The 56,323-nt window shown below is 68.6% G+C and carries 58 protein-coding genes and 4 tRNA genes (1 of these 62 cut by a window edge); 30 read left to right on the forward strand and 32 right to left on the reverse strand.

Annotated elements, in window-relative coordinates; translation table 11 throughout:
- Positions 1-230: 230 nt before the first annotated feature.
- The 10 genes from E0497_RS15660 to E0497_RS15700 all read right to left on the reverse strand — a co-directional run bounded on the left by E0497_RS15660 (position 231) and on the right by E0497_RS15700 (position 6,691).
- Positions 231-476: a hypothetical protein gene (locus tag E0497_RS15660; protein ID WP_137725725.1), complete on the reverse strand. Its 246-nt coding sequence runs from the start codon at positions 474-476 to the stop codon at positions 231-233.
- A 744-nt stretch (positions 477-1,220) separates the two neighbouring features.
- Entirely contained in the window at positions 1,221-2,111 is an 891-nt protein-coding gene (locus tag E0497_RS15665; protein WP_137725726.1) for a major capsid protein, read from the reverse strand.
- A gap of 14 nt (positions 2,112-2,125) precedes the next feature.
- Positions 2,126-2,503: a DUF2190 family protein gene (locus E0497_RS15670; RefSeq protein ID WP_137725727.1), complete on the reverse strand. Its 378-nt coding sequence runs from the start codon at positions 2,501-2,503 to the stop codon at positions 2,126-2,128.
- A complete protein-coding gene (locus E0497_RS15675; protein ID WP_161987428.1) occupies positions 2,491-2,889 on the reverse strand; it encodes a helix-turn-helix domain-containing protein in 399 nt (132 codons plus the stop codon). Before E0497_RS15675 ends, E0497_RS15670 begins: the two co-directional genes overlap by 13 nt.
- Positions 2,882-3,169, reverse strand: a complete 288-nt coding sequence (locus tag E0497_RS20455) for a hypothetical protein (RefSeq protein ID WP_161987429.1) — start codon at positions 3,167-3,169, stop codon at positions 2,882-2,884. The genes E0497_RS15675 and E0497_RS20455 overlap by 8 nt, the downstream gene beginning before the upstream one ends.
- A 562-nt stretch (positions 3,170-3,731) precedes the next feature.
- A complete protein-coding gene (locus tag E0497_RS15680) occupies positions 3,732-3,974 on the reverse strand; it encodes a hypothetical protein (protein WP_137725729.1) in 243 nt (80 codons plus the stop codon).
- A gap of 135 nt (positions 3,975-4,109) precedes the next feature.
- Complete coding sequence (locus E0497_RS15685; protein ID WP_137725730.1) at positions 4,110-5,351, reverse strand: hypothetical protein; 1,242 nt, start codon at positions 5,349-5,351, stop codon at positions 4,110-4,112.
- On the reverse strand, positions 5,348-5,842 hold the full coding sequence (locus E0497_RS15690; RefSeq protein WP_137725731.1) for a DnaB-like helicase N-terminal domain-containing protein: 495 nt from the start codon (positions 5,840-5,842) through the stop codon (positions 5,348-5,350). The genes E0497_RS15685 and E0497_RS15690 overlap by 4 nt, the downstream gene beginning before the upstream one ends.
- A gap of 154 nt (positions 5,843-5,996) precedes the next feature.
- On the reverse strand, positions 5,997-6,488 hold the full coding sequence (locus tag E0497_RS15695; protein ID WP_137725732.1) for a hypothetical protein: 492 nt from the start codon (positions 6,486-6,488) through the stop codon (positions 5,997-5,999).
- Entirely contained in the window at positions 6,485-6,691 is a 207-nt protein-coding gene (locus tag E0497_RS15700) for a helix-turn-helix transcriptional regulator (RefSeq protein ID WP_137725733.1), read from the reverse strand. Before E0497_RS15700 ends, E0497_RS15695 begins: the two co-directional genes overlap by 4 nt.
- A 279-nt stretch (positions 6,692-6,970) precedes the next feature.
- Between E0497_RS15700 and E0497_RS15705 the strand changes: the two genes are divergently transcribed.
- Positions 6,971-7,492 carry a helix-turn-helix domain-containing protein gene (locus tag E0497_RS15705; RefSeq protein WP_137725734.1) on the forward strand — a complete coding sequence of 174 codons (522 nt, stop codon included), beginning with the start codon at positions 6,971-6,973 and terminating at the stop codon, positions 7,490-7,492.
- 6 nt (positions 7,493-7,498) lie between these two features.
- Complete coding sequence (locus tag E0497_RS15710; protein WP_137725735.1) at positions 7,499-8,650, forward strand: tyrosine-type recombinase/integrase; 1,152 nt, start codon at positions 7,499-7,501, stop codon at positions 8,648-8,650.
- 48 nt (positions 8,651-8,698) lie between these two features.
- Here the strand turns inward: E0497_RS15710 and E0497_RS15715 are convergent.
- The 4 genes from E0497_RS15715 to E0497_RS15730 form a co-directional block, all read right to left on the reverse strand.
- A tRNA-Ser gene (locus tag E0497_RS15715) sits at positions 8,699-8,789 on the reverse strand.
- Between the two features lie 51 nt (positions 8,790-8,840).
- Positions 8,841-9,038, reverse strand: a complete 198-nt coding sequence (locus tag E0497_RS15720) for a CsbD family protein (RefSeq protein WP_137725736.1) — start codon at positions 9,036-9,038, stop codon at positions 8,841-8,843.
- 137 nt (positions 9,039-9,175) lie between these two features.
- Positions 9,176-9,634: a nucleoside deaminase gene (locus E0497_RS15725; protein WP_137725737.1), complete on the reverse strand. Its 459-nt coding sequence runs from the start codon at positions 9,632-9,634 to the stop codon at positions 9,176-9,178.
- Positions 9,631-10,194, reverse strand: coding sequence for a tRNA adenosine deaminase-associated protein (locus tag E0497_RS15730; RefSeq protein ID WP_137725738.1), 564 nt, complete (start codon positions 10,192-10,194; stop codon positions 9,631-9,633). Before E0497_RS15730 ends, E0497_RS15725 begins: the two co-directional genes overlap by 4 nt.
- 49 nt (positions 10,195-10,243) lie before the next feature.
- Here E0497_RS15730 and E0497_RS15735 point away from each other — a divergent pair, with 49 nt between their 5' ends.
- Positions 10,244-11,209 carry a prephenate dehydrogenase gene (locus tag E0497_RS15735; RefSeq protein ID WP_137725739.1) on the forward strand — a complete coding sequence of 322 codons (966 nt, stop codon included), beginning with the start codon at positions 10,244-10,246 and terminating at the stop codon, positions 11,207-11,209.
- Positions 11,206-12,561, forward strand: coding sequence for an amidase (locus E0497_RS15740; RefSeq protein ID WP_137725740.1), 1,356 nt, complete (start codon positions 11,206-11,208; stop codon positions 12,559-12,561). The genes E0497_RS15735 and E0497_RS15740 overlap by 4 nt, the downstream gene beginning before the upstream one ends.
- A 7-nt stretch (positions 12,562-12,568) precedes the next feature.
- Here E0497_RS15740 and E0497_RS15745 read toward each other — a convergent pair whose 3' ends face one another.
- Both E0497_RS15745 and E0497_RS15750 read right to left on the reverse strand, forming a co-directional pair.
- A complete protein-coding gene (locus E0497_RS15745; RefSeq protein ID WP_137725741.1) occupies positions 12,569-13,153 on the reverse strand; it encodes a putative glycolipid-binding domain-containing protein in 585 nt (194 codons plus the stop codon).
- 68 nt (positions 13,154-13,221) lie between these two features.
- Positions 13,222-14,274: a hypothetical protein gene (locus E0497_RS15750; protein WP_137725784.1), complete on the reverse strand. Its 1,053-nt coding sequence runs from the start codon at positions 14,272-14,274 to the stop codon at positions 13,222-13,224.
- Between the two features lie 112 nt (positions 14,275-14,386).
- Here E0497_RS15750 and E0497_RS15755 point away from each other — a divergent pair, with 112 nt between their 5' ends.
- The 7 genes from E0497_RS15755 (at position 14,387) to E0497_RS15785 (ending at position 21,083) form a co-directional block, all read left to right on the forward strand.
- The gene (locus tag E0497_RS15755) at positions 14,387-15,550 is read left to right on the forward strand and encodes a DNA cytosine methyltransferase (RefSeq protein ID WP_170312986.1); all 1,164 of its coding nucleotides are present in this window, start codon (positions 14,387-14,389) and stop codon (positions 15,548-15,550) included.
- Between the two features lie 22 nt (positions 15,551-15,572).
- Complete coding sequence (locus tag E0497_RS15760; protein WP_137725742.1) at positions 15,573-15,998, forward strand: very short patch repair endonuclease; 426 nt, start codon at positions 15,573-15,575, stop codon at positions 15,996-15,998.
- 60 nt (positions 15,999-16,058) lie between these two features.
- Entirely contained in the window at positions 16,059-16,889 is an 831-nt protein-coding gene (locus E0497_RS15765; protein WP_137725743.1) for an NAD-dependent epimerase/dehydratase family protein, read from the forward strand.
- A 34-nt stretch (positions 16,890-16,923) separates the two neighbouring features.
- Complete coding sequence (locus E0497_RS15770; RefSeq protein WP_161987430.1) at positions 16,924-17,721, forward strand: class I SAM-dependent methyltransferase; 798 nt, start codon at positions 16,924-16,926, stop codon at positions 17,719-17,721.
- Complete coding sequence (locus E0497_RS15775; RefSeq protein ID WP_137725745.1) at positions 17,718-18,455, forward strand: SAM-dependent methyltransferase; 738 nt, start codon at positions 17,718-17,720, stop codon at positions 18,453-18,455. Before E0497_RS15770 ends, E0497_RS15775 begins: the two co-directional genes overlap by 4 nt.
- Positions 18,452-19,354, forward strand: coding sequence for a mycobacterial-type methylenetetrahydrofolate reductase (locus tag E0497_RS15780; RefSeq protein WP_137725746.1), 903 nt, complete (start codon positions 18,452-18,454; stop codon positions 19,352-19,354). The genes E0497_RS15775 and E0497_RS15780 overlap by 4 nt, the downstream gene beginning before the upstream one ends.
- A 121-nt stretch (positions 19,355-19,475) precedes the next feature.
- Positions 19,476-21,083 carry an acyl-CoA synthetase gene (locus E0497_RS15785; RefSeq protein ID WP_137725747.1) on the forward strand — a complete coding sequence of 536 codons (1,608 nt, stop codon included), beginning with the start codon at positions 19,476-19,478 and terminating at the stop codon, positions 21,081-21,083.
- Between the two features lie 13 nt (positions 21,084-21,096).
- On the opposite strand, the gene E0497_RS15790 is transcribed toward E0497_RS15785, so the two are convergent.
- The 5 genes from E0497_RS15790 to E0497_RS15810 form a co-directional block, all read right to left on the reverse strand.
- The gene (locus E0497_RS15790) at positions 21,097-22,023 is read right to left on the reverse strand and encodes a D-isomer specific 2-hydroxyacid dehydrogenase family protein (protein ID WP_137725748.1); all 927 of its coding nucleotides are present in this window, start codon (positions 22,021-22,023) and stop codon (positions 21,097-21,099) included.
- 77 nt (positions 22,024-22,100) lie between these two features.
- On the reverse strand, positions 22,101-22,934 hold the full coding sequence (locus E0497_RS15795; protein WP_137725749.1) for a DUF7507 domain-containing protein: 834 nt from the start codon (positions 22,932-22,934) through the stop codon (positions 22,101-22,103).
- A gap of 188 nt (positions 22,935-23,122) precedes the next feature.
- Positions 23,123-23,195, reverse strand: a tRNA-Arg gene (locus E0497_RS15800).
- Positions 23,196-23,241: 46 nt separating this feature from the next.
- Positions 23,242-23,333 (reverse strand) — tRNA-Ser (locus E0497_RS15805).
- 86 nt (positions 23,334-23,419) lie between these two features.
- Positions 23,420-24,148, reverse strand: a complete 729-nt coding sequence (locus tag E0497_RS15810) for a dienelactone hydrolase family protein (RefSeq protein ID WP_137725750.1) — start codon at positions 24,146-24,148, stop codon at positions 23,420-23,422.
- A 70-nt stretch (positions 24,149-24,218) separates the two neighbouring features.
- Between E0497_RS15810 and hisC the strand changes: the two genes are divergently transcribed.
- Positions 24,219-25,298, forward strand: a complete 1,080-nt coding sequence (gene hisC / locus E0497_RS15815) for a histidinol-phosphate transaminase (RefSeq protein WP_137725751.1) — start codon at positions 24,219-24,221, stop codon at positions 25,296-25,298.
- Positions 25,299-25,304: 6 nt separating this feature from the next.
- Here the strand turns inward: hisC and E0497_RS15820 are convergent, their stop codons facing one another.
- Genes E0497_RS15820 through E0497_RS15830 form a run of 3 tightly spaced genes read right to left on the reverse strand, consistent with a single transcriptional unit; the run spans position 25,305 to position 28,321 of the window.
- Positions 25,305-26,777, reverse strand: a complete 1,473-nt coding sequence (locus E0497_RS15820) for a CotH kinase family protein (RefSeq protein WP_170312987.1) — start codon at positions 26,775-26,777, stop codon at positions 25,305-25,307.
- Positions 26,777-27,454: a DUF4956 domain-containing protein gene (locus E0497_RS15825; RefSeq protein ID WP_137725752.1), complete on the reverse strand. Its 678-nt coding sequence runs from the start codon at positions 27,452-27,454 to the stop codon at positions 26,777-26,779. Before E0497_RS15825 ends, E0497_RS15820 begins: the two co-directional genes overlap by 1 nt.
- Positions 27,455-27,472: 18 nt before the next feature.
- Entirely contained in the window at positions 27,473-28,321 is an 849-nt protein-coding gene (locus E0497_RS15830; RefSeq protein WP_137725753.1) for a polyphosphate polymerase domain-containing protein, read from the reverse strand.
- Positions 28,322-28,642: 321 nt separating this feature from the next.
- Here E0497_RS15830 and E0497_RS15835 point away from each other — a divergent pair, with 321 nt between their 5' ends.
- Complete coding sequence (locus E0497_RS15835) at positions 28,643-29,821, forward strand: thiolase family protein (protein WP_137725754.1); 1,179 nt, start codon at positions 28,643-28,645, stop codon at positions 29,819-29,821.
- 52 nt (positions 29,822-29,873) lie between these two features.
- Here the strand turns inward: E0497_RS15835 and E0497_RS15840 are convergent, their stop codons facing one another.
- The 4 genes from E0497_RS15840 to E0497_RS15855 all read right to left on the reverse strand — a co-directional run bounded on the left by E0497_RS15840 (position 29,874) and on the right by E0497_RS15855 (position 32,832).
- Positions 29,874-30,860, reverse strand: a complete 987-nt coding sequence (locus tag E0497_RS15840; protein ID WP_137725755.1) for an esterase/lipase family protein — start codon at positions 30,858-30,860, stop codon at positions 29,874-29,876.
- 169 nt (positions 30,861-31,029) lie between these two features.
- Positions 31,030-31,116 (reverse strand) — tRNA-Ser (locus tag E0497_RS15845).
- 42 nt (positions 31,117-31,158) lie between these two features.
- Positions 31,159-31,593: a MarR family winged helix-turn-helix transcriptional regulator gene (locus E0497_RS15850; RefSeq protein WP_137725787.1), complete on the reverse strand. Its 435-nt coding sequence runs from the start codon at positions 31,591-31,593 to the stop codon at positions 31,159-31,161.
- 75 nt (positions 31,594-31,668) lie between these two features.
- On the reverse strand, positions 31,669-32,832 hold the full coding sequence (locus tag E0497_RS15855; RefSeq protein WP_137725788.1) for an alpha-hydroxy-acid oxidizing protein: 1,164 nt from the start codon (positions 32,830-32,832) through the stop codon (positions 31,669-31,671).
- Between the two features lie 56 nt (positions 32,833-32,888).
- Here E0497_RS15855 and E0497_RS15860 point away from each other — a divergent pair, with 56 nt between their 5' ends.
- Positions 32,889-33,884, forward strand: coding sequence for an NAD(P)H-quinone oxidoreductase (locus tag E0497_RS15860; protein ID WP_137725756.1), 996 nt, complete (start codon positions 32,889-32,891; stop codon positions 33,882-33,884).
- A 9-nt stretch (positions 33,885-33,893) separates the two neighbouring features.
- Here the strand turns inward: E0497_RS15860 and E0497_RS15865 are convergent, their stop codons facing one another.
- Entirely contained in the window at positions 33,894-35,096 is a 1,203-nt protein-coding gene (locus E0497_RS15865) for a cysteine desulfurase-like protein (RefSeq protein ID WP_137725757.1), read from the reverse strand.
- A gap of 136 nt (positions 35,097-35,232) precedes the next feature.
- Here E0497_RS15865 and E0497_RS15870 point away from each other — a divergent pair, with 136 nt between their 5' ends.
- The 4 genes from E0497_RS15870 (at position 35,233) to glfT1 (ending at position 38,477) form a co-directional block, all read left to right on the forward strand.
- On the forward strand, positions 35,233-35,817 hold the full coding sequence (locus tag E0497_RS15870; RefSeq protein WP_137725758.1) for a bacterial proteasome activator family protein: 585 nt from the start codon (positions 35,233-35,235) through the stop codon (positions 35,815-35,817).
- A 66-nt stretch (positions 35,818-35,883) separates the two neighbouring features.
- Complete coding sequence (gene wzm, locus E0497_RS15875; RefSeq protein WP_137725759.1) at positions 35,884-36,765, forward strand: galactan export ABC transporter permease subunit Wzm/RfbD; 882 nt, start codon at positions 35,884-35,886, stop codon at positions 36,763-36,765.
- Positions 36,766-36,777: 12 nt separating this feature from the next.
- Positions 36,778-37,593 carry a galactan export ABC transporter ATP-binding subunit Wzt/RfbE gene (gene wzt, locus E0497_RS15880; RefSeq protein WP_137725760.1) on the forward strand — a complete coding sequence of 272 codons (816 nt, stop codon included), beginning with the start codon at positions 36,778-36,780 and terminating at the stop codon, positions 37,591-37,593.
- A complete protein-coding gene (gene glfT1, locus E0497_RS15885; protein WP_137725761.1) occupies positions 37,590-38,477 on the forward strand; it encodes a galactofuranosyltransferase GlfT1 in 888 nt (295 codons plus the stop codon). The genes wzt and glfT1 overlap by 4 nt, the downstream gene beginning before the upstream one ends.
- On the opposite strand, the gene E0497_RS15890 is transcribed toward glfT1, so the two are convergent.
- On the reverse strand, positions 38,474-39,112 hold the full coding sequence (locus E0497_RS15890) for a TetR/AcrR family transcriptional regulator (RefSeq protein WP_241665926.1): 639 nt from the start codon (positions 39,110-39,112) through the stop codon (positions 38,474-38,476). The genes glfT1 and E0497_RS15890 overlap by 4 nt on opposite strands.
- Before the next feature lie 129 nt (positions 39,113-39,241).
- Between E0497_RS15890 and E0497_RS15895 the strand changes: the two genes are divergently transcribed.
- The 7 genes from E0497_RS15895 (at position 39,242) to E0497_RS15925 (ending at position 47,677) form a co-directional block, all read left to right on the forward strand.
- A complete protein-coding gene (locus E0497_RS15895; RefSeq protein ID WP_170312988.1) occupies positions 39,242-40,552 on the forward strand; it encodes a cytochrome P450 in 1,311 nt (436 codons plus the stop codon).
- 11 nt (positions 40,553-40,563) lie between these two features.
- Positions 40,564-41,373 carry an SDR family oxidoreductase gene (locus E0497_RS15900; protein ID WP_161987431.1) on the forward strand — a complete coding sequence of 270 codons (810 nt, stop codon included), beginning with the start codon at positions 40,564-40,566 and terminating at the stop codon, positions 41,371-41,373.
- Positions 41,374-41,404: 31 nt separating this feature from the next.
- On the forward strand, positions 41,405-42,772 hold the full coding sequence (locus tag E0497_RS15905) for an aldehyde dehydrogenase family protein (RefSeq protein WP_137725764.1): 1,368 nt from the start codon (positions 41,405-41,407) through the stop codon (positions 42,770-42,772).
- Positions 42,773-42,788: 16 nt separating this feature from the next.
- Positions 42,789-43,928, forward strand: a complete 1,140-nt coding sequence (locus E0497_RS15910) for a phosphotransferase family protein (RefSeq protein ID WP_137725765.1) — start codon at positions 42,789-42,791, stop codon at positions 43,926-43,928.
- Positions 43,925-45,025: an Rv3169 family protein gene (locus tag E0497_RS15915; RefSeq protein WP_137725766.1), complete on the forward strand. Its 1,101-nt coding sequence runs from the start codon at positions 43,925-43,927 to the stop codon at positions 45,023-45,025. The genes E0497_RS15910 and E0497_RS15915 overlap by 4 nt, the downstream gene beginning before the upstream one ends.
- Positions 45,022-46,644 (forward strand): ABC transporter substrate-binding protein, encoded by a 1,623-nt coding sequence (locus tag E0497_RS15920; protein WP_241665927.1) that lies wholly within the window; start codon positions 45,022-45,024, stop codon positions 46,642-46,644. The genes E0497_RS15915 and E0497_RS15920 overlap by 4 nt, the downstream gene beginning before the upstream one ends.
- A gap of 172 nt (positions 46,645-46,816) precedes the next feature.
- Positions 46,817-47,677 (forward strand): class I SAM-dependent methyltransferase, encoded by an 861-nt coding sequence (locus tag E0497_RS15925; protein ID WP_137725767.1) that lies wholly within the window; start codon positions 46,817-46,819, stop codon positions 47,675-47,677.
- Between the two features lie 12 nt (positions 47,678-47,689).
- On the opposite strand, the gene E0497_RS15930 is transcribed toward E0497_RS15925, so the two are convergent.
- On the reverse strand, positions 47,690-49,534 hold the full coding sequence (locus tag E0497_RS15930; RefSeq protein WP_137725791.1) for a glycosyltransferase: 1,845 nt from the start codon (positions 49,532-49,534) through the stop codon (positions 47,690-47,692).
- 132 nt (positions 49,535-49,666) lie between these two features.
- On the opposite strand from E0497_RS15930, the gene E0497_RS15935 reads away from it, so the two are divergent.
- From E0497_RS15935 to E0497_RS15945, 3 genes are read left to right on the forward strand one after another with little or no spacing between them, the layout of a single operon-like run.
- A complete protein-coding gene (locus E0497_RS15935) occupies positions 49,667-51,928 on the forward strand; it encodes a hypothetical protein (RefSeq protein WP_194150327.1) in 2,262 nt (753 codons plus the stop codon).
- Between the two features lie 53 nt (positions 51,929-51,981).
- A complete protein-coding gene (locus E0497_RS15940) occupies positions 51,982-52,989 on the forward strand; it encodes a glycosyltransferase (RefSeq protein WP_137725792.1) in 1,008 nt (335 codons plus the stop codon).
- 1 nt (position 52,990) lies between these two features.
- A complete protein-coding gene (locus E0497_RS15945) occupies positions 52,991-53,923 on the forward strand; it encodes an NAD-dependent epimerase/dehydratase family protein (protein WP_137725768.1) in 933 nt (310 codons plus the stop codon).
- Here the strand turns inward: E0497_RS15945 and rfbB are convergent, their stop codons facing one another.
- Positions 53,924-54,946 carry a dTDP-glucose 4,6-dehydratase gene (gene rfbB / locus E0497_RS15950; RefSeq protein WP_137725769.1) on the reverse strand — a complete coding sequence of 341 codons (1,023 nt, stop codon included), beginning with the start codon at positions 54,944-54,946 and terminating at the stop codon, positions 53,924-53,926.
- Between the two features lie 62 nt (positions 54,947-55,008).
- Between rfbB and rfbA the strand changes: the two genes are divergently transcribed.
- Positions 55,009-55,884 carry a glucose-1-phosphate thymidylyltransferase RfbA gene (gene rfbA, locus E0497_RS15955; RefSeq protein WP_137725770.1) on the forward strand — a complete coding sequence of 292 codons (876 nt, stop codon included), beginning with the start codon at positions 55,009-55,011 and terminating at the stop codon, positions 55,882-55,884.
- Between the two features lie 3 nt (positions 55,885-55,887).
- Positions 55,888-56,323, forward strand: the 5' portion of a protein-coding gene (locus E0497_RS15960) for a dTDP-4-dehydrorhamnose 3,5-epimerase family protein (RefSeq protein ID WP_137725771.1). Its footprint extends 170 nt past the window's final position; the window shows 436 of its 606 coding nt (coding positions 1-436); its start codon is at positions 55,888-55,890; the stop codon falls past the right edge of the window.

Below are 56,323 nucleotides of genomic sequence, written 5' to 3' on the forward strand. Positions count from 1 at the left end.
TCCTGGACCTCCCGGCGGACGCCTGGATCAACAAGCCGCCCGCACACGGCGACGCGGTCGTCTCCCGCCCGGATCAGGCCGCCGCGTAACACCCGTTGGACTCATTCACCTTGACAAGTTCCGGGCGAGGGCCAGGAGGACGCGGACGTTCACGATGAACGTGCCCTCCGTCCCACGCACCCCGGCAACCAAGGGGGGTGCGCCGGACTCACACCCCTCACGATCGGCCGTCAGAATCGCTCACAGAATCGACGCACAGCCACGCAACCACGACGGTCGATGTGCCTGGGTGCGATCTCGACACGCTGCTTCGGCGTGTAGGTCTTCCCATCCGTGCCGGTGACCGGACGAGGCTCGGCAGGTGTATCAGTTTGAGACACCTCACGAAGATCGCCCTGCACCGTGTTGATGCTGTTGCCCGTCGCGGATGCGATTGCCCGGATCGACAGACCCGAGTCCCGCAGCGACGCAACCACCCCCTGACGCTCCTCACGCGGCAACCGAATCCGGCTGGTGCCGAACTCCCGCAGCCGATGAGGTGACTCAGAATCACCCCACCTCGAGCGGGCCTGACTGGGGTTGAAGCCCGAACAGGTTTCCGGTGCCGTCACCGAAAAGCAGAACACCCCGGCCTCCGTGGTGGAGGCCGGGGTGACGTACGTGTCGGGTCAGCAGCCCCAGCCGGTGCGGCGTGCTCCGGGTGCAGCTCCCCGCACTGCGGATGCCGGCGTGATCTTGATGACCGGAATCTTCATGCCGGCGACGGCGCGGGAGTTACGGCCGGTGCCGGACTTCTCCTAGCCGTACGTCTTGATGAATGCCATGTCGTGATCCTTTGTTCGGGTTGGTGCCAGTCCTGTGGGCGGGCGTGGTGTTCGGCGCTGGTCGGGTCTCGGGATGTGAAGGAGAATCGCCCTTGTCGGGTCGAGTCCGGCACCCTATCCGGCCATGCATTCCCGTTCCCCCGGAGTGGAAACCGTGGGCGGGTGAGTTTGACGCCGAAGTCCGAGGGGCCGGCTAGTCCGGCCAGCGTGCCGCGCCGACGCCAGGTTCAGGGACCGGGGTCAAGGCGTCGAGGAGTTCCCCGGCGGCGGGGTCGGCGCGTAGCTGTGCAAGCCAGTGCGCGCGGCGTTCGGGTGGGATACGTCGTGCCTTCACGGCGGCGTCGACACGGTTAACACGGTCCTGGCGTGCGCGACGCTCACGGTCGTTCGTCACGGCTACTCGAGTCCCACGATCTTCTTCACGGCGCGAGGCTGATCGACCGCGTACGACGGCACCGCGTAAGCCTGAACGACCTTGCAGCGGTTCTCCCGCTTGTCGATGTACTCGACAGCCAGCGGGGTTTCGTAGCCGACGTATCCGGCGCCGCCCTTCTTCAGGACGTACGCGGTGCCGGTGGCGACGTAGGGACTGGACTTCAGTTCCAGTCCGGTCGATGCCAGGACCGCGGCGAGGGTGTCGCCGTATCCGATCCGCAAATCCGCTTCCTGCTGTGGGGCAACGAGAAGCAGATCGTGCTTGATACCGAGCTGTTCCTCGTCGGCGGCGAGCTGCGCCCGAACCATGTCGGCAAGGGGCCGCTGCGCGTTCGGGGTGATCTGATCGAGGGGGCCGACCGTGATCAGATCGGACCACTTCGCCGACGACGCGATCGTGCCCTTACCGGGAAGCTGGTCGAGGGCCTGCTCGACAGCAGCCAGCGCGGACAGATTCAGCTTCCGGACAAGGGTGTTCGTCAGCTGGCGGACGTTCAGGTTCAGGGTGGAGGTGTCGTTGCGGGCGATCTCCTCGTCGGTGACCTCGAACTTGGCGCCGTAGTCACGCACGGCGGCGACACGGTACTCGGGATCTACCGCTCGAACGACGCGGTACTCGTCGCCGGGGGCACGTTCGACGACATCATCGGCCGTGTACTGGTCGCCGGGCCGGCCGACCGGGTGAACGATGCCGCCACCGATCACAGGGCCACCGTAGGGCCGGAAGAACGCCGACAACAGCTCCTCCTTCTCCGTCAGTTCCTCGGCCTTCGTGCGAATCCACGACGGACTCGACATCACCGTCTTGACGAGAAGGGTGTCTTTCTGGAGTTCGGGGGTCAGGATTCCCATGTGCGTACTCGCTTTCAGGAGTTCAGGCTGATGAGGGCGTCGGTACCGGGTGCTGCGGCAGTGATGGCGTATCCGACGGGGATGCCGTCCGTCAGTGGTGCCGCCTTGCCGTCTGCACCGACCTGCACCTCAGCGAACGCGGCCACAGTGCCGGCGGCGGTGACCCGGACGACCCGTGAGGCGCCTCGAGCGATACCGACGAGGTCACCGGATGCGGTGTCGTACTTGGCGACTCCGCAGACGCGGCCACCGGTCGGGGCGTGACCGACCGTCACGTTCCCCTCGGATGTGTTACCTGTGATCCGCAGGAAACGCTTCGCGGTGATCGCGGCGGCCGCACGTCCTGTGATGTCCAGGCCGGGACCGTAGACGTCGATACTCAAATTGGGCATCGAATGTCCTTTCGTTGGGCGGCGCGTTCGTGTACTGCGTCAGCGGGGATGAGCCAGCGGCCGCCGGCACGTTGGGCGGGCAGTCTCCGTCTCCGGCACAGTGCGCGAATGTTCTCGGCTGTGCAGTCCAAGATTTTCGCCGCGGTTTCGGTGTCGAGCAGGTTCGTTGTCGATACTGCACCAGCCGAGAACACCGGATCTTGCCCTGTCACGTCGACGGAATGCTTTGCGGAACAAGCAAGTTGACGTTCAAGAGTGAACACGCGAGGCACCGGTCGTCGGCGCTGCTCATCGAGTACCCGGATCAGCAGACGCAGTGATGCCGCCAAGAATGAGGCCGTGTCGTCGTCGATCACGGTGCCGCGGATCTGGACAAGATCAGTCACAGTCGACACCCCCGGCCAGTTCCTCGGAGATAAGCGCCGACTCGATCCGATCGAGCCATTCGAGGACCGATCCAGCGTCGACCGCACCCTTACCGATCATCGCCGACATGAAGTTGACGCCGATCTCGACGAGAGGGCCGGCCAACTGCGGCAGACGCTCCAAGCCGGCAGCGACAGTCACATGATGGTCGAACGTGGCCGTATCCCCGATCAGTCGAGCGCGGACCAGGGCGGCGGCGCGGTGACAGTCGGCGGCAGTGGAAGCGAATGTGTCAGACATGGTCTTTGGTCCTTTCAGAACCGGGCATCGGTGCAGCGTGTGGCAGGTTTCGTCCGTGAGTTTCCGGGCGCCGTAAAAAAAGAGAGACTGGCGGCCGAAGGAGTCTCGGACCCCCTCCCCTCAATAATTTCGGGGGGGTCATCGACCGGCCTCGATGGTGTCGACGATCCGATCGGCAAGTTCGAGTGCGGCCGGCACCGGCAGTGAGATGTGACTGCCGATGTTCACTCGGCCCTGTGTGTCGAGCGCGATGGGGATCGGCCGGCGGTGGTCATCGCAGCGACCGGATGCGGACCGGGTACGCCTGACGCAGCCGTCGGTGCGGCAGGCTCGGCGCGGGTGGTGGTGTGTCATCGGGTGGTCTCCTGTCGGTGGATCGGGCAGTAGCGGCCGTGGATCAGGTACGGGCAGCCGGAGTGTTGGCAGCGGCTCGGCGGGCCGTCCACGGCGACGTGAGGGGCCGCTGCACGTAGCTCTGGACTGCGGAGGGAAATGACCTGAATCGCCGGCCACGGAGTCAGGGGACGTTGGTGGGTGCCAGCGATCGCCAGGCCCCCTAGGGTCATGCGGTCCGCCTGGCGGGTGTGAGGTTGGTGTGGCAGTGCTGTCGTTCGGCGCAGATGCTGCACAGGGTTTCGGCTACCTGTCGGGCTTGGTGTCGGATGAGTGGCGGGGTGCCGGGGTCGGGGTGGAGTGCTTGGTCGAACAGTTGGTGCCGGCCGATACAGAGCGCGGCCGGGAGGTTCTGCCGGTCCCGGAGGATCGCGGCGAGCAGGTCGATCGGGCCGTCGTAACGCTTGGTCATCGGGTGTTCCCTAATCGGCTGGTGGTGGTGAGGGACGGGCAACGCAGGGGGGACGGGGGGACGAAGCGTCCCCCCTGCGTTGTCGCAGGTAGTGGCATGTTTCGGGTGGGGGGACAGACCGTCCCCCCGTCCCCCTTATGCGAGCGCGTACCGCCCGGGCTGCTCGGCGACGATTCCCTCGACGATCAGTTCGGTGAGAGCCGCGTCGAGGTGGCGTTTCAGCTCGGAGCGCATCGAGTCTCGAACCAGCTTCCGGGACGCCGGTCCCCCTCGTTCCAGCCGCCGAACGACAGCGGCTCGGGCGCGGTCGTGGAGGCGTTGGTCGGCCCGGTCCGCGATGATGTCGGCCTCGTCGGCCTTCGCTTCGGCGCGGGCCCGGTTCGTTTCCCGTGCGCGTTCGGTGAGGGCACGTTCGATCCCGGCTCGGGTGCGGTCCGATTCCCGGATCACGACGCCGGCGAGACTCCAGTCCTCATCGCTGACGATGCTGCGGCCGTCGAGGATCATCAGGCCGGCGGCAACCTTGAGCCGGGTCAGCATCCGGTGCCCGTCGAGGGGGTCGACGTCACCCTCACGGAGCATCGCGAGCCGGTGCGCGTCCATCGCCGTCCGTGCCGTGTCGGGCACCTCGAGATACACCGTGTCGGCCCCGAACCTCGGCAGCTTGACCTTCACCTGATCCGGGACGGCCGGCGGACTGTCGGGGGCGGTGAGGTCACTGACCCGCGTCCACAGAATCCGTTGCGTCATACCGCCGTCAGCATCGTTGAGCAGTGGCGCGGCCTTGAGCGGCTGAACGCCGATGATGAGCGGGGCACGGTAGCTGTGGGCGGCGACGATGGATCGGGTGGCCTTCGATGCGTTCGCGAAGCCGATCGGCTCTCCCGAATACACCTTCCGCAGCTCCCCCATGATCGTTGCGCCCTGGCGGGCACCGAGCGCGGCGAGCGTGTCGATCTCGGGGGCGGTGAACAGGATTCGCGGGTTCGGGTTCGGCTCGTCGTCGTCGGTGCCGGCGGGGCGGATGGATCGGGCGACACCTTCACCTGATCCGAGGGGCAGCTCGGGCGTGTGGATCGGTTGCCCGTTGTGGTCGACGAAGATCACGGCGTCACGCGACGCGCCTTCACAAGCGCCCTTGCCTCCACCGGACGGGCCGACGAGCGCGACAGCCACATTCAGCGACGCCGGGGAACCGATGGTCGGCGGCAGCTGCACGTTCGGTCCCACGCAGGCCAGGGCGCGGGGCAGGATCGCACCGAACGTCCCCCACGGCGCGGCGCGGCGTGCTCGGGCGTAGTCGTGAATGTGGGTGAGGATCGGGCGGGCCGTCCAGAACGTTTCGACGGTGTGCAGTTCGGTGACAGTGGCATTCATGCGGCCTCACCTCGCAGCTCGGCGAGACGGCGTTCATGCTTGACCACGTCGGTGCCGGCCTGCCGGAGCAGCGGCAACAGATCGCACTCTGCGAACGTGTCAGCGGCCTCGACGAGCGCCTTACCGAGTTGTTCGTAGCGGGCCCGGTACGCCTGCGCAACAAGCGCGGTGGTGTACGTGTGCGGGGCAAGATCGTTCGCGGCCGCACCACAGGTGACGGCGTCGAGCAGGAACCGCTTCACCATGTCGGTGAGCAGTCCACGCCGTCCGAGTTCGTCGTTCACCGCGGTTCCGTCGTGGGGGCGTCCGGCGTGCAGCAGCTCCAGGACGACGTCGAGGATTGTTCGGGCGGCAGGTGTTTCGATGTCGTCGGCCTCGACGAGTGCCGCAGCCTTGCGGGCGTCGTCGGCGCTGGACCAGATCAGGGAGCCGATGGTGAGGTGTTCGAGGGACGGTTCCGGGCCGATGGGCCGGATGTTGTTGTCAGGCACTGTGTGCCGCCTTCCGGGTCGGGGCCGGGCGAGAGAGTAGGCTCGCCCGGCCCGCGGGGGATGATTCAGTCGAGGTCGGACTCGGCTACGTCGGAGATGAGCCACATGAGGCTCTGCATCACGAGCAGCGCGGCGAGGATGATTTCGAGTTCGCTCACGACAGGTCCTCGCGGTAGTCGGCGGCGTCCCGGATCGAGGTCTCGTCACGGCGGACGGTGCGCGTCATCGACTGGTACGTCTCGTACAGCTCGGCCAGGACGGCGATCAGCTGCGGGACGTGTTCGACGGGCAGGTCGGTGTCGTGCTGCACGGTCTTGACGAAACCCACCGTCCACAGGGGTGTTTCCGGGTTTCCGTCGCTGTCGCGGCCGTCGAACCGTTCGAGTGCGACCAGGATCGGCTTGAGCAGGTCCGCGTCTCCGTACGGGATACGCTCACCGACTTCGTGTTCGCTGATGATGGTGACCTTGCCAGCACCGGCTTTGAGGTCGGCGAGGACTTCGGCGCTGGTCGGGGTGTGGCCGTGGCCGGGGTTCGGTATGGTGGGCATCGGATCTTCTCCTTCGTGGATGTTGGTGTTGGTCTCGTTGCCCTCGATGCCCTGCACGGCGTCGGGGGCGTTCTTGTTGGTGGCCTTGTCGTTCATGCCGCGCCGGGGCGGTCGTCGGTGCGCTGCATGGTGTGCGCGTCCACCCACGCTTGGACGTCGTCCCACCGGTAGATCACGCGCCGGCCGTGCTTGACGAACTTCGGTCCGATCCCGCGGTATCGGTCATTCGCCAGCTTCGCGGTCGTGGTGCGGAGAAACGCGGCCACCTCATCGGGTGTCGCGAGAGGAGATTCAGGCATATCAGCCTCCATTTCGTTCGAGTGTGGTCACGCATCGGTTCCGTTCCCTCACGAAGGTGTGTGCCTCCCGACTGCTGTCGGGCCTCTCCGTGGTGTGGCAGCACTAGCTAGGTGCTCCCGTATCTGCGCCGATGCACTGTGTTCAGTTGAGAAAGAACCGCCTTGACTGGGTGTTTGATCACCCGCGCAATCAGTTCTACAGTGATTGAGCGCGAGTTGCAACAGGCGCTTACGGATGGGTGATGGAAACCCCGCTCATCCACGTGGCACCCTGCAAACATGGAGATCACCAGGAAGGTCGGCGGCCCTATGCCTCGATACACCGTTGCTCCCGGCTTGAAGGGATACGAAGAAGTCGACGTATCCGTGAAGGCCAGCGAATCGGAAACCCTCACCTACGACATGACTGCAACGGTCAAGCCGGACGGCACAGGCAGGTTGGTAGTCACCAAACTCGTTGTCGAGCAGGCCCCCGGTGGTCCGCCTGTGCAGCGTGGTGAACTCGGCAAGATCCAAATGGAACCGATCGTGAGGTTCGTAGCGAGCAACGCGCTCGAGGTCGCTGACGGCTACACGTCGATACCGGGACACCCAGCGTTCTGGGAGCGCGTAGAGCGCGACGGGCTCACTGACAGTGACCTCCCCGAACTTGCCCGCGTGTACCGGTGGGTGCGACTACAGGAAGGCCGGCCAACCGCGGCGCTCGCAGAAGCCCTCAGTCTGTCCCCTGCAACTGTGCGACGGTGGCTCGCGAAGGCCGTCGAGGCCGGGTACCTCACCCAAGAAGAGCGAGCGAAGTAGCAGCCCGTGGCAACGATTGAGTCGTACGACACGAAGGCCGGCAAGCGGTACCGGGTCCGGTACCGGACACCTGATCGGCGGCAGACCGACAAGCGCGGGTTTCGTACGAAGCGGGACGCGGATGCGTTCGCGGCCACGGTCGAGGTCGAGAAGCTGACCGGGTCGTATGTCGCGCCGGCACTCGGCCGGGTCACCGTCAGCGAGCTTGCACCGGACTGGCTACAGCGCAAGGAATCCGACGTAGCGCCGTCGAACTACCGCACCCTCGACTCGGCATGGAGGGTCCACGTACAGCCGCGGTGGGGTGACTGCCGTATCGCGGACATCGAGCCGATGCAGGTCGAGCAGTGGATAGCCCGGATGCAGCGAGAAGAGACCGACGCGGCCGGCACGGTCACGAAGAAGAGCGCCGGCGCAACCACGGTGATCCGGGCGTACGGGGTACTCGCGTCCATCCTCGACGACGCGGTGAAGTCTCGGAGGTTGGCGAGCAATCCGACGCGGGGTGTCGAGAATCTGCCGAGGAAGACCGGGAAGCGGCACGTCTACCTGTCAGCCGAGGACGTGGGGCGGCTCGCGGATGAGGCCGGGGTCCATCGGCCGCTTGTCCTCACCCTCGCCTACACCGGTATCCGGTGGGGTGAAGCGGTCGCGCTGCGAGTGAAGGATGTGGAGTTCCTGCGCCGTCGGCTCACAGTCCACGACAACGCGGTGCAGCTCGGCGTCGATCACGCGGTCGGGCAGACGAAGAGCAAGCGGGCCCGGTCGGTGCCGGCCCCTCAGTTCGTCCTCGACGAGCTGTCGATCCTGTGCCGCGGGAAGACCCCCGACGATCTGGTGTTCTCCGGCCCGGACGGGCGGTACCTACCGAGACCGAAGTCGGATGGTGGTTGGTTCTCGGGCGCGGTGAAGCGGGCGAAGGTGCAGCGGGTCACCCCTCACGATCTTCGGCACACGGCGGCGTCGTTGGCGATCAGCGCCGGCGTCAACGTGTTGGCGCTCGCCCGGATGCTCGGGCACACGTCGGCGAAGATCACGTTGGACACCTACGCGGACCTGTTCGACAGCGATCTCGACGCGGTGGGCGTCACTCTTCATGCGCGGTATTCATCGGCCAGTGTGGGCAATAAGTGGGCAGACGGAGCCGAATCGAGCTGACTGACGGCACGAAAAAGCCCCTCACCTGCGAACAGGTGAGGGGCTTTATGGCGGTGGCGGAGGGATTTGAACCCTCGGTACGGGGTTACCGTACACAGCATTTCGAGTGCTGCACCTTCGGCCGCTCGGACACGCCACCGCCGAGAACTGTACCGGAGTCGGCGCTCAGCCTGAAATCGGCAGGTCAGCGCTATTTTCCGGTGAGTTTGTCCTTGATGGTGGTGGTGGCGTCCTTGATCTTTTCGCCGGCGTCCTTGACGGCGGATTCGATCTGGTCGCCTTTGCCTTCGTTCTTCAGGTCGTCGTCGTCGGTGGCGTTGCCGACGGCCTCTTTGGCTTTGCCGCCGAGGTCTTTCGCCTTGTTCTGGGCTTTGTCCGCGATTCCCACGAGTGACCTCCGTGGATCCGTCTGCGAAGGGCGCTCGGTCGAGCACCTGTCTCCACGACAGCACGATCTGTCGCCGAGCGCACGGGGTCACCTTCGAGGCGCCCCGTACGAGATCGGTGTCGCTGCTGGTCGGGGTGTCAGCGCTGGGTGCGGAAAAAGTTTTCGAGGATGCCGGCGCACTCGGGTTCGAGGACGCCGCCGCGCACTTCGGGGCGGTGGGTGAGGCGGCGGTCGCGGACGACGTCCCACAGGGAGCCGACGGCCCCGGTCTTGGGTTCCCATGCCCCGAACACGACGCGTTTCACGCGGGCGAGGACGAGGGCGCCGGCGCACATCGTGCACGGTTCGAGGGTGACGGCGAGGGTGGCGCCTTCGAGTCGCCAGCCGTCGCCGTGGATCCGGGCTGCGGCGCGCAGGGCGAGGACCTCGGCGTGCGCGGTGGGGTCTCCGGTGGCTTCGCGGGCGTTCGCGGCCCGCGCCAGTTCCACTCCGTTCGCGTCGAACACCACCGCGCCGACGGGCACGTCACCAGCAGATGCCGCCGCAGCAGCGTCGAGTGCGACGCGGATCAGGTGTTCGTCGTCGTGCAGGGTCACCGGGGCAGTTTGTCGAGTGCCGCCGACAGTTCGGCGTCGAAGCCGCAGCGCTGCGCGATCATCGTCAACTGCTCGTCCGGGTACAGGTCGGTTTCGGCGAGGATCACGCCGAGGACGGCGTCGGGCAGACCCAGGTCGGACAGCACCGCCAGATCTCCCTCTTCCCACGGTTCGACGTCGTCGAGGTCGTCGGGGTCGATGTCGGGGATCGGGACGTTCAGTGTGTCGAGGACGTCGGCGGCGATGTCGTAGTCGATGGCGGCGGTCGCGTCGGAGATGAGCAGGCGTGTCCCGGTCGGTGCGGGCCGGACGATGACGAAGAATTCCTCGTCGACGTCGAGGAGGCCGAACACGGCACCGGAGCTGCGCAGCTCGAGCAGTTCCTTCTCCGCGATCCGCAGGCTGGTGCGTGCCCCGCCGGTCAGTGGCGTGCACGTCCAGCGGCCCTCCTCACGGACGACGGCCATACCGAAACCGTCCATGTCCTCGACCGACTCCGCGTCGAGGTCGTCGACCGATCCCCTGGAGGCGCTGTTGTCGTTCGCGCGCTGTGCACCCATGCGGGCAACGGTAGCCCGCTCGGCGCCTCCATAAGAAGTCCAGCGGTGAATGTGCCAACCTGTTCGGGTGGCTCTCTCGGTTCCCGCATCTGACGTCTGTGTTCTCGGCTTGGGCCTGATCGGCGGATCCGTCCTCCGTGCGGCTGTCGCCGCGGGTCGCACCGGGTGGGGCTGGAACCGGTCCACCGGCTCGGTGGACGCCGCCCGCCTCGACGGTTTCGACGCCGACACCGACCTGGTCGCGGTGCTGCGCCGCGCCGCCGCATCGTCGGCGCTGATCGTGGTGGCGGTGCCGATGCCGGCGGTCGACGCCACGCTCGCGGCGATCGCCGAACACGCCCCCGGTTGCCCGGTCACCGATGTCGTCAGCGTCAAGGCCGAGGTGGCGGCGGCCGTCGCCCGGCACGGTCTGCAGGGCCGGTTCGTCGGCGGGCATCCGATGGCGGGGACGTCACAGTCCGGGTGGGAGGCCGGGGACGCCGACCTGTTCCGGGACGCAGTGTGGGTGGTGAGCGCAGACGACGGCGTCGACCCGCACATCTTCGGGAAGGTGACACGGCTGGCACTGGACTGCGGGGCGGTGGTCGTGCCCGCCGAGTCGAGCGAACACGACGCCGCGGTGGCCCGTATCTCGCATCTTCCGCACGTGCTCGCCGAGGCGCTGGCGTCGTCCGGGGCGGCGGGCGGCGACCTGGCGCTGGGTTTGGCGGCCGGATCGTTCCGGGACGGCACCCGCGTCGCCGGCAGCGCACCGCCGCTGGTGCGGGCGATGTGCGAGGGCAACCGGGACGCACTGCTGACCGCTCTCGACGAGACCCTCGAGGTCCTCGCGCAGGCACGCGACGAGTTGTCCGGGCACGGCACTCTCGCCGGACTCGTCGAACCCGGGTATGCGGCCCGGCTGCGTTACGAGAACCGGGAACGCTGGACCATCACCGGCATCGACCCCGGTTCCGAGCGCTGGCGCGAACGAATGCGTGACGCCGGACGCCGCGGCGGGGTGCTGCGGCCGTGAGCGGTTCGGGAGTACGGGGACTCGCCGACCAGGCACGGGCGCTGGCCACACGCGAGACGACGGCCACCGCGCACGTCCGCGCGACACTCGACGCACTCGACGGCCTGGCCGGGACGCCGTGGGAGAACCTGGTGGCGTCCCGGTGCGACGACGCCGCCCTCGCGGCCGCGGCCCGCGCGGACGAGGCGCTGGCGGCGGGTGACTGGATCGGCCCGTTGCACGGGATCGCGGTCGCGGTCAAGGACAACATCGACGTCGCCGGGATGCCGACCCGCTGCGGCAGTGCGGTTCTCGCGGACGCACCGCCGGCCGTCACCGATGCGCGGATCGTCACGCGGCTGCGGGAGGCCGGGGCGATCGTCGTCGCCAAGACGCATCTGCACGAGTTCGCGTACGGCCCGACGGGGGCCGTGAACGTGTCCGGTCCGGCCGCGCACCCGCACGATCCGGGTCTGATCCCGGGCGGCTCGTCGTCGGGGTCGGCGGCACTGGTCGCGAAGGGGATCGTCCCGCTCGCAATCGGCACCGACACCGGTTGCAGCACAAGAACCCCCGCAGCACTGTGTGGGATCGTCGGGTTCAAGCCGAGTGTCGACGCGCTGCCCACGTCGGGGGTGTTCCCGCTGTCGACGACGTTCGATCATGTGGGCCTGCTGGCCGCCGACGTCCTCGGCGTGGCGCTCGCGTGGGGGGCACTGCCCGGTGTCGCGCACGTGCACACCCCCGTCGCGGGGCTGCGGATCGGCCGGCTGCGGGGAGCGAACTGGGACGCCGAGGATCCCGGGATCGCGGCGGCTCTCGAGCGTGCCGTCGCGGCGCTCGTCGATGCCGGCGCCGAGGTGATCGACGTCGACCTCCCGGAAACCGGCGCATTGCTGGACGCCTATCCGGTCGTCACCGGGTCGGAGGCGTACGAGACGCATCGCGACTGGTTCGAGGCACACCCCGAGCGGTATCAGCCTGCGACGGCGGCGCTGCTGGCGGCGCAGCGGGACCGGCCGGCGGTCGACTACATCCACGCCGTCCGTAGCGTCGAACGTCTTCGCCGGCAAGCCCTTTCCCGGCTGCGCGGCGATCTGCGGCTGGACGGGCTGGTCACCGCGACCACTCCCCTGCGGTCCGTCACCCAGCAGCAGGCCCTGTCCCCCGACCCGTCGGTGGCGCGAGTCCCGTTGCTGCGCATGTGCAGCCCGTTCAACGCGCTCGGTGTTCCGGCACTGTCGGTGCCCGTCCGGGTCGACGACGGCACCCCGGTCGGCGTCCAGGTGGTCGGGCTGCCGTCCACGGCCGGCGGGCACGGATCGCATCCGGCGGAATCGGTCGCGCTGGCCTGCGCGCTCGCAGTGAGCTGACGCCCCGTCAGATCCGCTGCGCGAGACCCGGATAGTCGAGGACGAAGCCGTCGGCGTCGACGGTGACGGACGACGACGACACCGGGGACAGGACGTGGATGCCGTCGGCGCCGCTGCTGTAGGTCAGGGACGCCTCCTGCACGGCGAGGTCGGGCAGGTTGACGTACACGACGGGCACCTGGACGTCCTCGGATTCGTGCTGCAGACCGAACCGCCGGATGGGCAGGGTGTTGAAGAACGGGCTGAGGACGACGTCGACGTCCTTGGCGCCCGCGAACCCGGACCGCAGGTGGGTGGTGCCGGTCTCGACCATCCACACGCCCTCCTCGTCACGGCTGATGGACATGTGCCGTTCCCCCGCGGCGAGCGCAGTGTGCAGGGACAGGCGCCGGGTCACACCGTTCTCGTCGGTGACGAGGTCGTAGGACGCGCTGAAGGCGGGATGTTCGGGGCATGCGCCGCCGACGACGCGTCCGGTCGCCTTGATGCGGTTTCCGCTCAACTGCACCCGTACCGATTCCATGCGGGGCGCGGAATGCGCGCGCCACGTCAGGACGGCAGGCCAGGGTGACACGATGCTCGGGGTGCTCACGGTCTCTACGGTAGGCGACGGAGGGCGTCCGGACGGGGACGGCGGGCGGGATTCGTTCGCACGCGTCGTCATTCGGACATTCCGCCGGTCGCGTCGCGGCGTTCCAGGACGGCGATCCGGCGGGAGAACACGACCAGGGTGAGCAGTCCGACGGCGACGTTGACGAGTGCCCCGAATTCCTCGGCCGCGACATCGAACACCTCGGTGAGCAGGATCGTCACCAGCGCGGCGGCGCGCAGCATCCGGACCGGCCAGATGCTGCCGGTACGCAGGCGTGCGATCGCCACCGCACACAGCGTGAATGCGGCGCACGAGCCGCCGAACTGCCCGAGTGTGGTGATGTCGCTGCCGGTGCCGCCCTCGAGGTCCTCGGCGAGCGTGGCGACCGCGTGCACCACCCCGGCCGTCGAGAAGAGGGCGAGCACGACCGCGGCCACCCACACCGCGCGGACGCCGTCGAGCACGATCGCCACCCGCGCGCGCAGCCACCGGCCGGCGCCGTCGAACCGGCCGGCGGGCCGCGGCACGCACCGGAACAGCAGGTCCTCGACGCTCACGACCGCACCGGGGTCGGCGCCGGCGGTCGCGGCCCGCCGCAACTGCCGGTGCGCCCGCTCCCGTCGCTGTGGGGTGAGTCCGCGGACGAGTCCGTCAGCGGCCGCGGCGGCGGCGTTCGCGAGGTCCTCGTCCGCCGATCGTCGGCGCACGTCGTTGATCCACCGGTTGAGGACCAGCAGCGCCACCACGACGACGTACATGATCGCGACGGACGGCTGGAAGAAGTAGTCGTTCGTCTTGGTGACGAACTTGCCGACCTCGTCGAGGAACAGCCCGAATCCGATACCGCCGGCCACGACGGCCACCACCCGCGGCAGGGCACCGAGGAACGAGAAGACGATCACCAGGGCGATCACCATCGCCAGCCCACCCCACAGGGCGTGCGCGATGTGCAGCGTGGACCCGCCGATCTGCGGGTAGCCGGTGGCGTGCAGGTAGGCGCGGGTGACGAGGATCGTGAGGATTCCGATGACGACGAACGCCTCGACCAGCGCGCCGGCCCGGGCGTCCCGCAGCAGCCGCGGTGGCCGGTTCCCGGTCGAACGTTCGACCGTGGTTCCCATCATCACACGCCCCTCCCGACCCGTTGTGGCGCTCACCGTATACCGGTGTGACCGAGACCCCTCGGCGGACTCGAGTAACGTGCTCCTGTATCTGTGCGTGAGGAAGGGTGTTGTGACGTCGACCGGGAACATGGTGGGGCTGTTCGCCGGTATCGGCGGAGTGGAGTCGGGACTCCACCGTCACGGCTGGGAAACCGAACTGTTGTGCGAGATCGATCCGGGTGCGCAGCAGGTGCTGCGGACCCGGTTCGCTGGCGTCGAACTGCACGGTGATGTCACGAAGTTGCGGTCTCTGCCGGCCCGCACCGAACTGGTGGCGGCGGGTTTCCCGTGTCAGGACCTGTCGCAGGCCGGGCGGACCGCCGGGATCACCGGTTCCCGATCGGGCCTGGTCGACGAGGTGTTCCGGCTGGTCAAACGCAAAAAAGGCCCGCGCTGGCTGCTGATCGAGAATGTCCCGTTCATGCTGCAGTTGGGTCGGGGTGCGGCGATGCGGCACATCACGGACGCGCTCGAGGATCTCGGCTACACGTGGGCGTACCGGGTGGTGGACGCCCGCGCGTTCGGGTTGCCGCAGCGCCGGCAGCGGGTGCTGATGCTGGCGTCGCGCACCGACGATCCGCGGGAGGTGCTGTTCGGGCAGGACGCCGGTGCCCCCGGCGAGGGTGATCCGGCGCAGTTCCCGTGCGGCTTCTACTGGACCGAGGGTGTCCGCGGGCTCGGCTGGGCGGTCAATGCGGTGCCGACGCTCAAGGGCGGGTCGACGGTGGGGATCGCGTCGCCGCCGGCGGTGCGGTTGCCGTCCGGGGAGATCGTCACGCCCGGTCTGATCGACGCCGAACGACTGCAGGGTTTCGACGCCGACTGGACGGCCCCGGCCACCGAGTTGAAGGGGATCCGTAACGGGCACCGCTGGCGTCTGGTCGGCAACGCGGTGAGTGTGCGGATGGCCGAGTGGGTGGGCGGACGCCTCACCGAGCGGATCGCCTACAGCCCCGACCACGAGACACCGCTGCGGCCGGGCGACGCGTGGCCGAGCGCCGCGTGGGGCCGGAACCGGCAGGCGTTCCGGGTGCACGAGTCGCACTGGCCGGTGCAGCACCCGTACGAGGACCTGAGCGGGTTCCTCGAGCATTCCCAGCTCCTCTCGGCGCGCGCGACGGCCGGGTTCCTCAAGCGGGCCCGCACCGGCAGCCTGCGGTTCCTACCGGGTTTCCTCGACGACGTCGAGAACCATCTCGAGCGGATGGGCGGCTACCCGGCAGCGGTGGCCTGATCCTGCTGCGAGGATGAGGTCGATGGCCTCCACCTCTCGGACGACCCCCTCGACCGATCCTGCGACGAGCGCCCGGATGCGGAAGCAGCGGCGCCGCGACACCGCGCCGGAGATCGCGTTGCGCCGGGAACTGCACCGTCGTGGCGCCCGGTTCTTCGTCGACCGGGCCCCGCTGCCCGGTCTGCGGCGGCGCGCCGATCTGGTGTTCCCCCGCAAACGGGTCGCGGTGTACGTCGACGGCTGTTTCTGGCATTCCTGCCCGCAGCATGCGACGGCCCCGAAGCGCAACGCGCAGTGGTGGGCGGACAAGCTGGCGGCCAATGTCGTTCGCGACCGCGACACCGACGTCCGGCTCACCGCGGCCGGCTGGCGGGTGGTGCGGGTGTGGGAGCACGAGGATCCGGCGGATGCGGCGGATCGGGTGCAGTCGGCACTCGCCGGCGGATGATCGGTCTCGAATCGGCTGCGAAACCGGCAGGGGCACCGATCGTTTCGTAGGCTCACAGGAATGAGGATCCTCGTCGCCGGCGCCGGTGGCGTCGTCGGGCTGCCACTCACACGCGAGCTGGTCTCCCGCGGTCACGACGTCGTCGGCACGTCACGGAATCCGGACGGGCGGCCCGAGCTGCGCGACGCCGGCGCCACCGTCGTGCGGATGGACGCGTTCGATCGGTCGTCGGTCGAGCATGCGGTGGCCGAGGCCCGCCCGGACGCGGTGGTCCACCAGCTCACCGACCTGTCCGCCGTCGATCTCGACGACAACGCCGAGTTGCGCATCGTCGGCACCCGCAACCTCGTCGACGCGATGCAGCGGTTCGGTGTCGGGCGGCTGGTCACGCAGTCGATCGCGTGGCTGTACGCCGACGGGGACGGCCTCGCCGACGAGACGGTGGCGCTGCGGGAGCCGTCCGGGCCGGCGGCCCGCACGATCGAGGGGGTGGCCGCGATGGAACGCGCGTCCGCCGAGATCGAGCGGCACGTGATCCTGCGCTACGGGAAGCTGTACGGGCCGGGCACCTGGTACTCCCCCGACGGCGATTTCGGGCGTGCCGCCCGCGACGGCGTGTTCGCCGGCAACGGCGTCGAAAGTTTCCTGCACATCGCGGACACCGTCGCCCCCACCGTCGCGGCACTGGACTGGCCGACCGGGATCGTGAACGTCGTCGACGACGAACCGGCCGGTCCGGCCGACTGGGTGCCGACGTTCTGCCGCTGGGTCGGCGCGCCGCAACCGACCGGTCTCGATGCCGGACGCGGGCGCGGCGCTGCGAACGGCAAGGCCCGCGGCCTCGGCTGGGCACCGGCGTACCCGACGTGGCGGGCCGGCATGTCCGGTTGACCGGCAAACATCCGAAGAACAGGGAGATGATCACGTGGACCGCGCGTCCGAGTCCGAACAACTCTCGACACTCGCCTCCCCGGAGAGGCTGGAGAAACTGCTGTTACCCGGCACGACCTGCGTGCCGTCGTCGAACGGCTACCTCGACACCATGCCCGGAGAATTCGTCGCCCCACCGGGCCGGGCGCAGGCGGCGTGGCAGTCGTCGTTCGGTGCCGCGTTCTACCAGTGGATCCACCGATCGCTGGCGTCCGTGCTGGCGCCCGGCATGTCGACGGTCGGTTCCCAGTTGCACCTGGACCGGGGGCAGACGGTGGTCGACGTGGGTTGCGGGCCCGGCAATGTGACGCTCGGGTTGGCCGACACGGTCGCCCCGCACGGTCTCGCCGTCGGCGTCGACGTCTCGGAACCGATGTTGACGCTCGCCGCCCGCCAGGCCCGGCCGAACATGGGTCTGATCCGGGGGAACGCGATGTCCCTGCCGTTGAAGGATCATTGCGCCGACGCCGCCTGCGCCACCGCCGTCATCATGCTGGTGCCCGAACCCGCCGCGGCGCTGCGGGAGATGATCCGGGTCGTGAAGCCGGGCGGATGGCTGCTGGTGATGGTCCCGTGCCGGCAGGAGATTCCGGCCGCGATCATCGGGCGCACGTTCATGAGTGCCGTCGGACGTTTCGGCGGCGCACGGATGTTCACTCCCGACGAGTTGTCGACGCTGTTCGAGGAACTCGGCTGCGAACGCATCCACAGCCAACCGTTGTCCACGATGCTCACGGTGCGTGCCCGCACGCCGGCGGCACGGAAACCCGCATCGGGAAAGGAGCAACCATGAGTACGGAGGCACCTCGCCCCACCGATTTCGACGCCCTCTACCGCGGTGATTTCGACGCCCTGACCGGTGATGCACCGTCGGGGCCACCGGGTTTCCGGTTCGATCGGGTGCCGTGGGACATCGGGGAGGCGCAACCGGTGGTGCGCGCCCTCGAATCCGAGGGTGAGATCGAGTCGGATGTCCTCGACATCGGTTGCGGCCCAGGCGAGAACACGATCTTTCTGGCCGGCCACGGCTATCGGGTGTGGGGCCTGGATGCGGCGCCCGCGGCGATCGACATCGCCCGTGGGCGGGCCCGCGACCGGCGTGTCGGAGACGCGGTCACGTTCGAGGTGGCCGACGCCACCGATCTGGGCGGCTGGGCCGACCGATTCACCACGATCGTGGACAGCGCTCTGTACCACTGCTTTCCGGAGGGGAAGCGGGCCGCGTACGTGGCCGAACTGCACCGGGCGGCACGCTCGCAGTGCCGGCTGCACCTGCTGTGCTTCTCGGACCGGGTCCCGGACGGTTTCCCGGGGCCGTTCCGGATCGACGAGGACAACCTGCGCGGCACCCTCGCCGACGGGGGCTGGCACATCCGCCGACTCGAACGCACCACCTACACCACCGCGATGACACGCGCCGATTTCGAGGGCCACGACGAGGTGGCGGCCCTGGCGGCCGAACTCGGCCTCGACGCGAACGGCCGACTGCTCGCCCCCGCGTGGCTGGCGACGGCCGAACGTCGTTGACCTCCCTGCACACGGTGGCGCTGGAACTGGTGCCGCCGGAATTGTCCGCGGGCCGGGAACGGGCCGTCGCGGAGGCCCGGTCGGCGGCCGAGTTGTGCCGACGGCACGGGCTGGACCGGCAGGTGCGGCACGTCATGCTGCCCGGGATCGTCGCCGAGGATGCGGGCCGGCCGGTCCCGGTCACGCCGCGCATGGACGTCGCCGATTTCTGGGAGGTGGTGGACGACGTATTCACCGGTGCCGTGTCCGGGCTGTGCGCGCAGGTCACCGTGTTCGACGACGCCCCGCACCTCGATGCGCGGGTGCGGCGGCTACGCGACGCCGGGATGGACGGTGTCGTGTTCGTCGGCAAACCGCACGGGGCGACGGCGTCCGGGATCACCCCGGTCGAGGCACTGACCCGCTACCGGTCCCTGCTCCCCCACCGCGGTGTGATCCTCATGCCCACCCGGCGCGGTGAACTCGACCGGTTCGTCGCCAAATGCGAACGGGGAGCGACGTTCGCGCTGACCCAGCTGTTGTACTCGGATCGGATCGTCGGTCTCCTCCGGGATGTCGCGGACCGCACCCCACTGCGTCCGGAGATCCTGTTGTCGTTCGGGTTCGTGCCGGGTATCGAGCAGCGAATCCGCTTGATCGACTGGCTGATCCACGACGACGGCAACGACGACGCCCGCCGCGAGCAGCAGACGGTCGCCGCGCTCGCGGGTGCCGACCCGCAGCGGCGCCGACGCCTGCTCGTCGAGCACTACCGGCGCGTCGTCGACGGCGTCCGCGGCCTCGGGTTCCCGCTGAGCCTCCATCTCGAGGCGCCGTACGGGGTGTCGGACGCGGCGTGCGCGACGTTCGCCGCGATGCTCGAGCAGTGGGCGCCGCGGGTGGACGACGGCTCCCGCTGAGCGGTACCGACGCCCAGGATCTGATCGAAAACGGACACCTGGAACGTGTTCTCGCGATACTGTCCGCGACGTACGGCCGATGCGCTACCGGTGTCGGCCGAGGTACCGGAAGGGAACGACGATGCAGTTCAATCTCGCCGACATCTTCGAGTCCGTTGCGGATGCGGTCCCGGACCGTGTCGCGCTGACGTACGAGGGTCAGAACCTGACGTATGCGAGCCTGGACGCCGAGTCGAACCGGGTGGCGCATTTCCTGGCCGGGGCCGGCGTCGGCACCGGTGATCATGTCGCCCTGTTCCTGAAGAACAGCATCGAGCACGTCACCTCGATCCTCGGTCTGGTGAAGATCCGGGCCGTCCCGATCAACGTCAACTACCGGTACACGCCGGCCGAATTGGAGTACATCTTCACCAACTCCGACGCCGCCGCGGTCGTCGTCGAACTGCCCGAGCACCAGCGCACCCTGGCGCCGCTGCTCGACGCCTGCCCGCTGGTGCGCACGGTGATCGTCGTCGGCGATCCGGTCGACGAACTGGTCGCCGCGGCCGGCGCCCGCTCGATCCCGGTGGTGGCGTTCGCCGAGTCCGTGAACGCACCGACCACCCGCGACTTCGACGCCCGCTCCGGTGACGACGTGTACGTGCTGTACACCGGCGGCACCACCGGCTACCCGAAGGGGGTGATGTGGCGGCACGACGACTTCTTCCGCAAGCCGCTGTCCGGCGGCAACCCGTACGGTGAGGGCTGCCGGGCGGATCTCGCGGAGGTGGCCGCGGCCGCCAAGGAGTTCCCCGACATGGCGTTCCTCATCGCCGCCCCGCTCATGCACGGCGCCGCCCTGTATTCGCTGTTCACGTTCTTCACCCTCGGTGCCCGCGTCGTACTGATGCGCGACTTCGACCCACGCAAGGTCGTCGAGGGCATCGAGAAGGAACGCCTGCAGGTGATCCTCATCGTCGGTGACGGCATGGGTCTGCCGCTGGTCGACGAGATGGAGCGCCGCAAGGGCGAGGTCGATCTCAGTTCGCTGTTCTCGATCACCTCGGGTGGCGCGATCTGGTCGGTGAGCGTCCGGGAGCGGATGCTGGCGGTCAAGCCGGAGTTGTTGCTGCGCGACAACTTCGGCGCGTCGGAGTCCGGTAACGACGGCGCGTTCACCGTCGACGAGGACGGCAATCTGCGGATGGCGCCGTCCCCGAACATGACGCTCGTCGACGAACGACTCGACGAGATCGCGCCCGGCTCCGGCGACATCGGCTACATCGCCCGGATCGGCAACGTCCCCCTCGGCTACTACAAGGACGAGGAGAAGACGGCCCGCACGTTCCCGGTCCGCGCCGACGGCGTCCGCATCTCGATCCTCGGCGACATGGGCCGTATCGAGGCCGACGGCACCATCGTGTTCCTCGGCCGCGGCTCGCAGTGCATCAACACCGGCGGCGAGAAGGTGTTCGCCGAGGAGGTCGAGGCGGCGCTGCACGCGCACCCGTCGATCTCCGACGCCCTCGTCGTGCCCCGGCCGGACGAGCGGATGGGCCAGCAGGTCGCCGCCGTCGTCGCCGTCTACGAGGGCGTCGCCGAACCGACACTCGACGAGGTACAGGAGCACTGCCGGAAGACGTTGGCCGGCTACAAGATCCCCCGTACCGTGGTCATCGTCGACGAGGTCAAGCGCACCCCCGCCGGCAAGGCCGACTACCGCTGGGCCACCGAGACGGCGTCCGCGTAGGGGGCCGGCGGAGTCAGTACCCTGCTGCCGGGTCGATCCGGGCGAGCAGATCGTCCCCGGCCGCGAAGCGGCGCACGTTCTCGGCGACGTGCTCGGCGTAGGCGGGCGCACGCAGCGACGGCGGGTTGGAACAGTGCGGGGTGACGATCACGTTCGGCAACGTCCACAGCGGATGCCCGTCGGGCAGCGGTTCGGGATCGGTGACGTCGAGGCCGGCACCACCGATGCGCCCGGCGCGCAGGGCGTCGACGAGGGCGTCGGTGTCGACGAGCGGGCCACGCGCCACGTTGATCACCCACGAGTGCGGCCGCAGCCGCGCCAACTGGTCCGCACCGATCAGGTGCCGGGTCGCGGCGGTGGCCGGGGCCGCGACGACGACGTGGTCGACGGACGCGAGAACGTCGTCGACCCGGTCGGCGGGCAGGGTCTCGGCGGCACCGTCGACGGGACTCCCGGACCGGTTGACGGCGACGACGGTCGCACCGACCGCCGTCAGCATCGGGATCAGCGCCCGGCCGATGCCGCCGGCCCCGAGGATCGCAACACGGGAGCCGCGCAGCGTGCCGACCTTGCCGAAGAACTCCCGCTGCCGCCACGTGGTGGCCGACGCCTGCTCTGGTAGCGCCCGGACCCCGGCGAGCAGCAGGGCGAGGGTGTGCTCGGCGACGGTGGCCGCGAACGCGCCGGCCGACGACGTCCACACCACGTCGGGACGACGCTGCATCACGCCCGCCGCGAACCACGCCTCCACCCCGGCCGACGGCAGCTGCACCCAGCGGATCGCGTCCGGCAGTTCACCGGGGAACTCCGCCGGATCGTTACCCGCCCACACCAGGGCGTGCGCGTCGGCGAGCGGGACGACGGTGCTGCCGGCGGCGGTGATCGCGTCGGACAGCAGCGGATCGGGACCGGGGCCGAGGGCGACGGGGACGGCGGGCATGCGGGGCTCCTTCGGGAGGTGAACGTCGTGACCAGTTCACACCGGACGCCGCCCGCGCGTCCACCTCGCCCGACCGGTCAGGGTGCCGCGGGACCCGGCGGAGGGGGCGGGCACACCTGGTCGAGGAACGGCACGTTCGGGAACGGGGTGTTCGGGCACGCTGCCGCGGCCGGCCGGTACGGGGTGGTGAGTGCGCCGACGATCAGGGCACCCGCCCCGCCGAGTGAGCCCAGAGCTCCCACACCCAGCGACCCGACCGAGCCCAGCGCCCCCACACCGAGCGAACCCAAGGCCTCCGGGCCCGCGGATCCCGCCCCCAGCGAACCCAGTTCCGCCGAACCCAGCAAATCCTCCAGACCCAGATCCTCCAGCGAACCCAGTTCCGCCGAACCCAGCAAATCCTCCAGACCCAGATCCTCCAGCGATCCCAGTTCGGCACTGCCGACGACGTCGCTGCCGCAGTCCGTGACGACCCGCGCCCGTGCGGGCGCCGACGTGACCACATTCTGCTGGGGGTCCGTGCCGGCCACGGTCGCGGTGTTGTCGACGGTGCAGATTCCCTGGTCGACGGCGGTCACCTGGTAGGTGGCGGTGCAGGTCGTCGACTGTCCCGGCTGGAGTGTGCCCGCCGGGCAGTCGGCGACGGGTGCCGAACCGGATCCGGTGAAGGCGATCTCGTTCACGCCGATGCCGGAGAGCGGGGTCGTGCCGGTGTTGGTCACCGTGAACGTGTAGGTGACGGTGTCGCCCGCCACGAGTCCGATCCGTGGAGAGGCCGACTTCGTGAGCGAGAGGCCGTCCCCCGGCGGCTGGGCGACGCCGACCGGCCCGAAGGCCGACGTCGTCAGCGTCACCAGACCGGTGAGAGCCGCGACGGCCGGAATCCGGAAAGCTGCACCACATTTACGCACGCTGGAAACTCCTTTTTCGCCGCTTACAGGACAAATCGGGTTCGAACTCAGCTGTCACGCATACAAGCGTTTCGGAAGATACTGGATTTTCGCGATGGATGCGGGTGAATGACGCCGGACAGTGAACTCGACGTCCGACATGAAAAAGACCCCCACCTGCATCACTGCAGGTGGGGGTCTTCTCGATGTGCGCCCGAAGGGATTCGAACCCCTAACCTTCTGATCCGTAGTCAGATGCTCTATCCGTTGAGCTACGGGCGCATGTTCAACAATGTTGAGTTGTTACTGGACCCACGAAGGGCCAGTGTGGCGGAGGCGAGAGGATTTGAACCTCCGGTCCCCTTTGAGGGGGACAACTCATTAGCAGTGAGTCCCATTCGGCCGCTCTGGCACGCCTCCTTGGGGGCCGGCTCTCTCGAACCGCCGAGCGAAACATTACACACGGATAGCCAGAATACGCAAAACACCTGGTCACGGGCATCTTCCTAGCGGAGGTGGGCGTCGAACCAGTTGAAGATGCGGCGGCGGGCGTCGAGGATCGCGACCACGAGGGGGTCGTCGTCGGGGGCGCCCGCGGCCGGGACGGGTGGTTCGTCGGCGCGGTGGGCCAGTCCCTCGTAGTCGACGATGGTCGCGGCGACGTCGGCGCGGGCGACGGCGTCACGAAGACGCTCGACGTGATCGGCGGGGGTCCGGGGATCGTCGGCGCCGTAGAGACCGAGCCAGGGCGCCTTCAACGCCGGTCCCGCGTCGACGAGAGCCGGAGTGTCCGCGGCCAGTGGTTCGACGATGCCGTGCGCGGACACACTCACCGCGGCCCCGACGGACCGGTTGGTGGCGACGAGCATCGCGGCGGTGCCGGCGTCGTCGAACCCGATGACACCGACACAGTCGGCGGAGATGCCGCGGCCGACGAGCCAGTCGACGGTGGCGTCGAAGTCGTCGAACAGGTTCTGACCGAACACCTCGGTGTCGCTGTGGGCGGGTTCCCGGTGGAACAGGTGCGGGGCGACGACGAGCCACCCCTCTGCGGCGAGGGCGCGCATCAGGTCGAGCAGGGCGTCGGTGAACACACGGGATTCGTGCAGGACGACGATCCCGCCGCGGGCGTGGCGTTCCGGTTCGACGGCAGTGATCGGCACCCGCTCCCGCGTCCGCGGATCGGTGTCGTCATCGGCGCGCACAGGCACGCTGTCCCGGAGAATGCCCGGCATGAGACCACTTTGGCACGACCGAGGCGTCGGTGCACGCAATCGCAGAGCGCATAATCGCATCGTGACCCCGGTGACTCCCGCAACGCGCGCAGACCTCGCTTCCATCCCCACCTACGTGCCGGGGCGCAGCTATCCCGGGGCGATCAAGCTGGCCAGCAACGAGACGACGCAGGGGCCGCTGCCCGGTGTCGCGCAGGCCGTCGCCGACGCCGCCACGCACGCGAACCGCTACCCCGACAACACCGCGTCCGCCCTGATCGCCGCGCTGTCGCAGGCGCTCGGGGTGCCGGCCGAGAACATCGCCGCCGGCTGCGGTTCGGTGGCACTGTGCCAGGAACTGGTGCAGGTCACGTGCGGCGCGGGCGACGAGGTGCTCTACGCGTGGCGCTCGTTCGAGGCGTACCCGGTGGTGACGAAGGTGGCCGGGGCGACGCCGGTTCCCGTGCCGCTCACCGCCGACCACGGTCACGACCTGGACGCGATGCTCGCCGCGATCACCGACCGCACCCGGCTGATCTTCGTGTGCAACCCCAACAACCCGACCGGCACCGTACTCGGCCGTGACGAGCTCGAACGTTTCCTCGACGCGGTGCCCGCACACATCGTCGTCGCACTGGACGAGGCGTACTTCGAGTACAACCGCTCCGCGGTGGACGGTATCGAACTTGCCCGCGGCCGGCGCAACGTGGTGGTGCTGCGCACGTTCTCCAAGGCGTACGGTCTCGCCGGTATCCGTGTCGGCTACGCGGTGGCCGCTCCGGAGATCGTCACCGCGATGGCGAAGGTGCACATCACGTTCAGCGTGAACGCGGTGGCGCAGGCCGCCGCGATCGCGTGCCTCGAGGCGCGCGACGAACTGCTGGCCCGCACCGACGCGATCGTCGCCGAACGGGGCCGGGTCCGCGACGCCCTGCTCGCCGCCGGCTACGACGTTCCGGTCACCGAGGCCAACTTCGTGTGGCTGCCGCTGCGCGACCGGTCCGCCGCATACGGCGAGGCCAGCGCCGAGGCCGGGATCCTCATCCGCCCCTACGGCACCGACGGGGTGCGCATCACGATCGGCGACCCGCACGAGAACGACGCGTTCCTCACGTTCGCGATGTCGGCCGCGGCGCGGGAGTCGGCGGGACTGCCGGTCCCGACCCGGTAGCGTCCGTCACCGGTCCCGCCGGTCGTCGAGCGCCGTGGTCCGCTGCCCGATCCACGTGCGCATCTCGTCGATGCTGTCCTGCAGCGCGTCTGCCGTCAGACCGTCGCTGGTCGGGATACTCGCGGCGAGCGCGTCGAGGATCTCGTCCGCCCGACTGCTGCCGTACATCTGCTCGTACAGGTCCCAGTAGGCCTGCTCGTAGACGCCGGTGAACGCGTCCGAGTCGAGGAACCGCGTCTTCAGCGTGTTCCCGCCCCGCATCGCGCCGCCGTCCGGCATACCCTGCGGCATCTGCGGCATGCCGGGTCCGCCCTGCGGTGCACCCGGTCGCCCCGGCGGCATGCCCTGCGGTGCAGCACCCGGACCCGTCGAGACGGTGTCGTGCGGTCCGGCGTCGGTGCCGCCGGTCATGGCCAGGTTCAGATCCCACGACACGACCGAGATCTTCTCGGTACCGAGGTCGTACCAGAGGTAGTAGTTCTGGCCGGGCCCCGACATGTCGTCGCTGTTGACGAGGAGGTTCTGGGTGGCGAGGTAGCGGGCGAACGAGTCGATGTCGACCCAATCGGTCAGGTGCGCATCGAATTCCACGTCGTCGGCCGAGTCCAGCCATTTCAGGAACGCGATGATCGGCTGCAGGTTCCCGGAGTCGACGGCGTTGATCTGCTCGAACTGCTCGGAGTACGACGACTGGTCGTCGTCGACGTACGCGAACCGCGAGTCCGCCTTCGCCTTGTAGAGGTAGCCGTCGGAGTCGAACAGGGAGTTCGCGTAGCCGTCGTCGGGATGTTCGAGCAGCAGCCGCATAGTGGTGACGCCACCGTTGATCGAGTACTCCGAGTACGAGAAGCGCTGCGTCGGTTGATCGGTGGCCGCAGTCAGCGACAGCGCCATCGCCTCGTTGACGACCGGGGTGCCCGGCCGTACCGACAGTTCGGTGATGCCCTGGTAGGCGCGGCCGTCGGCGTACTCGTCGAAACTCAGCAGCAGCGGCAGCGTCGTGGGGTCGTCCGCGGACACCGAGGCCATCCTGCCACCCATGCCGCGGGGTCCCCCGGCACCGCCTCCCCGCAGCCCCAGTAGGGTCGAGTTGCCCTTCAATCGGACGGCGACGTCGCCGATGAGGGTGCCGTCGATCGTGACGGTCGCGTTCACCCACTTCTTGTCACCGGTCTTCTCGTAGGCGGACAGCATGTCACCCAGTTCGGCGGCCGGGATGTCCAGGGACAGTTCGTGTCCGACGGACGTGTCGAACAGGTCGACGGCGCCGGCGATGTTCTCGGTGACCGGGGACGCGATGACGGAGGCGTCCCCGGTGATGTACGGGCGGATGCGGGCCGCACCGAACACGGTCGTCATGACCGTCACGAAGGCGACGAACACCGCCAGCAGCTTCCAATGCTGACGCAACGACCTCGGAATCCTGTGCTGGAGCCTGCGATTCGGTGTCGGTGGCCGGGCGGGGTTCGTCGCGGTCATCAGATGTCCGTCTGGTCGTATCCGGTCAGGACCGTCACCCGCTGCCCGGCGTTGACCCCGCTGAGAGCACCGATCAGTTCCGCCGGTTTGCACCCCTTCTTCAGTTGCGCCGTGTAGTACAACTCGTGCAGTGCGCCGGACCGGACCGCCTCGGTGGACACCAGTTCGAACTCCGTGCAGTACTGGATCAGGACGTCCTCGACGAGGGCCGCGTACTCCTGCTCCGGCGGCACCTGCACCTTGACGACCTGTCGCTGCACGTCGAGCTTGAACCAGTTGAACTTGTTCATGATCAGCATGACCAGGCAGACCGCGGCGGTCGCGGCGACGGCCAGCAGATAGAACCGGGTGCCCGTCGTCATGCCGATCGCCATCACCAGGAAGACGAACCCGACGTCGCGGGTTTCCTTGATCGCGTTGCGGAATCGGATCACCGACAGCGCACCGACGAGCGCGAACGCCCGGGCGATGTTGGAGCCGACCACCAGCATGATGAGCGAGACGATCATGCCCACCATCACGAGCGTCTGCACGTAGGACTGGCTGTAGGAGACGTTCTTGTGGGTGTACCGGTACACCCAGCCGACGATCGCGGACAGCACGAACGACAGTGCCAGGGAGACGATGATGTCGAACGCGGTGAACGTGCCGCTGAGGTCTTGCAGATCGAAATTCATATCGGTCCTGTTCGGTTGTTACGGGGAAAGTCGGCCTGCTGCCGTGAACATGTCGGCGGGGGCGATCTCGACGGCACCGCCGGCGAGCACCAACTCCGGTGCACCGGAACGGGATCGCGGGGCCATGCCGAACGCCTCCACCGATTGGCAGTACTTGGAGACCCGGATCGCCGACATGTCCAACCGGGCTGTCAGGTCGGTGGCCCAGTAGGGCACCCGCTCGTCGGCCTTGAGTTCCACCACCGCCAGCTTCGGCGGGACGATGAAACGGTTCTCGCCGCCCGACGCGAAGTGGAAGTCGCGGTCCCGGCCGTGGATCCTGTGGTCGATCGTCACCCGCAGGCCCAGGTCGGCGTCGCGGCCGACGAACGCCTCCCGCAGGTATCCGGTGGTGACCGTGGGACGCAGATCGAGGTTGCCGATCAGGGTGGTCACCTCGTTGACGAACGGGCGCTGCGCCAGATCGCAGTCGATGTCCTCGTGACCGTTCAACCAACGCTGGGCGATGCTGTACGGCAATGTGATCCGACGTTTCTGCGTCACCCGGTCGACCCGCTGCTTGATCTCGACCTGGACGGGGGTGTCGTCGGTGCAGTCGGCCGGTTGCCCGTACAGTCGCAGTCGCAGCCGCAGCTTGCGCCGGAACCGCAGGCCCTCGATCTTCTCCCAGTAGAAACGCAGGCTCGGTGTGTCGTAGTACAGGGACGTCACCGGGTAGCCGCCGTGCGGCGAATACGGATCGGTGTCCATCCGTGCCGCGAGTTCACGCCGCAGTTCGGGAACCCGCGTCTCGTCCACGAAGTACTTGATCTCGTACCGGTTGAACGCATGCAGTGTGCTGGCGGTCTGCGCATAGGGCCCGCTCATCGGGTGCGGCCTCCTGAGGGTGTCGGCGAACTGGACGACACCACTACACCCGGCGAACCTCCCGAGAACTTCCCGGAAGCCTGGCAGTTTCCTGGGAAGGCGTCAGCGGGGTCGCGGCGCATTCTCCGATCTGTTCAGCGCACTGGACTTCTGTCCGTAACAGCGTGGTGTGCACCGGGGCGAACGGCGCAGTTCACACCACCGCCTACGATCCATCCACAGGAGCGGATCGGCCAGACGACGTCGAGTCGGCGACCACCGGATCCGCTCCTCACCCACCGGTGCGCACCCTGCACTCCACACGGACGAGGAGACTCCACTGTGAACCCCGAACGCATCGTCATCGTCGACGGCGCCCGTACCCCTGTCGGCAGCTTCGGCGGTGTCTTCAAGGACACCCCCGCGCACGAACTCGGCGCCGTCGCCGCGAAGGCCGCGCTCGAACGCTCCGGCATCGCCGGCAACGAGATCGACGAGGTCGTCATGGGCTGCATCGGGCAGGTCGGCCCCGACGCCTACAACGCGCGGCGGGTCGCACTCGCTGCCGGGCTTCCCGCGTCCGTGCCCGCCTACACCGTCAACCGCCTGTGCGGGTCCGGCCTGCAGGCGATCTGGTCCGCGGCCATGCAGATCCGCTGGGGTGCAGCCGAGCTGGCCCTCGCCGGTGGTGACGAGAACATGTCACGCATGCCGTTCTACGACTTCGGTGCCCGCTCCGGCTACAAGCTCGGCGACCGCACCCTCGTCGACGGCACCGTCGGTATGCTCACCGACCCGTTCCACAACATCCACATGGGTGTGACCGCCGAGAACGTCGCCCGCACCTACGGCATCAGCCGGGGCCAGCAGGACGAGTTCGCCGTCGAGTCGCAGCGTCGCGCCGCCACCGACGCCGCGCAGGCCGCGTTCGCCGAGGAGATCACCGCCGTCGAGACCGGTGGACGCAAGCCCGTCACCGTCACCGTCGACGAGCACCCCAAGCCGGGCACCACCGTCGAGACGCTCGGACGCCTGCGGGCCGCGTTCGTGCCGGACGGCACCGTCACCGCCGGCAACTCGTCCGGCATCAACGACGGCGCCGCCGCGGTCGTCCTGGGCACCGAGTCCGGCGTCCGGGCGAAGGGCCTCACCGGCCTGGCCGTGATCGAGTCCGTCGCCACCGCCGCCCTCGAACCGGACCACATGGGGTACGCGCCCGTCCCCGCCCTGGCCAAGCTGTTCGCGCAGACCGGGCTCACCCCCGCCGACATCGACACTTTCGAGGTCAACGAGGCGTTCGCCGCACAGGCCGTCGCAGTCACCCGGGACGCCGGCCTCGATCCCGCCAAGACCAACCCGTACGGCGGCGCCATCGCCCTCGGCCACCCGGTCGGCGCCACCGGCGCCATCCTCACCCTCCGCGTCGCCAAGGACCTCGTCCGCCGCGACCTCGAACTCGGCGTCGTCACCATGTGCATCGGCGGCGGCCAGGCCCTCGCCGCCCTCGTCCGCCGCGTCTAGCGACCCGCATCCACCGAAGTCCCTCACCTGCCGCGGCAGGTGAGGGACTCGGTCACCGCACGTACGGCAGGAACGGGGCGACCGGGAAACAGGGAACCGGTTGCGCGGCAGCCGGATCCAACGCATTGAGCACGTACAACCACGCCCGTTCGCTGTAGAGCGTGGAGATGTGTTCCGACATGTCGGCCTCGCATCCGTCCTGCAGCAGCCGGTTCGTGGCGTTCGGCCCCTCGTAGTACTGGAATGTGAACGGGGTGACGACCTCGTCGTACCGGCTGATGATGCTGTGGTATTCCACACCGGACGGCAGTGCGGCGGTGTTCACGTGGGGCGGCGTCGCGTCGGGGCCGTAGACCTCGAGGTTCAGGGGGTTGTCGTACACCTGCTGGATCAACGCCGGCAGCGTAGCCGCCAACCCGTCGTAGACAGCCGGACCGAGCACCGGGATCAGGCTGCGGAAGAACACGAACCCGTCCAGCGTGGTCCCGGTCGACGGGGAGATCCCCACCTTGGTGTGCACCTTCTGCGCCCCGTCGAGGAACTTCAGATAGTAGTCAGGCAGGATGCCGCCACCCTGGGAGTGGCCGACCAGATCCACCTCGTCGGCACCCGTCGCGGCCCGCACCCTGTCGACGAAATCGGCGAGGGTCCGGGCCGACGTCGGAATATCGCCGAGACTCTGGACCGGCAACTGCTCGATCGGCGTGACATTGCCGTAGTTGAAGGTGAACACGCAGAAGCCGTGGTTCTTCAGGAACGGCGCACCGGCATAGAACGCATTGCCCTGCGTCGCCATCGTCGGATTCACCAGGACGACCGGACGCGGATGCTCCGACGACGGCGCACAGCCCCAGTCGTTCGCCCCGGGTGGGGGTGCGGTCGCGTCGAGCGTCCGCAGTGCGGCCACGCTCAGATCCCACTCGACCGGCAACACCCCCGGGGCCGGTGCGGCACCGGCGGAAACTCCCCCGGCGACGGCGAGGCCAACCGTGGCAGCAACCCCCGCCACCACCCGCGCCAACATGCGCTGAACGGACATGACCGAACTCCCCCCACGAAACAAGTGTGTGCCGCAGTAACGTACAACTCACGCGGCCGCTCGTGTGACGAATAGGCAAATGCAGTGTGCCCACCAGTCCGGTCGCCGATCTCCGCCGCCCCGGACACGGAAAAGCCCCCCACCTGCAGTGCAGATGAGGGGCCTTCGGCGGAAGCGGAGGGATTTGAACCCCCGGTGGGTTTAACGCCACGCTCGCTTTCAAGGCGAGTGCATTCGGCCGCTCTGCCACGCTTCCGTGGCGAATCCTAGCCGCACGGGCGGTGCGGGGCGAAACCGATCAGCCGACGGCGCGTTGCCCGACGGCGGTGTCGACCTTGGTGAAGACGTCGGCGACGGTTTTCAGTTCGGATGTGGTGAGCAGGTCGACGAGGTAGCGACGCACCCCGGCGACGTGGGTGGGTGCGGCGGCGGTGAGTCGTCGTCGGCCCTCGTCGGTGACGACGGCGAGGACGCCGCGGCCGTCTTCGACGCATTGGCTGCGTTCGACCATGCCTTCGGTTTCCATGCGCCGGATCTGGTGGGTGAGCCGGCTGCGGGAGGACAGTACGCCGTCGGCGAGGTCGCTCATCCGCAGCGAGCCGTCGGGTGATTCGGACAGCATGACGAGGATGCGGTATTCGGCGAGGGACAGTCCGTGTTCGGACTGTAGTTCGCGGTTGAGTACATCCATGAGTCGTTGGCTGCCGTCGATGAAACCGCGCCATGCGCGCATTTCGTCGGCACCGAGCCACGCCGCCCCGGCACCCGTGGTCACTCGAGCTTCGTTCACGGAAGCATCGTAGTGCGCTTACCTACCCGCCGACCGCAGCACGCCCGGGTCGATCTCGGCGAGTGTGGAGATACCGGTCAACCCCATTGTGACGTCGAGGTCCGCCAGCAGGATTCGCAGTGCGTGCCGTACCCCGTCGGCTCCGGCCAGCCCGAGTCCGTACACCCACGGCCGCCCGTACAGGACGGCGTCGGCGCCGAGTGCGAGCGCGATCAACACGTCTGCACCGCAGCGGATCCCGGAGTCGAGCAGGATCGTGGCCCGGTCTCCCACCGCGGCGGCGACGGGGCCGAGGGCGTCGAGGGCTGCGATCGCGCCGTCGACCTGGCGGCCGCCGTGGTTGCTCACGATCACCCCGTCCGCGCCCGCGTCGACGACGGCTCGCGCATCATCTTCGTGGACAATGCCTTTCACCAGCACCGGCAGGTCGGTCCATTCTCCGATCCTCGTGATGTCCGACGCCCGCAGGGCATGGTTGCCGAACAGTGACACCCACGTGAGGACCGCCATCTGCATGGCCTCGGGGCTCTCCTCGGGCGGGGCTGCGAGCTTGGCCCGGAACACGGGGTCGGACAGGTAGTTCGCGATCCCCTGGGCCCGCAGGAACGGTAGGTGCCCGAGTTCGAGATCGCGTGGCCGCCAACCCATTCCCGGGGTGTCGGCGGTGACGACGATCGCTTTCGCGCCGGCCTTCGCGGCCCGCTGCACCAGCGACTGTGCCAGTTCGTCGTCGGCCGGCCAGTACAGCTGGTACCACCAGTTCTCCCCGGACACGGCGCCGACGTCCTCGATGGTCGACGACGCGGCCGTCGAGAGCACCGACCCGACACCGAGTTCCGCGGCAATCTCGCCGACGATCGTCTCCCCGTGCTCCCGGACCATGCCGAGCACCCCGATCGGGGCGGTCAGCACCGGCGCGGCCAGTCGGGTGCCGAGGAGGTCGATGCTCAGGTCGCGGGCGTCCGGGGCGCTGGTCCCGCGCAGCATCCGCGGCACCAGCGCGTACCGGGTGAACGCGTCGAGGTTCGCGGCGGCGGTCCGTTCGGTGGAGGCACTGCCCGCGATGTAGGCGAACGCCTCGGCGCTCAACTCGGCGCGGGCGCGGGCCTCGAGTCCGGCCGCCGTCATCGGCAGTTCGGGGCGCGCCCCGGACAGTCCGGTGAGGTAGATCTCGTTCTGCATGTTGCCGAAAAAGGTCACCGGATCACGCTAACGCGATCGGACTACCGTCGGAGGTTATGTACGCGATTACGATCTCCGAGCCCGGCGGCCCCGACGTGATGTCCTGGACCGAGGTCCCCGACCCGGTGCCCGGCCCCGGCGAGGTGCTGCTCGACGTGGCCGCCACCGCCGTCAACCGCGCGGATCTGCTGCAGCGTCGCGGCCTGTATCCGCCGCCCCGCGGCGCGAGCGACATCCTCGGCCTCGAATGTTCCGGTGTGATCACCGAACTGGGTGCCGGGGTGGACGGCTGGCGGGTGGGCGACCGAGTTGCGGCCCTGCTCGCCGGCGGCGGCTACGCCGAGAAGGTCGCGGTGCCGGCCGGTCAGCTGCTGCCGATCCCGGACGGGCTGGATCTGCACACCGCGGCGGCGCTGCCGGAGGTGGCGTGCACGGTGTGGTCGAACCTGGTGATGGAGTGCGGACTGCACGCCGGACAGGTGCTGCTCGTCCACGGCGGCGGCGGCGGTATCGGCACGCACGCCGTCCAGGTCGGTGCGGCGCTCGGCGCCCGCGTCGCGGTCACGGCGGGCACCGCCGACAAGCTCGCGATCTGCGCCGAGTTGGGTGCCGACATCCTGATCAACTATCGCGAGGACGACTTCGTGGCGGCGGTGCGGGAGGCCACCGGCGGCCGCGGCGCCGACATCATCCTCGACAACATGGGGGCGTCGTACCTGGACCGCAATCTCGACGCCCTCGCCCCCGACGGCCAGCTGGTGATCATCGGCATGCAGGGCGGTGCCACGGGCGAGTTGAACATCGGCAAGATGCTCGGCAAGCGGGCCCGGGTGCTCGCGACCGGGCTGCGTGGGCGTCCGGCGGACGGCCCGGCCGGGAAGCCGGCCGTCGTCGCGTCGGTGCGAGAGACGCTGTGGCCGCTGGTGTCGGCCGGCGAGGTGAAGCCGCTCGTGCATGCGGCGCTGCCGATCGTGGAGGCGCCGACCGCGCACCGCATGCTCGATCAGCCGGACGTGGTCGGGAAGGTCGTTCTCACCGTGCGCGAGAACTGAGCGGCCGGATCAGCCGAGCGTCGACAGGTGCCGGACGAGCTGGTTGATCTCGTACCGGGTGGTGTACGGCGCGAGACCGATCGTGATCGCGCCGCCCTCGTCGGTGACACCCAGCGCGTCGAGCAGGCGCCCGCCGTGGTCGGGACCGCTGACGGTGGCGATCCGGTTGTCCGCGAGATGCGCGGCCACCTTGTCGGCGGACATCCCGGCGACGGTGAAGCTGACCGTGGGCACCCGGATCGGGGACCGGCCGATGAGCGTCACCTGTGGCAGCGCGTCGAGCGAACGCATCAGATATTCGAACAGCTGATCGTGGTAGGCCTGCAGCGAACTGATCGACGCCTCGAGCCGCTGCCGGCGAGTACCGGTCGCGGTGTCCTCGAGTCCGGCCAGGAAGTCGATCGACGTGGTGAGTCCGGCGAGCATCGCGAACTGGTGGCCGCCGACCTCGAGTCGTTCGGGGCCGCGGGCGTGCCGGTTGAGCGACATCGACGGAATCCGGTCCAGCAGGGACGGATCCCGGAACACCAGGGCACCGGCCTGCGGGCCACCCCACGACGGGGCACTGACCGCGACGACGTCGGCGCCGAGTTCCTCGATGTCGAGGTGCGCGTACGGCGCGGCACCGATGGCGTCGACGACGATGAGGCCACCGACCTCGTGGATCCGGTCCGCGGCGGCCCGCACGGCGGGTGCCGAACCGGCGACCGGGGAGGCCGCGGTCAGCGCGACCAGCCGGGTCGTCGGCTGCACCAGGTCCGTGAACTGCCAACTCGGCAGCTCACACGTCTCGATCTCCACCTCGGCCCAGCGGACCTGCGCCCCGTACCGGCGGGCCACCCGCAGCCACGGCGCGACGTTCGCTTCCTCGTCGAGCCGGGACAGGACGAGTCCGGTGCCCAGTCCCAGCCGGGAGCTGAGCGACTCGGCGAGCGATGCCAGCAACACCGCCCGATCCGGGCCGAGCACGACACCGGCCGGGTCGCCACCGACGAGGTCGGCGACGGCTTCGCGGGCGGCGGCGACGATCGCGGCACTGCGCCGCGACGACACGTGACTGCCGGTCGACGAGGATGCGGCCCCGCGAAACGCCGTGGAGACGGTTCGCGACACCGCATCGGGGATCTGCATTCCGGCTTGCGGGTCGAGGTGCACCCATCCATCGCCCAGCGACGGGATCAGTCCCCGCACCCGGGCAACGTCGTAAGCCATGACGGACACTCTAGGACCCTCTGTCAACGCCGTGTGACTCAGATCCGACTTTTCGGATAGTGCGGTAAAACACGTTGCAATTCGGGCGCGCGACGGGATCACGGCAATCCGCGGGCGAAACGTTCAAGATGTAGTCATGACGCAACCTGACGACGAACATGTGCTCGTGATCGGTCCCGACGGTCGTCCCGTCCCCTCCGCCCACGCCGACGACAGTGCAGCGGCCGCCGCACCCGATACCGGGACCGACACCGACACCGACGATCAGGGTTCGCTCACCGACATGGTCGAGCAGCCGGCGAAGGTCATGCGGATCGGCACGATGATCAAGCAGTTGCTGGAGGAGGTGCGGGCGGCCCCGCTCGACGATGCCAGCCGCACCCGGCTCCGGGAGATCCACACGTCGTCGGTGCGGGAGCTCGAGCAGGGCCTGGCCCCGGAACTGCGGGAGGAACTCGAGCGGCTGACGCTGCCGTTCACCGATGATTCCGTCCCCACCGATGCGGAGCTGCGGATCGCGCAGGCCCAGCTCGTCGGCTGGCTCGAGGGACTGTTCCACGGCATCCAGACCGCACTGTTCGCACAGCAGATGGCGGCCCGCGCCCAGCTCGAACAGATGCGGCAGGGCGCCCTGCCGCCGGGCATGGGCATCGGCCCACACCACGGCGGACCGGGCCACGACGACGGCAGTCCCGGTCCCGGGACGGGCCAGTACCTCTAGATTCGCCTCGAGATCCGGGCCACGGTCCCGCGGACGTTTCGGGCGGGACCGGTAGGCTCGGAACTCGTGTCAGCAGCAGCCTTGGATCACGAGTCGGTGTCCGACGCCGACGACGATGTCGTCGCGTCCGATTCGCAGACCTTCCGCCGCGCATTCCAGGATCTGCGCGACGGGTTCGCGCAGCGGGAGCTGTGGCTCAACCTCGGCTGGCAGGACATCAAGCAGCGGTACCGCCGGTCGGTGATCGGCCCGTTCTGGATCACGATCGCCACCGGCGTGCAGGCCACCGCGATGGGCATCCTGTACTCGGCGCTGCTCGGGATGCCGCTGCAGACGTTCCTGCCGTACGTGACCGTCGGTCTGATCGTGTGGAATCTGATCAGCGCGTCGATGCTCGAGGGTTCCGAGGTGTTCATCGCCAACGAGGGCCTGATCAAACAGTTGCCGTCGGCGCTGAGCGTGCACATCTACCGACTGGTGTGGCGGCAGTTGCTGTTCTTCGGCCACAACCTGCTGATCTACGTGATCATGGTCTTCGCGTTCGGGGTGTGGAAGAACATGACGTGGACGGCGTTGGCCGCGATCCCGGCGCTGGCCCTGATCGTGTTGAACGCGCTGTGGGTGTCGATCGTGTTCGGCATCTTCGCGACCCGCTACCGGGACATCGCCCCGATCCTGAGCAGCCTGACGCTGCTGCTGTTCGTGCTCACCCCGATCTTCTGGTCCACCGAGGTGCTGAAGGATCAGGGCGGTGAGGTCGCCGAACGCGCGCGGATCGCCGAGCTGAACCCGCTCTACCACTTCCTCGACATCGTGCGCGCGCCGATGATCGGCCAGGACCAGCAGGCGTACCACTGGTACATCGTGCTGGCGTTCACCGTCGTCGGCTGGATCGTGGCGATCCTGGCGCTGCGCAAGTACCGGGCCCGCGTGGCCTACTGGGTGTAGGGGGATACCGCCATGACCAGCAATGTGAGCATCGAGACGCGCGGCGCGTGCGTCGACTTCCCCATCTTCGACGCCAAATCACGGTCGCTGAAGAAGGCATTCCTCGGCAAGGCCGGCGGCACGATCGGCCGCACCGACTCCGACGTCGTCGTCGTCGAGGCGTTGCGGGACATCACGATGTCGCTGAAGGACGGCGACCGGGTCGGCCTGGTCGGGCACAACGGTGCCGGCAAGTCGACGCTGCTGCGACTGCTGTCCGGCATCTACGAACCCACCCGCGGCAGCTCCCGCATCCGCGGCCGCGTCGCCCCCGTCTTCGACCTCGGCGTCGGGATGGACCCGGAGATCTCCGGCTACGAGAACATCATCATCCGCGGCCTGTTCCTCGGGCAGACCCGCAAACAGATGCTCGCCAAGATGGACGAGATCGCCGAGTTCACCGAGCTCGGCGAGTACCTGAACATGCCGCTGCGCACCTATTCGACGGGCATGCGGGTGCGTGTCGCGATGGGCGTCGTCACCTCCATCGACCCCGAGATCCTGCTGCTCGACGAGGGCATCGGCGCGGTCGACGCCGAGTTCATGAAGAAGGCCCGCATCCGGCTGCAGGCACTGGTGGAACGCTCCGGCATCCTCGTGTTCGCCAGCCACTCCAACGAGTTCCTCGCCCAGCTGTGCGACAGCGCGATGTGGATCGACCACGGGCATATCCGCATGCACGGCGAGATCGAGGACGTCGTCCGCGCCTACGAGGGTGACGACGCCGCCGACCACGTCCGGCACGTCATCGCGGACATGAAGAAGGAAGAGCGGGGCCGGGCGTCGTGAGCGAACACATTGTCGGTGTCGTCGTCACCCACAAGCGCCGCGAACTGCTCGCCGCGTCGCTGACGGTCCTCGCCGGACAGTCCCGTCCGCTCGACCATCTGGTCGTCGTCGACAACGCCGACGAACCCGAGGTGCGTGCGCTCGTCGAATCGGCCGGCGTCCCCACCACGTATCTCGGGTCGAAGCACAATCTCGGTGGTGCGGGCGGATTCGCGCTCGGCATCCTCTACGCCCTGTCGCTCGGTGCCGACTGGGTGTGGCTCGCCGACGACGACGGCCGCCCCGAGGGCCCCGACGTCCTGGCGACGCTGCTGACGTGCGCGCAGCGGTACGGCCTCGCCGAGGTGTCACCGGTGGTGTGCGACATCGCCCAGCCGGAGCGGCTCGCGTTCCCGCTGCGCCGCGGTGTCGAGTGGCGACGGTGGCGGTCCGAACTGGGTGACGATGATCTGCTGCCCGGTATCGCGTCCCTGTTCAACGGCGCCCTGTTCTCGGCGTCCGCGATCGACACGGTCGGCGTCCCGGATCTGCGGCTGTTCGTCCGCGGCGACGAGGTCGAGGTGCATCGTCGTCTCGTCCGCTCCGGGCTACCGTTCGGCACCTGCCTGCAGACCGCGTACCTGCATCCCGACGGCGCCGACGAGTTCAAACCGATCCTCGGCGGCCGGATGCACACCCAGTACCCGGACAACGAGACCAAACGATTCTTCACGTACCGCAACCGCGGCTACCTGATGTCCCAGCCCGGCATGCGCAAACTGCTCCCCCAGGAGTACGCGCGGTTCGGCTGGTACTTCCTCGTCAGCCGACGCGACCCGAGGGGGTTCGTCGAGTGGATGCGGCTGCGGCGACTCGGACGCCGGGAGCGGTTCGAGCGACCCTAGAGGTAGGAGACGGGCCGCGCCGGCATCGGTGCGAGTCCGGCAACGGTGCTCATCTCGATCAGGTTGACGACGAACGTCTCGTGATCGAGGAGCGGCGGCCCACCCGATCCGTACGCGCGCGCCCACGACGCCATCGCCGAGACGATGAAGTTGGTCGTGAGCCGCATCCGCTCCTCGCGCAGGGCCTCGCTCATCCCCGGCATGGACCGGCGTACCAGGTCCTTCGCGACGGCACTCGCCGGCGCGTACCGCGCGTCGGGCAGACCGCCCCGGCGGTCGTAGACCTCCGCCATGATCTGCACGAAATCGCGGCCGCGTTCGTCGAGCAGTTTCTCCCCGAGCGGCACCGCCAGCGTGGCGATGGCATCCCGCAGCGCCGACTCGGACGGTTCCCGGCCGATGCACAGCCGTTCCACGAAGTGGTCGATCCGCGCACTCACATCGGCCATGTGCCGCACGACGATCGCGTCGAGCAGACCCTCGCGGGATCCGAAGTAGTAGTGCACGGCCGAGTCGTTGCGGACCTCGGCCATCGTGTTGAGGTCCCGGATCCGGACCCGGTCGATGCCTTCCCTCGCGAAGAGGTATTCGCCCGCACGCAACAACCGCTCACTGACCGGGAGATTCGCCGTCACGCTTGACACGCTAACAAACTCGATTAATGTGCTCCACATCACTTTAACGACTTTCGTTAAATGTTCGCTTGCCTGAACGCATGTTCGACCGATGCTGCGGCCGGCGCACCGAAGGTGTTCTCGTGCTGCATGTTTCGTCGTGTCACCTTTCCCTGCCGCACGGAAGGAGTACTCGTGGAGCTACCCGAGGGAATCGACGTCACCCACCCCTCCACGTTCGAGGACGGCATCCCCCATGCCCTGTTCGCAGCACTGCGCACGTCGGCGCCCCTCTGGTGGAATCCGCAACCGCGGGGCGCGGCCGGCTACCGGGACGACGGATTCTGGGTGGTCTCGACACACGCGCTCGTGCAGGAGGTGTCGCGGCGCCACACGGACTTCTCGTCGTGGGAGAACACCGCGATGGTGCGCTACGAGGACGACGCGCCACGCGAGCACATCGAGGCCGGCCGGGCCATCATGCTCAACAAGGACGAGCCGGAGCACGCCGCTCTGCGGCGCATCGTCGCGCGCGGCTTCACCCCGCGATCCGTCAACGCACTGCGCGCCGCCCTCACCGAACGGGCACGGGACATCGTCGGTGCCGCAGCAGCATCCGGATCGGGTAACTTCGTCGAACAGGTGGCGTGCGAACTGCCCCTGCAGGCCATCGCCGACCTTCTCGGTGTCCCGCAGTCGGACCGCGGGAAACTCTTCGCCTGGTCCAACGCCATGACCGGGCGCGACGACCCGGATGTCCCCGGCGACCCGCGCATCGCCATGCAGGAGATCATGGGCTACGCGCACGGGATCGCGACCGAACGCCGCGCCTGCCCGGCGGACGACATCATCACCGCACTGGTCAAGGCGCAGGACGAGGACGGCGCGCTCACCCCGGACGAGTTCGCCTACTTCGTGATCCTGCTCGTGGTCGCCGGCAGCGAAACCACCCGCAACTCCATCACGCACGGGCTGGCCGCCTTCCTCGACCACCCGGACCAGTGGGAGATGTACCGGCGCGAACGACCCGGCACGGCCGTGGACGAGATCATCCGCTGGGCCAGCCCCGTCCTGTCCTTCCAACGGACCGCGCTCCACGACACCGACCTCGGCGGGCAGCGGATCGCCGCCGGCGACCGCCTCGTGCTGCTCTACGCGTCGGCGAACTTCGACGAAGCGATGTTCGACGAACCCCTGCGTTTCGACATCACCCGACGGACCAACCCGCATCTGGCGTTCGGCGGCACCGGTATCCACTACTGCATCGGCGCCAATCTGGCCCGGCTGCAGGTGGGTCTGATGTTCGACGCGATCGCCGATCTGCTTCCCGACATCTCGGCCCTCGGGCCACCGGTCCGCGGCCGTTCGGCGTGGCTGAACGGCATCACCGCACTACCCGTCGACTACGGCGCATGTCCCGTGGGCGACCGTCCCCGACCCGTCACCGCCGACCAGGCGTGAGGAGATCCATCGTGCACAATTTCGCAGATAAGACCGTCGTCGTCACCGGTTACGCGTCGGGTATCGGGGCGGCGACCGCCGCCGCCCTGACCGCGTCCGGTGCGTCCGTGATCGGTGTCGACCGGGCCGTACCGGAGTCGGCTCCGCCCGTCGCCCGCACCGTCGTCGGGGACCTGTCCACGTACGACGGGGTGCGTCGGATCGCCGAGGAGATCGACGGGCCGATCGACGTGCTGGTCAACAACGCCGGGGTCGCCGCCACCCAGCCGTGGCGGACGGTCCTGGCCGTCAACGCGCTCGCACCACGCGATCTCACCCGGTTGCTGCTCCCGAAGTTCGGTCCCACCCCCGTCGTCGTCACCACCGCCTCGCAGGCCGGTTTCCAGTGGCAGCGGAATTTCGTGCGGGCCAACGGTTTCCTCGCGATCGACGACTGGGATGCCGCACTGGATTCCGTCGCCGACCTGCCCGACATCGACCGGCTCTGCTACGCGCTGTCGAAGGAGGCTGCGATCGTGTACTCCGGCAACCTCGCGGTCGAGGGCAAGCCGCTCGGGCTGCGGTCGAACACCGTCTCCCCCGGCACCGTCGGCACGCCGCTGCTGCCGGAGTTCACCGCGACGATGGGTGAGGCGGTCATCGACGGTGCCGCCGCCTGGACCGGACGGCACGCTACCCCGGAGGAGATCGCGGGCGCGATCGTCTTCCTCGCCTCCCCGGAGTCCGCGTGGATCAGCGGCGTCGATCTGCCGGTCGACGGCGGGTACGGGTCCCTCGTGTTCCGCACCCTCGTCGCCCCCACCATGAGCGCCGCCCGGTGACCCCGCGCCCGCGATCCCGACAGGAACCCCGATGACCACCGAACTGATCTCCGTCAACCCCGCGACCCTCGACGAGGTGGGGCGGGTCGCCGTCACTACCGCCGCGGAACTCGACGCGAAAGTGTCTGCCGCCCATCGCGCGTTCGCGTCCTGGCGTACCGACCGGGAACTCCGCCGTCAGCTCCTCGCCGCGTGCGCCGACGCACTCTCGAACCGGTCCGCGGAGATCGCCCCGCTGCTGACCCGGGAACAGGGCAAGCCCCTGTCGGAGGCCGGGACCGAGGTGTGGATCACCGCCCACTGTCTGGCGCAGGCGGCCCGGGTCGACTGGGCCGAGGAGACGGCCGGACCCGACCTTCCCGGCCGCCGCACCACGATCCAGCACCGCCCGCTCGGGGTGGTCGGTGCGATCGTGCCGTGGAATTTCCCGCTGTTCCTCATGGCCGCCAAGATCGGGCCCGCGCTGGTGGCCGGGAACACGGTCCTGGTCAAGCCGGCGGAGTCGGTGTCCCTCGTGGTGTCGAAGGTCGTCGAGATCCTCCGGTCGGTCCTGCCCGACGGCGTGCTCGACGTCGTGACCGGCGGACCCGAGGTGGGGCAGCAGCTCGTGGCACACCGGAAGGTGCGCAAGGTGTCGTTCACCGGCTCGACGTCGGTCGGCCGCCTGATCATGCGGCAGGCCGCCGACACCGTCACCCCGGTCACCCTCGAGCTGGGCGGGAACGATCCGGCGATCCTGTTGGACGATGCCGACATCGACGGCGCCGCAACTGCACTCGCACGCGGCGCGTTCTTCAACGGTGGACAGATGTGCATCGCCCCGAAGCGGGCCTACGTGCCGAACGCGATGCTGGACGCGTTCTGCGACGTCTTCGCCGACCGGATGGCGCAGCTCGTCGTCGGCGACGGGCTCGAACCCGCCACCACGGTCGGGCCGCTGCACAACCGGGCGCAGCTCGAGTTCGTCACCCACCTGCTCGACAAGGCCGTGGCCGGTGGCGGCACCGTCGTGCGGGGCGGCAGCGCCGGCACCGATCTGCCGGGCCATTTCCTCGAGCCCACCCTCGTCCGCGGCGTGGACGACACCGCCGACATCGTCGCCGTGGAACAGTTCGGCCCGGTGTTCCCGGTGGTCGGCTACGACGACGTGTCCCGGGTCCTCACCACGATCGACGAACAGGAGTTCGGGCTCGGCGCCTCGGTGTGGGGTACGGACGTCGAGCGCGTCACGGCGGTCGCCGACCGCATCGATGCCGGCACCGTGTGGATCAACCAGCACAACGCACTCGACGTCACGCTGCCGTTCGGTGGGGTGAAGGCCAGCGGTTTCGGACGCGAGGGCGGTACCGCCGGTGTCGAGGATTTCCTGCACACCCGCGTCGTGGATGCCAAGCTCTGACCGCGAAAGAGACTCGATGACAAGCAATCCCGCTCCCCCACGTGGGGTGAACACCGCCGTCACCACGACGGTCACCGACCTCGCCGTCGTGCAGCACCGCCTCGAATGCTGGATCCGGCCGCGTCTCGGCGATCCGGGCGCCCGCGTGTCCGCGGTGCGGAAGCCGTCGGAATCCGGAATGTCCAGTGTCTCGGTGCTGTTCACCGTCGACTGGCGCGAGGGCGGCGCCCCGCACCGCGCCGACCTGGTCGCCAGGCTGGTCCCCGAGGACACCGCACTGCCGGTGTTCCCCGACTACGACCTCGAACACCAGGCCGCCGTCATGCGGGCCGTCGCCGCCCACGGGACGGTCCCGGTGCCGCGGGTCCGGTGGGTGGAGACGGCCGCGGACGTCCTGGGCCGGCCGTTCGTCGTGATGGACCGTGTCGACGGCGTGGTCCCGGTGGACAACCCGCCGTACGTGTTCGGCGGCTGGCTGTGCGACGCGACCCCGGAACAAGCGGACATCCTGCAGCGCAGTTCCGTCGACGTACTGGCCCGGATCCATGCGCTGCCGATCCCGGACGGGATGCGTCCCGCACACACGAGCGCGGCCACACTCCTGCGCCGGCACGTCGCCGACACCCGGGCCTACTACGACTGGACCCGCCGCGAGGACGGCATGCGGATCCCGGTGCTGGAGAGGGGATTCGACTGGCTCGAGCGGAACCGGCCGGAGCATCCGTCCGAACCGGTGCTCTGCTGGGGCGACTCCCGCATCGGCAACATCCTGTACGACGACTTCCGTCCGGCCGCCGTCCTCGACTGGGAGCTCGCGACGGTGGCACCACGAGAGTTGGACGTCGGCTGGTTCGTGTTCTTCCACCGGATGTTCCAGGACATGGCCGAGCAGTTCGACCGTCCGGGACTGCCGGCCCTGTTCCGCCGCGCGGACGTCGTCGCCCGATACCGGGAGACGGCCGGGGTCGAGTTGCGCGACCTCGACTTCTACCTCGTGTACGCGGCCGTCCGGCACGGCGCCATCATGTCCCGCATCAAACGGCGGTCCATCCATTTCGGTGACAGTCCGATACCCGAGGACCCCGACCACTACGTTCTGCACCACCGCATGCTCGACCGCATGATCGACGACGAATACCTTTGGGAGGCACAGTGAGGCCCGATCCGCTCGACGAGTACCCCATCCACCAGTCACCGCTGTCCATGGCGCGTGTCGACAGCAGCGACCGGAACTTCTACGACCGCTACTACTTCAACGGCCACGACCGCACCGGCGACATCTTCTTCGTCACCGGGTTCGGCACGTACGCGAATCTCGGTGTCCTCGACGCGTTCGCCACCGTCCGTCGCGGTGACGTCCAGCGGTCGGTGAGGTTCTCCGACGCCATCGACGCCCGCTCACTCGATGTGGAGGTGGGTGGTTACCGCATCGAGGTCGTCAAACCGTTGCAGACGATCCGGGTGATCTGCGAGCACCCCGACCTGTCCGCGGACATGGTGTGGGAGGGCGCGTTCCCGTCGGTCCTCGAGGAGCATCACGTGCTGATGGCCGGACCGCGGCCGTCGCTCGACGCCACCCGTTTCGCCCAGGTGGGCAGCTGGTCGGGCACCCTGCGCGTCGACGGCACCGACATCACCGTCGATCCCGCGGTGTGGACGGGCACCCGGGACCGTTCGTGGGGCATCCGCCCCGTGGGCGAGCGGGAACCGCTCGGACGGTTGAACGACGAACCGGTGGGCGGCTTCTGGTGGTCGTACATTCCGTTGCGCTTCGACGACTTCGCGTTGATGATCATCGCGCAGGAGGGACCGGACGGGCACCGCACCCTCAACCATGCGACCCGGATCTTCCCCGACGGCCGGGTCGAACAGCTCGGCTGGCCGCGGTTCGAGATCACCTACCGCAGCGGCACCCGCACCCCCGAACACGTCCGCATCCACCTCACCGACCCGATCGGGGAGCCGCTGGTCGTCGACATCGAGCCGCTCGGGTTCGTCACACTGCAGATCGGGTCCGGCTACGGCAGCGACCCGGAATGGAACCACGGACAGTGGCGGGGTCGCGGCTGGAGCTCGTCGAGCCTGTACGACCTGACCGATCCGACACTCGCCCAACGTGTTCCGCACGGCACCAACGAGCACATCGCCCGCGCGACGTGCAACGGGGCCGAGGGCTGGGGCATGTTCGAGCACGGGGTGGCCGGCCGGCACGACCCGTCCGGGTTCGCCGACGGAAAGGTGATGGCGCCGTGACCGATTCGAAAATCTTCCGGACGCGCCGGTTCGGTACCGCACTCACCGCACTGGCTGCGGCGAGTGTCCTGCTCGCCGGATGTTCCAGCAGCGGAGCCGGCGCCCCGACCGATGCGTCGAACGTGATGACGGGCCTGGTCGGGGAACAGTCCGACGGCGGGGACCCGGTGTCGGGCGGGACGCTGTCGTATTCGACCTACAGTTCGGTGAGCAGCCTCGATCCCGCGAACCGGCAGGACGGTGGGGCGACCGGCGGCACCGAGATGGCCGCGATCTACGACCTGCTGATGCGCTACGACCCGGAGACGGAGCAGTACCGGCCGCAGCTGGCGCAGTCGTTGACCGCGAACGCCGACAACACCGTCTGGACCCTGAAACTGCGCGACGGTGTCACGTTCAGCGACGGCACCCCGGTGAACGCGGACGCGGTCCGGTGGAGCATCGACCGGTATCTGCAGAAGAAGGGCACGCACGCGCAGGTGTGGAACGTGTCCGTCGCCGAGATCGCCACCCCGGATACGTCGACGGTGGTGTTCACACTGAAGCAGCCGTGGAACGAATTCCCGATCATGCTCACCACCGGCCCCGGCATGGTGGTGGCACCGTCGGCGGCGGCGTCCGAGACGTTCACGCCGATCGGTGCGGGCCCGTTCACGGTGGAGCGGTTCGCGTCGCAGGACGAACTGGTGCTGGCGGCCAATCCGTCGTACTGGGACGGCAAGCCGCACCTCGAGAAGCTGCGGTTCCCGGCGATCGTCAGTGAGCAGGGCAAGCTCGACGCCCTGCACTCCGGCGACATCCAGGCCGCCTACCTGCGGTCGGCCGACGTCGTGCACAACGCCCTGACCGCCGGGGACGTCGGATACGTCTACACCGCCAACATGGGCGGCGTCGGCAACATCAACCAGCGCGAGGGACGGGACGCGTCCGACGAGCGGGTCCGCAAGGCCATCGTCGCCGCGTTCGACCCGAACGCCTTCAACGAACGCGTCGAGGACGGCTTCGGCCAGCCGGGCAGCGACATGTTCCAGTCGTGGTCCCGCTGGCACGGTGACGTCGCCGGCGCCGGCTACGACCCGGAGGCCGCGAAGAAGTACCTCGCCGAGGCGAAGGCCGACGGCTTCGACGGCCGGCTCACCTTCGTCGGCCTCAACGACCCCGCGACGCAACGCAGCGCACTCGTCTTCCAGTCGCTGCTGCAGGCCGTCGGATTCACCATCGACATCGACTACGCGTCGAACATCAACGACCTCGTCAAGAAGATGTACGCGCAACACGACTACGACATCGGCTACTCCGCCTTCAACGTCCTCGACGAATCACCGTTCGTCCGGATGTACGGCAACCTGTCGAGCGAATCGACGTCGAACGTGCTCGGCTACGAGAACCCGGAGATGGACGCCCTGCTCGGGAAGCTGCAGACCGCGTCGGACGACGACGACCGCCGGCAGGTCCTCGAGGACATCCAGACCCTCGTCAACGACACCGCCCCGATGCTCGTCGTCGGCGCCGGCAAGTACTTCATCCCCTGGAGCGGCAACGCGCACGGCATCACCCCCAGCGCGGACGGGATCCTGCTGTTCGGAAAGGCATGGCTCGGCACCGGACAGCCGTCGTAGCACTCCCCCTTGCGTGGCCGAATGTCACATGCGTTCAGGTGGACTGAACGCATGTGACATTCGGCCGGCGGCATTCCGGGTCGACCGGGAACGGTTCGATCCGGCACACACCCGCGATCCCTGGCAGCATGGGAACGGACTCGACGTTCGCACGTGAAACGGGGTATCACGAATGTTCAACGGGTTCCGGAAGTCGGCCAGACTCAAGGTGCAGCGGGCCGTCGACGAGGTGGTGCGCGAGTCCGACCGCAAGGCGCGGATCGAGAACGAAAACCGCCACGATCAGATCCTCGCCGAGCTGACCGCCTACAACGGCGAGATGATGCGGGTCCTGACGGAGTTGACGGAGACGCGGGAGCAAGTGGCCGCGATCGGTCAGCGACTCCACGACCTCGAACAGCGCACCCGACGCGACATCACCCACGCCCTCGACATCCGCGCCACCGACGAGAGCGCCCGGTTCGTTCTCGAGCACATGCCGACGGCGCCGGCGTTCCGGCATCCGCACGACACCCTCCGGCACGGCCTCGAACTGGTCAAGGTCGACGGCCTGGCCCTCGAGTTCGGGGTCGCGAGCGGCACCACCCTGCGGATCATCAGCGAGTCCCTGCAGCCCACCGGCCACGACGTGTGGGGGTTCGACGTGTGGACGGGCCTGCCGGAGGCGTGGCGGACCGGATTCCCGGCCGGCGAATTCGCACAGCAGTCGGCACCGACGGTGCCCGGGGCCCGACTCGTGTCCGGCCTGTTCGACGACACCCTGCCCGGCTTCCTCACCGACCATCCCGGCCCGGTCGCGTTCGCGCACCTCGACGCCGACCTGTACTCGTCGACCCGCACCGTCCTCGACCTCGTCGGCGACCGACTCGTCCCCGGCTCGGTCCTGGTGTTCGACGAATACCTCAACTACCCGGGCTGGCAGAACCACGAACACCGGGCGTGGACCGAATTCGTCGCACGCACCGGTGTCCGGTTCGAATACCTCGCCTACACCGCCGACCACGAACAGGTGGTCGTCCGGATCAGCGAATAATGTTGCCTCGGACTACTTTCCGTACAGGCGGGCCCAGTTCTCGCGACTGGTGAGCTGCGGGAATTCCTTCCGGTAGGCGTCGGCCACCGCCGGTGCCTGTGCCCGGAACCGCTTCATGACGCCGACGAGGCGGCCGGTCATCTCCGCGGCCAGGCCCCGGTCGAACGTCCGCTCCCGCACCCCGGACTGTGATGCGTCGGTGACGTACACGTGCGCGAACCGTCCGACATGCCACCACTGGGCGTCCTCGAACGAGACGGTCACCGGACCGGGTTCGAGCCGCCCACGGGCCTGATTCAGCGCCCGCTTGGCGAGGATCGCGTCCTCGAGTGCCGGATTCGGCGGCGGATCCGCGCGCCGCACCGGGACCGGAGGCAGTTCAGATGCACGGCGGGTCACCGTCTCCGCGAAGCGCTTCCGCTCCGTGTTGATCGACGCGAGCGCAGCCTGCCCGCCGTCGGTGAGGGCGTCCGGTCCGTCGAGGAAGCCCTCGATCGCCCGCAACTGGGTGTGCGCGAGCCCGTACTGCAGGCTGACGATGGACCGACTGATGTCACGCGAGAGGTTCTTCACGAGTGCGGACGGCGCGAACCCGGGATCGAGTGCTGCGGTGATCAGCCCGTTGCGGGTGCTGAAGTAGTGCGCGAAACCGTCTACGTCCTTCCAATAGAAGTCCGCGTGCCACACCGCGGCACCGGGCAGCGTGATCGTCGGGATGCCGGCGCGCCCGCAGCGCAGGCTGTACTCGACGTCGTCCCACTGGAAGAACACCGGCAGCGGCAGACCCACCCGACGTACCGCCTCCGCCGGGATCAGGCACGACCACCAGCCGTTGTATTCGGTGTCGACGCGCCGCTCCGGCAACGACTTCAGCAGATTGTGGTTGTGGGTGCTGTACTTCTCCGTCGCGAGACCGCGCCGCAGATTCGTCAGATCCACCCGCTCGGCGTTCGCCAGCAGAGAGTTGGGGCTGTACAGGAACAGCATCTCGGCACCGATCAGGGCGGGCTGGGCGGTGCTGTTCGCGAACGCACTCAACCGCAGCACCGTCTCCGGCTCGCACAGGATGTCGTCGTCCATGAGGATCACGTCGGCGTCGTCACCGGAGGCGGACGCCTCGAACAGTCCGCGTGTGAACCCGCCCGCCCCACCCAGATTCGGCTGCCGCACGTAGTGCAGGCGATCACCGAACGTCGGCACGACGTCCCGGAACAAGTCACGGCTCTCGACCGGATCGGTACCCTGATCGACCACGTAGACGGCGGCGAGCTGATCGACGACGCGGGTATCGGACGCCAACGCGGCCACCGTGTTCGCGCAGTCGTCGGCCCGGTTGAACGTGCAGATCGCGATCGCCAGCGGGCGCCGCGGGGCGGTGGCCGCGACCGTCCACTCGATCCGGTCGAACGTCACCTCGGCGTCGAGGGCCTCGAACTCGAGCCACAGCGACCCGCCGTCGACGAACTGGTCGAGCGTGCTCGACAGCGTGACGGTGCCCTGGCCGGCGTGGTCGGCGACAGCCACGATGCGCCGGTGTCCACCGATGTCGGAGGCGACGAGCAGCACCCGGCACGACGCCGTGGACAGCACCCGCACGCTCACGGTGACCTCGGTGACGGCGGTCCACCGCTGCCAGTAGCTGGCAGGGAACCGGCCGAAGAAGGTGTTGGTGTGCGCCTTGGCACCGGCATGCAGGTTCAGCGAGAACCGGTCCCGGGTGGAACCGCCCTTCTCGACGACCGCGTACAACTCCTCGTTCGCGACGGGCGACGGGCCACAGAACACACCGCGCTGGACCGACAGCCTCGCTGACGCCGATTCCTCGGTCACCGTTGCCATGTTCTCGGTCCCGTCCATCAACTGCCACTCCCGATCTGTGTCCACGCTGTGCATGGGCAGAGTATCCCGATGGGCAGGTGACCGCAGAAACCGATGCCGGACGGTGCCAGGTTAGGGTCTCTGAGCATCCGAACGCGACTGGGAGACGCTGTGATACCCGAGCCGACCACCACCTCCCGCGGTACCCGCTGGGCATGGGGCGTCGTCATTGCTGTTGTCATCTGCCTCGGTTTCGCCCTGGTCCTGTGGCACGACCCCCGATACTTCTACTCGGACGACACCGAGTCGGGGGCGGTCGGCAACTGGCTCCAGTTGGGCCGTGTGATGCGGGACGGACAGTGGTTCCCGACTCTCGTGCTCGACCAGTGGATGGCCGGAAACTATCCGGTCGAAGGTCAGGGCGGGCTCTGGAATCCGGTCCAGATGCTGATCAACTACCTGGCGCCGTCCGTCGACGACCTGACGCTCCTCGCAACCGGTGTCAAACTGGCGTTCTCCATCATCCTCGGGTGGGGCGTGTACAGGGTCGCAATGGCGTACGGTGCACGTCCTTCCTGGGCTGCTGTCGCCGGTGCCGCAGCGCCGTTCGCTGGATTCACCCTGTACTTCGAGCATCCGTCCTGGGTGACGTCACTGATCGGAATGGCCTGGGTGGTGCAAGCCTGGGCAAGTGGCGTCAGGTACGCCCGCGGGCTCTCCGGACCGCTCCCGGTCTTCATCTTCTTGTACCTGGCGATCAGTGTCGGATATGTGCACTCCTTTCTGATGTCCGGAGTGCTGATCGGCTGCCTGATGATCGGCGAGTACCTCCACCAACGACGTGGGCGCCCCAGCCTGTCGCTGGCTGCGGTCGGTGTGGCTGCGGCCGCATGCGGCGCCGTCACCTACCTTCCTGGTCTGCTGACCTCGTCAGTGACCTGGCGCAGCGGCGAGGAAGGCACCCTCAACGACAACTTCCTCACGGCTCCGTGGTCGGAAACATTGACCGCGAGCATTCCGTCCTCGGTGTCGAGTATCGAGTCGTGGACCGGCGAGACCACCACTGCCCCGATTACCTACATCGCGTGGTTTGTCATCCCGGCACTCGCCTTCATCGCATGGCGTTCTGTACAGGGCGCCCTGCGCGAATTCTCGACACCGCTGCTGCTGCTCGCCTTCTTACTGCTGTTCACCGCCGGCCCCAGCGATATCGGACAGATACGCTGGCCGGCACGACTGCTTCCGTTCGTCGCGGTCGTGGTGCTGGTGCTGACGGTCGCACTGCTGAGTCGGTTCGGGACGCTCCGTCCGCTCCGTGCCCGCGTGGTCGCGGCGACGCTACTGATCCTGGTGCTGGTGGTCCGCGCAAGTTCGTCGGGTCCGCAGTATTTCGGCCGCCACGTCCTGTGGGGTGTGCTGATCGCTGTCGCCGGCGCCCTGGCTCTGTATCTGGCACGCCGGTTCGGAGACCGTGCTGTCGCCATGCTGCTGATCACCTCGACGCTGCCGATCCTGGTCTACCAGGTGTCCACCTACCCGCAGGCACTGCACAAGTGGTATCTGCCGACCTCGCAGTCCGAGGCGAAGGGCGGGTTCCCCGACTGGGAAGGCACCACTCTGCAACTCGGTGACCGGAGCCTGATCAAGATCGACGCAGAATCCGCTGAGGTGATCTGGCGGTCGCAGGTGTACGGCAACTACGCCAAGGACCTGGACCTGACCTACGTCAACGCATACACACCGGTCGGGCACCGGGGGTTTTCCAAGATGCTGTGCATGGAGTTCGACGGCTCGACCTGCCCCGACGCGTTGGAAAACGTGCTGACGGTCGACCCGTACACCGGCCGGAGCTTCGCCGATCTGATGCTCGTCGACCGGATCGTGCTGCAGGACAAGCAGTATCCGGACGCCGCAGACAACCCGCCCCCGCCCGGCTGGGCCTGGGTGAGCGTCCCGGAGCCTGCCGCACGCCAGGTGCATGTGCTCGAACGGGTCGACGGCCCGGTGTCCGGCCAGTCGGGTCGGGTGAGCGCGACGGTCGGGACCGAGATCGTGCCCGAGTCGGCCTCGGTCGACTCGGAGCGGCTCCGGGTCACCTCCCCGGACGGTGGCAGTGTGGTGTTCGCCCGGCTGGCCTGGCCGGGATACACGGCCACCCTCGACGGCACGCCGCTGCAGACCAAGGGGCTCGACGAGACGTTCCTGATGGTGGATGTGCCGCCGAGCACCGACGACGCCGAACTGGTCGTCTCGTTCCGCCCGCCGGGACAGCGACTCGGCTTCGCCGCGGCGGGGGTCGGACTGGTGCTGATCGCCCTACTCACCGGGTTGTACTACCGCGACCGCCGGGTCGCCCGCCGCGCCGAGAGCAGGCCGGTGAACCATGCGGCCGCGGGTGCTTCCCCGGACGACTCCCCCGCGCGGGGTGTATAAACTCCCAGCCTGTGACCTCCGACGACGCCCGACCTTCGGCGCAGCCGCACCGTATATCCGTCGTGGTGCCGGTGTACCAGGGCGCCCAGACGCTGCGCGCACTGATCGACGAGATCCTGCCGTGGACGACGCCCCGACACACCCCGGCGGGCAGGCCCATGGTCGTCGAGGAGGTACTACTCGTCTTCGACCACGGCCCCGACGACTCGGCACGCGTCATCCGGCAACTCGCGGCCGAGCACGACGTCGTCAGGCCGATCTGGCTGAGCCGCAACTTCGGCCAGCACCCCGCGACGCTGGCCGGCATGGCGTCGAGCGGCGGCGAGTGGATCGTCACGATGGACGAGGACGGCCAGCACGACCCCGCCGCCATCGGTGGGCTGCTCGACACCGCGCTCGATGAGCAGGCCACCGTCGTCTACGCGAATCCGACCAACCCCGCCCCGCACGGGATGCTGCGCAACGCCGCCTCCCGCGGTTCGAAGTGGCTCATCGCGCACGCTCTCTCCGGCGACAACACCCGCAGCTTCCAGAGCTTCCGCCTGGTACTCGGCGAGGTCGGCCGATCGGTGGCGGCCTACGCCGGTTCCGAGGCCTACCTGGACGTCGCGCTCGGCTGGATCGCGGGCGAGGTGACCACCAGCCCGGTGGCACTGCGCGAGGAACACGGCCGCCGCTCGGGCTACCACCTGCGCAGCCTGCTCTCCCACTTCTGGCGGATGGTGCTCTCCAGCGGCACCAAGGGCCTGCGCATGGTCAGCTTCATCGGTGTGCTCTTCGCCGCCCTGGGACTCGCGCTGGTGCTGTACGTCCTGGCGTCCTACCTGTTCAGCGACGTCGGCAGCGAGGTCCGCGGCTGGGCCTCGACGATGGTGATCCTGCTGTTCGGCATGGGCGCGATCCTGTTCTCTCTCGGGGTGATCGCCGAGTACGTCGGCGTCGCGGTCAAGACCGCGATGGGCAAACCGCCCTACCTGATCGTCGGAGACCCGGCGGCCGGTCCCCTCGGTCGCACCGAACCGGCGCTCGACGAGCAGCGCACCGACTCGGCAGGCGGGTGACATGAGCACCCCGACCTGGGTCGTCGGCAGCGGCGGACTACTCGGTGGTGCCATCGTCCGGGAACTCGGGCAGCGGGGTCTGCAAGTCGAGACGAGTCGCGTCCCGTGGCACGACGGCGACCGCACGAGACGGGTGCTGTTCGCGGACGCCCGTCGGGTGATCGACTCGGCGAACGGAGGACCGTGGCGGCTCGTCTGGTGCGCGGGCGTCGGCGTGAACGGCACCACCGCCGCCGAGTTCGCGGCGGAGAACGCGGTCGTGTCCGACGTGCTCGACGAGATCGCCGCGATCACGCGCGACGGCGCGGACCCCGGCGTGGTCCTGCACGCCTCGTCGGCAGGCGGGGTGTACGCGGGCTCGGCCGGGGCGCCGTACACCGAGGACACCGATCCGGTACCGCTCGGCGACTACGGCCGGGCGAAACTGGCCGCCGAGCAGTTGATGCATCGCTTCGGCGCCGCCACGGGAGCCTCCGTCGTGGTCGGCCGGTTCGCGAACCTGTACGGTCCCGGTCAGAACCTGGCCAAGCCGCAGGGCCTGATCTCGCACCTGTGCCGCAGCTACCTGATGTCGGCGCCGATCTCGATCTACGTGCCGATGGACACGATGCGTGACTACCTCTACGTGACCGATGCCGCCGCGATGGTGGCCGACGCCCTCGACCTGGCGCAGTCGCGGCCCACTGAGCGGGTCACCAAGATCTTCGCCTCGGGTCAGAGCACCACCGTCGGCGCGCTGCTCGGCGCCTGCCGAACGGTGTTCCGTCGCAAGCCGACCGTCGTGCTCGCGGCGTCGCCGCTCGCCGGCGTCCAGTCCGTGGACCTGCGGCTACGCTCGATCGTCTGGCCGGAACTCGACCGCCGGTCGTACCGGACGCTGCCCGCCGGTATCGCCGCTACCCTGGAAGCGACCCGGCGTTCACTCGACCGGTAGCTACGCGGGCCCCGCGTTTCCCAGCACCTTCTCGCCTGCCGCCGCATAGGCCCGTTCGGTGACACCCTTCTGCGGACGCCACCACTGCTCGTTGTCGCGGTACCAGTCGACGGTCGCGGCCAGCCCGGAGCGGAAGTCCCGGTAGCGCGGTTCCCACCCGAGTTCGGTGCGCAGCCGGGTGGCGTCGATGGCGTACCGCATGTCGTGACCGGGCCGGTCGGTGACCGCGTCGAAGTCGTCCGGGTCCTTGCCGAGCAGCTCCAGGATGGTCCGCACGACGGTGCGGTTGTCGACCTCGCCGTCCGCGCCGATCAGGTACGTCTCCCCCGGCGTGCCGCGCTCGATGATCGTCCACACCGCACGGTTGTGGTCGTCGACGTGGATCCAGTCCCGGACGTTGAGGCCCTGGCCGTAGAGCTTGGGTCGGACGCCGTCGAGAACATTGGTGATCTGCCGCGGGATGAACTTCTCGACGTGCTGGCGCGGACCGTAGTTGTTCGAGCAGTTCGAGATGGTCGCGGTGATGCCGAACGAGCGGGCCCAGGCGCGCACCAGCAGGTCGCTCGACGCTTTCGTCGAGGAGTACGGGCTGGACGGGTTGTACGGGGTGGACTCGGTGAACCGGGCCGGGTCGTCGAGTTCCAGGTCGCCGTACACCTCGTCGGTGGAGATGTGGTGGTAGCGGACGCCGTGCTTGCGGATGGCCTCGAGCAGGGTGAACGTGCCGATCACGTTGGTCCGCACGAACGGGGACGGATCGCTGAGGGAGTTGTCGTTGTGCGACTCGGCTGCGAAGTGCACGACGAGGTCGGTGTCGGCGGTCAGCCGGTCGACCAGCTCGACGTCGGCGATGTCGCCCTGCACGAAGTCGATCCGGTCCCTGACCGACGCGAGTGAGTCGACATTGCCCGCGTACGTCAACGCGTCGAGGACGGTCACCTCGACATCGGGGCGCTCGGCGACGGTCTGCTGGACAAAGTTGGCTCCGATGAATCCTGCGCCGCCGGTCACGAGTAGCTTCACGGTCCGCACGATACCGGTGGCCGGAGTTTGCCCGGGAACCGAACGCTGGAACACTGCCCGCTATGCGCGGAATCATTCTGGCCGGCGGAACCGGGTCCCGGCTACATCCGATCACGCTCGGGATCAGCAAGCAGCTGGTGCCGGTCTTCGACAAGCCGATGATCTACTACCCGCTGTCGACCCTGATGCTGGCCGGTATCCGGGACATCCTGGTGATCACCACCCCCGCCGACGCCGAGCAATTCCAGCGGCTCCTCGGGGACGGATCCCGGTTCGGCGTCTCCCTCACCTACCAGGTACAGGCCGAACCCAACGGCCTCGCGCAAGCCTTCGTGCTCGGCGCCGAGCACATCGGCTCCGACTCTGCCGCGCTGGTGCTCGGCGACAACATCTTCTACGGGCCGGGACTGGGCACCCGGCTCACCCGGTTCGAACAGATCGAGGGCGGCGCGGTGTTCGCGTACTGGGTCGCCGATCCGAGCGCATACGGCGTGATCGAGTTCGACGCCGACGGCCGCGCGGTCTCGCTGGAGGAGAAGCCGCAGGCGCCGCGCTCCAACTACGCGGTGCCCGGCCTGTACTTCTACGACAACGACGTCGTCTCCATCGCCCGCGACCTGGAGCCGTCGGCACGCGGCGAGTACGAGATCACCGACGTCAACCGCGCCTACCTCGAGGCGGGTCGGCTGCAGGTCGAGGTGCTGCCGCGTGGCACCGCCTGGCTCGACACCGGGACCTTCGACTCGCTGCTCGACGCCTCGAACTACGTCCGCACCATCGAGGAGCGGCAGGGCCTGAAGATCGGCGCACCCGAGGAGGTGGCGTGGCGGCGCGGCTTCATCACCGACGACGAGCTCCGGGTCCGTGCCGAGGCCCTGGTCAAGTCCGGTTACGGCAACTATCTGCTCGGTCTGCTCGACCGCGGCAAGGAGTGGTGAGAAATGCAGTTTCGTGAACTGGAAGTGCCCGGTGCATGGGAGTTCACACCCAAGCAATTCGGTGACGACCGCGGCGTGTTCCTGGAGTGGTTCCGCGACCCGACCTTCGCCGAGGCCACCGGTCGGTCCCTCGATCTCGCGCAGGCCAACTGCTCGGTCTCCGCGGCCGGCGTGCTGCGGGGCGTCCACTTCGCGGACGTCCCGCCCGGACAGGCCAAGTACGTGACCTGCGTGCGTGGCGCGGTCCTCGACGTCGCGGTGGACCTGCGGGTCGGGTCGCCGACCTTCGGGGTGTGGGACGCGGTCCTGCTCGACGACACCGACCGCCGCGCCGTGTTTCTGAGTGAGGGACTCGGCCACGCCTTCCTCTCCCTCGAGGACGACTCCACCGTCGTCTACCTGTGCTCGACCGGGTACACACCGGGCCGCGAGCACGGCA

Origin of the sequence: Prescottella subtropica (genome assembly GCF_005434945.1) — a bacterium.
Classification (GTDB): domain Bacteria; phylum Actinomycetota; class Actinomycetes; order Mycobacteriales; family Mycobacteriaceae; genus Prescottella; species Prescottella subtropica.

Excerpts from the sequence above, each read along its gene's own strand:
- E0497_RS15665 (WP_137725726.1), bottom strand. The coding sequence starts at position 2,111 with ATGGGAATCCTGACCCCCGAACTCCAGAAAGACACCCTTCTCGTCAAG.
- E0497_RS15670 (WP_137725727.1), bottom strand. The coding sequence starts at position 2,503 with ATGCCCAATTTGAGTATCGACGTCTACGGTCCCGGCCTGGACATCACA.
- E0497_RS20455 (WP_161987429.1), bottom strand. The coding sequence starts at position 3,169 with ATGTCTGACACATTCGCTTCCACTGCCGCCGACTGTCACCGCGCCGCC.
- E0497_RS15680 (WP_137725729.1), bottom strand. The coding sequence starts at position 3,974 with ATGACCAAGCGTTACGACGGCCCGATCGACCTGCTCGCCGCGATCCTC.
- E0497_RS15685 (WP_137725730.1), bottom strand. The coding sequence starts at position 5,351 with ATGAATGCCACTGTCACCGAACTGCACACCGTCGAAACGTTCTGGACG.
- E0497_RS15695 (WP_137725732.1), bottom strand. The coding sequence starts at position 6,488 with ATGAACGACAAGGCCACCAACAAGAACGCCCCCGACGCCGTGCAGGGC.
- E0497_RS15700 (WP_137725733.1), bottom strand. The coding sequence starts at position 6,691 with ATGCCTGAATCTCCTCTCGCGACACCCGATGAGGTGGCCGCGTTTCTC.
- E0497_RS15705 (WP_137725734.1), top strand. The coding sequence starts at position 6,971 with ATGGAGATCACCAGGAAGGTCGGCGGCCCTATGCCTCGATACACCGTT.
- E0497_RS15730 (WP_137725738.1), bottom strand. The coding sequence starts at position 10,194 with ATGGGTGCACAGCGCGCGAACGACAACAGCGCCTCCAGGGGATCGGTC.
- E0497_RS15735 (WP_137725739.1), top strand. The coding sequence starts at position 10,244 with ATGTGCCAACCTGTTCGGGTGGCTCTCTCGGTTCCCGCATCTGACGTC.
- E0497_RS15750 (WP_137725784.1), bottom strand. The coding sequence starts at position 14,274 with ATGGGAACCACGGTCGAACGTTCGACCGGGAACCGGCCACCGCGGCTG.
- E0497_RS15760 (WP_137725742.1), top strand. The coding sequence starts at position 15,573 with ATGGCCTCCACCTCTCGGACGACCCCCTCGACCGATCCTGCGACGAGC.
- E0497_RS15765 (WP_137725743.1), top strand. The coding sequence starts at position 16,059 with ATGAGGATCCTCGTCGCCGGCGCCGGTGGCGTCGTCGGGCTGCCACTC.
- E0497_RS15775 (WP_137725745.1), top strand. The coding sequence starts at position 17,718 with ATGAGTACGGAGGCACCTCGCCCCACCGATTTCGACGCCCTCTACCGC.
- E0497_RS15785 (WP_137725747.1), top strand. The coding sequence starts at position 19,476 with ATGCAGTTCAATCTCGCCGACATCTTCGAGTCCGTTGCGGATGCGGTC.
- E0497_RS15790 (WP_137725748.1), bottom strand. The coding sequence starts at position 22,023 with ATGCCCGCCGTCCCCGTCGCCCTCGGCCCCGGTCCCGATCCGCTGCTG.
- E0497_RS15810 (WP_137725750.1), bottom strand. The coding sequence starts at position 24,148 with ATGCCGGGCATTCTCCGGGACAGCGTGCCTGTGCGCGCCGATGACGAC.
- E0497_RS15820 (WP_170312987.1), bottom strand. The coding sequence starts at position 26,777 with ATGACCGCGACGAACCCCGCCCGGCCACCGACACCGAATCGCAGGCTC.
- E0497_RS15825 (WP_137725752.1), bottom strand. The coding sequence starts at position 27,454 with ATGAATTTCGATCTGCAAGACCTCAGCGGCACGTTCACCGCGTTCGAC.
- E0497_RS15830 (WP_137725753.1), bottom strand. The coding sequence starts at position 28,321 with ATGAGCGGGCCCTATGCGCAGACCGCCAGCACACTGCATGCGTTCAAC.
- E0497_RS15840 (WP_137725755.1), bottom strand. The coding sequence starts at position 30,860 with ATGTCCGTTCAGCGCATGTTGGCGCGGGTGGTGGCGGGGGTTGCTGCC.
- E0497_RS15850 (WP_137725787.1), bottom strand. The coding sequence starts at position 31,593 with ATGCGCGCATGGCGCGGTTTCATCGACGGCAGCCAACGACTCATGGAT.
- E0497_RS15855 (WP_137725788.1), bottom strand. The coding sequence starts at position 32,832 with ATGCAGAACGAGATCTACCTCACCGGACTGTCCGGGGCGCGCCCCGAA.
- E0497_RS15860 (WP_137725756.1), top strand. The coding sequence starts at position 32,889 with ATGTACGCGATTACGATCTCCGAGCCCGGCGGCCCCGACGTGATGTCC.
- E0497_RS15865 (WP_137725757.1), bottom strand. The coding sequence starts at position 35,096 with ATGGCTTACGACGTTGCCCGGGTGCGGGGACTGATCCCGTCGCTGGGC.
- E0497_RS15870 (WP_137725758.1), top strand. The coding sequence starts at position 35,233 with ATGACGCAACCTGACGACGAACATGTGCTCGTGATCGGTCCCGACGGT.
- wzt (WP_137725760.1), top strand. The coding sequence starts at position 36,778 with ATGACCAGCAATGTGAGCATCGAGACGCGCGGCGCGTGCGTCGACTTC.
- E0497_RS15895 (WP_170312988.1), top strand. The coding sequence starts at position 39,242 with ATGTTTCGTCGTGTCACCTTTCCCTGCCGCACGGAAGGAGTACTCGTG.
- E0497_RS15905 (WP_137725764.1), top strand. The coding sequence starts at position 41,405 with ATGACCACCGAACTGATCTCCGTCAACCCCGCGACCCTCGACGAGGTG.
- E0497_RS15910 (WP_137725765.1), top strand. The coding sequence starts at position 42,789 with ATGACAAGCAATCCCGCTCCCCCACGTGGGGTGAACACCGCCGTCACC.
- E0497_RS15925 (WP_137725767.1), top strand. The coding sequence starts at position 46,817 with ATGTTCAACGGGTTCCGGAAGTCGGCCAGACTCAAGGTGCAGCGGGCC.
- E0497_RS15930 (WP_137725791.1), bottom strand. The coding sequence starts at position 49,534 with ATGGACGGGACCGAGAACATGGCAACGGTGACCGAGGAATCGGCGTCA.
- E0497_RS15945 (WP_137725768.1), top strand. The coding sequence starts at position 52,991 with ATGAGCACCCCGACCTGGGTCGTCGGCAGCGGCGGACTACTCGGTGGT.
- rfbA (WP_137725770.1), top strand. The coding sequence starts at position 55,009 with ATGCGCGGAATCATTCTGGCCGGCGGAACCGGGTCCCGGCTACATCCG.